Origin of the sequence: Mesorhizobium amorphae (genome assembly GCF_014843845.1) — a bacterium.
GTDB lineage: Bacteria > Pseudomonadota > Alphaproteobacteria > Rhizobiales > Rhizobiaceae > Mesorhizobium > Mesorhizobium amorphae_A.
Genome location: NZ_JHQS01000015.1, coordinates 223723 through 278165, shown reverse-complemented (window position 1 = coordinate 278165; position 54443 = coordinate 223723). Strand labels below are relative to the sequence as shown.

Below are 54443 nucleotides of genomic sequence, written 5' to 3'. Positions count from 1 at the left end.
GGGACATTTTCCCGGTGGAGCTTGCCTGCCGCGCTTGCCGCGCTCGGCGCCGGCTATCTGGCCTTCCCGCGCCAATTGCAGGTGCCGCTCGCCCGCATCGGCGCCATCGCGGTCTGCGCCGGCATCACCTTCTCCCTGCTGTTCGGTGTCATCGCGCCGTCCTTGAAACCGATCTGGCTGAGCCCGGCGATCAAGGCTGCAGTCGATGCGAACCGCCCGTGCGAGACGAGCGTGCTCGCCTCCGCGCCGTATCATGAGCCGAGCCTGGTCTTCCTGGTCGGCACGAAGACGATCCTGACCGATGTCGACGGCGTCGCAAAGCACCTGCTCGACGACCCCGCCTGCGCGCTGGGACTGGCGCCGGTCGCGGATGAGAAGAAGCTGAACGACGCGCTGGCCGGGCAAGGCAAATCCGCGCGCCGGCTGGCTGAGATCGACGGCCTCAACTACTCGTCAGGGGACAAGCTGTCGCTCGGCCTCTACCGGGTGGACAAGTGAACACGACGATGACCCCGCCTGCGGTGTTCCGCCGGTCTCTCGGCAACTTCCTCGACACGATGCGGATCGTGCGAAGGCGCTTTGCCGTGCGCAAACCCGATTATCCACGCATAGCCTGGCCTGTCTGGCTGCTCGCCTGGATCCTGCTCACGGCAGCGGTCTTCTTTCGCCTTGACCACGCAGCCGGGACGCGTTGGGGGGAATGGCCTCCCGGTCTTGCGCGCTTCACCGAGTTTTTCACCGATTTCGGCCTGGGCGGCTGGTATCTCATTCCGGCCGCCCTCTGTCTTGTCGCCGCCAACCTGACCGACTGGCGAAGCCTTTCGCGCCGCGCGCGAATGCTCGTCTACAACTGGACCTGCTTTGCCTTCCTGGTGCTCGGCGCGGTCGGCCTCTCGGGCATCGCCGTCAATCTGCTCAAATACGGCATCGGGCGGGCGCGTCCGCGCTATTTCGACGATTTCGGGGTGTTGTCGCTGCATCCTTTCGCTTTTGATGCGCGCTTTGCCGGTTTTCCCTCCGGCCACGCCACCACCATGGGCGCCGTCTTCGGCGTCGCGCTGCTGCTGTTTCCGAGGCGCTGGTACATCGCGCTGGCGATCACTGCGTGCATCTCGTCGACGCGGGTCTTCGTCGGCGCGCATTATCCCAGCGACACCGTCGCCGGCTTTGGCCTCGGCTGCGCCAGCGCGATCCTGTGCGGACTTGTCTTCGCCCGGCTCGGCTTCATCTTCCGCCGGACCTCGGCGAAGCTGCCCGTCCGCAAGGCGACCTTTCGGCTCGCAGGCTATGGGGCAGGGAACGGGAGGGTGGCGTCCAGACAAAGCGAAGATCGCGTCGCCGCGGACCGGCCTTAGGGTCAAAACTCAACCGTCAGGGTCCAATGGCCGGGATGGGTGGGAAGTTGCCGTTCGGCTCAATAGCCAGAATGCGCAGGTTGCGCCAGAAAACGGTCGTCCACCGCCATTTCTCGAATGACCGCAGTCGGGCCGTGTTCGGAACGTCCGGTTTTGGGGAACGCTCCGCGGTAAGCTGCTGTTCTTAGTTCGGCCTATCATGCAGAGTTTGCTTGGGCCGCTTCCGACCCCAACCCTGTCGTTCGCGGCAGCTTGAGCGACGCCCAGGAGCGCTCGGTTGATCGGCCGTTTCACCTGACAAGTTGTCCAGAGATCGGCCACCCGGTGGAACTGCAATAGTCTTCGAGGGAAGCATCATATCCGGGCGAACAAGAGCCTGACGCCGGCGTAGGCGAAGATGATCGCCAGCGTGCCTTCGATCGAGCGCCGCGCCTTTGAATAGAAGCGGACCATCGGCGCGGTTGAGAACACGATGGCGTAACCGCAGAAGATGCTGACGCTCAGAACCGCGCAGCCTGCCAGGATGATGGCAACCGTCTGCCAGGACGCGTTCGGCCCCAGGCCGAGGGTCACAAGGGCGATCCATGCGAGGATAGATTTAGGGTTGCTGAGGTGCATGAGCAGGCCTCGTCTGTAGAGGTCCCAATGGCGCGACTGGCCGTTCTTTGCACCAGAAGCAACGGCGCGCTCCGGCGTCAGCGCCGCCTTACCCGCCTTGACCGCGAGGTAGATCAGGTACAGCCCGCCAAATATCTTCAGCAGAATGAGAGCATGGGCACATTGAGTCAGCAAAGCCGAGATACCGGTAGCTGCCATCAGCCCCCAGAAGATCGAGCCGGTCACGACGCCGGCGGACATGGCCAGGCCAGCCTGACGGCCCTGCCGCATGGCGACGCCCATGATCCTCATGGTACTTGGGCCCGGACTGCCCGCAGCGACGATATAGGCGGCCCAGACCAGAAGAAGGTGTTGCATGGTTCAGTCCCCTGAACCGGCGAGCGCCTGGATTAGGTCATCGATGATGTCCTGGCCATCCTCAAGTCCGACCGACATGCGCAGCAGTCCACCAGGTGCCGTAGACTCGGGCCCTTCGACCGAGGCTCTGTGCTCGATCAGGGAATGGGTACCGCCGAGGCTGGTGGCGCGCACCACCAGCTTCAGGCGACCGGCCGCAGCCATCGCCGCCGGCTCGCCGCCCTTCACGACAAAGGACAACATGCCGCCGAATGCGCTCATCTGCCGGGCGGCAAGCGCGTGGCCGGGATCGTCGGCAAGTCCCGGGTAAAGGACCTGCTCGACATGGGGTGACTTCGACAGGGCTTCAGCAACCTTCAGCGCGGCGTCGCAGTGTGCGCGCATCCTGACCGGCAGCGTCTGCAGCCCGCGCAGCGCCAGCCAGCAGTCGAAAGGGGCCGCGACGCTGCCCTTGTGCTTCTGGATCATCTGCAGGGGCCGCTCCAGGGGCGATGTAGCTGGCACCACAACGATGCCGGCCATCATGTCCGAGTGGCCGCCAATGTATTTCGTCGCGGAATGAACCACCGCGTCGGCGCCCAGATCGAGCGGACGCTGCAGCGCCGGGGTTGCCCAGGTGTTGTCGACGACGGCAAGAGCGCCAGCCTCGTGGGCGATCTGACAGATGGCAGCGATGTCGACCACGCGGATCATCGGATTTGACGGGGTCTCCATCCAAACCAGGCCCGTGGGTTTATCCTGAACCGCCGTCCGCACGCGGTCGAGAGCCCGCATGTCGATCGGCACAAATTCGAAACGGCGGCCGATGTCCGTCTCCCTGATCAACGAGCGGATACCGAAATACATGTCGTCTGGCAGAACGACGCGCCCTTTCGACGGATGGGCTTCCAGGACTGCGGCGATGGCAGCCATCCCGGATGCGAAGGCGATGCCTTCCCTGCCTCCTTCAAGCGCGGCCATAGCTTGCTCGAAGGCAAAGCGGGTCGGATTAGAGTCGCGGGTATACTCATGGCCTGACGGAAAGGAGCCATCAGCGCCGCGCTGAAATGTCGTGCTCGTATGCAGCGGAATGGAGACCGCACCGGTCGAGAGATCGACGCTGCGGCCGATATGGATAGCTTGTGTGTCAAAGCGCACGCTGGCGTCCTTTTTATCGATTGTTCGGAGTGGTCATTATATTGACCGTAACGCTCTGAGCTGATAAAGTCAAGATAATGACCGACACATCATTCATCTCCGATCGCGAGCAGGATCTGGGGCAGGCCATAGCCACCAGGCTGCGCAACCTGCGGCGCGACCAGGACCTTACGCTCGACAGGGTCGCCAAGCTGACAGGCCTTTCCAAGGGAACGGTGGTCGCGCTCGAACAGGGCAAGGCCAACCCCAGCATAGGCATCCTCTGCAGGTTGGCGGCTGCGTTCTCGCTGTCGGTGGCCGACTTGATCAACGATGCGCCCGGGGCCGAAACCGACAAGCGCATCGAGCGCATGGTGACGAAAACACTCTGGACGAGCCCCGCCGGCAGCAGCGCGCAGCTGCAGGCCTCCACGTCGGGCCGCACCATGTTTGAACTCTGGTCCTGGGTGTTGGCACCCGGCGACGAATTTCACGCGGACGCGCATAGCGCCGACACGCGGGAGCTGGTGACGGTAGCCGCCGGCGCTCTCACCATCGTCGTGGGCAAGGACTCGATTGTGCTGCTGGAAGGCGAAAGCGCCCACCTGATCACCGACCAGTCGCATTCCTACATCGGCGCGGCCGATGCCTGGACCCGGTTCACCATGGCCGTTCTGGAGCGCGGAGGGCAGCGACTGCCCGTCGCCGCGTCCGACGAGCCAGCCACGCTTGAGAAGGCGGCAATAGCCGACCATTAGACTCTATTCTGCAGGAGTTCGCCTTGTACGTTCCGCCGCATTTTGCCGTGCTCGACACCGAAGCACTTTACGGCCTCATCGAGACCCACCCGCTGGGGATCTTGGTCACCAACAGCAACGGCACGCTCGATGCCAACCATATCCCTTTCGAGCTTGACCGCTCGAAAGGCGGACAAGGCATCCTGAATTGCCATGTAGCGCGCAAAAACCCGGTTTGGGAGGAACTGCGTGACGGGGACGAGGTGATGGTCATCTTCCGCGCGGACGAGGCCTACGTCTCGCCGAACTGGTATCCGAGCAAGCACGAGTTTCACAAGCAGGTGCCGACCTGGAATTACTTGGTCGTTCACGCGCATGGGCGGGTGACGATCCATGATGACGAGCGTTATGTCCGGAGAAACGTCGCCAAGCTCACCCACCGGCATGAATCCACCCAACCGGTACCGTGGAAGATGGGCGATGCCCCGAAGGACTTCGTCGACATCATGGTCAAGGCAATCGTCGCGATGCAAATCGAGATCATCAGCGTCGTCGGGAAGTCCAAGCTCAGCCAGAACAAAGAGGTCCGCGACATACGCGGCGCGGGGGACGCGCTTGTCGCCGTCGGCGAGCATGTTGTCGGCGAGGCCATGCTCAAGGCAGCCGCGGAGAAGCCGTAGCCTTCGCTTACATTGGCCAGCAGCGCCTGTGTCAGTTGCGAGATGCCGTCAGCATGATGTAGCGCGTTGGGCGGCAATCCAGCGCTAGGATGCGCGTCTAACTATCTCAGCCAGCCTCTCACAAGCGGATCCCGGGTACCGGCCCTTGTGTCTGTCAGATGTCGAGGGTCCGCTTTACAGGCTCGTCGCTGGGAAGCAGACTAACCCCTTTCCACCCCAACTCAGTCGTTGGTGTTTGCTTGATATCTTGCCACTGGGAAAGACTTCCGGAGGCCGATTAGGGCCGGACGCTGACCGTCAGTTTCTGGCGTCCAGAGCACGTTAGCAGACTTTGACAAGTTTAGGTGCCGTTCCAATCTGACCCGGCGCAGACCTTTCCCCACCATGCACTTGCGAATGTTGCGAGCCCTTTGGCGTTGCCACAACTGCAGCTTTTTCCGCCGCTCAGGATGCCAACCTCGGGCATCGGCCGCGCCAGCGTCCGGACGCCAAAGGGAAAGTTCGACCAAAGGCGCTTACGCTATTCCGCCGCGACAACCCTGATGGGGCGGGTGCCGATTCTGGCCCCTGTCGCAGTGTCCACGGCAATCGGCTGGATTTCTTCTCCGGTCTCGGCGTCCACGAAACGCGTCAGTTTGCCCTTGCCGCGATGCTTTCGTCCCCAATCGCCGATCATGAACAGCACCGGCAGGAAATCCCGTCCGGCGCCGGTCAGCAAATATTCATCCCTTGGCGGGCGCTCGGAATAGCGCCGTTTTTCCAGCAATCCCTCCTCCGTCAGCGTCGCCAGCCGCCGGGTCAGCATAGTCGGCGCTATGCCCAGGCTTTTGCGGAAATCATCGAAGCGGGTGAGCCCGAGACTCGCGTCCCTAAGGATCAACAAGCTCCATGCGTCGCCAACAAAGGCGACGCTGCGCGCGATGGGACAGGTGGCTTCGGCAACATTTTTCATGTCGATACCATTTTGATAGTGACTTCGTATCAAAATGATAGTAACACAGATTTTGGTAGCGTTCCACCCTGAAGAGAAGGAAAAACGAAAATGACCAGAACCGATCGTGGCGTTGCGCTCGTCACAGGAGCCTCCTCGGGCATCGCCCAACATCCTCTTTGGAAAGCTACTGCCATGAAGGCATTCGTTGTCGACAAGCAGAATAAGAAGGGCATTCTGCGGTTGGCCGAGATGCCGGTGCCGGTTCTCCAGGACAGCGATGTCCTGGTCGAAATCCATGCTGCAGGAGTGAATCTGCTGGATTCCAAGGTCAGAGCCGGAGAGTTCAAACCCATCCTGCCCTATCGTTCGCCGTTCATCCTCGGCCATGACGTGGCCGGGACGATAGTCCGGGTTGGATCGAAAGTGCGCAAGTTCAAACCCGGCGACGAAGTCTATTCGCGGCCGCGCGACGGCCGCATAGGAACGTTCGCCGAATACATCGCCATCAATGAAGCAGACGTAGCGCTGAAGCCGAAAAACCTCAGCATGGAGGAAGCCGCCTCTATCCCTCTGGTCGGACTTACCGCTTGGCAAGTGATGGTCGACAGGGCCAATCTGAAGAAAGGCCAGAAAATCTTCATCCAGGCTGGCTCCGGCGGCGTTGGGACGTTCGCCATCCAGCTTGCCAAGCACCTCGGCGCAACCGTTGCGACGACGGCGGGCGCGGCGAGCGCCGATCTGGTCAAAAGTCTCGGCGCCGATATCGTCATCGATTACAGGAAGGACGACTTCAAGAAGGTTCTCTCCGGCTACGACGTCGTCGTAAACAGTCAGGACGCCAAAACGCTCGAAAAATCGCTGCAGGTGCTGAAACCGGGCGGCAAGCTCATCTCCATCTCCGGCCCGCCGGATACCGAATTTGCCAAGAAAAAGGGGCTGAATCTGGTGCTCAAGCTGATTCTGCATCTGCAGAGCCGCAGTATTCGGACCAAAGCCAAACGCGCAGGTGTCAGCTATTCGTTCCTTTTCATGTGGGCGCAGGGTGATCAGTTAAGCAAAATCACGAGCCTTATCGAATCCGGAGCGATCCGCCCGGTCATGGATCGGGTCTTTCCCTTCGAAAAAACCAATGAGGCCCTGGCATACGTTGAAACAGGACGGGCCAAGGGCAAGGTTGTCATCAAGGTCAGATAGCAACGCTTGCGTTGTAAGAAAACCAAAGACCACCTCGCGTAGTTTCCGCTCATGCGCGGCCGAGACCTCCAGCTCGGTCGCCTGCAATGTCTGCTTTCAGGAAAGGGCGATGCTGGTTTCTACGGCCGAAATAGGGCGCAAAGCTGCCGTTCGCGTCGTGGAAGACGTACGCCGGATGCGCAGGCGGGCGCTCAGGGGTGGATGGAGGCGAAGACGATCTCGGAGAAGCCGGCGGTCGTCTTTTCCCGCGCCCAATCACGCTGCAGCTCGCAGGCCAGTTGAATCCAGGTGATCGGTTGCCCGCCCGCCTGGGCAATTCGCTCCAAACCGGCGCGATGAGCTTCCTCGGACGTGCCGGCCACGGCGTCCACCACGTGAAAGACCTCGTAGCCTTCCCGAAGCGCGTCGAGCACGGGGAAGACCAGGCAGACTTCGGTCCAGAGGGCGACCATGATCAGCTTATGCCGACCCGTCGCCTTCACCGCCGCCACGAAGTCCACGTCCTCCCAGGCATTGATCGACGTCCGATCGATTGGCTCGACATCACCGAGAACCTCGGTCAGCTGCCGGATTGTCGGCTGGTTGCGCCCCGTGGCGACATTTACGGTCGAGAGCACGATGGGCAGGCCATAAAGCCTGGCGGTCTTAGCCACCGCGACGACGTTCGCCACCAGTTCGCGCCGCTCCATGGAGACGATGGAAGCGACCTGGACGGGCTGGAAGTCGATGATCACCAGAGCCGCATTTTCCGGTGTGAGCAGTTGGTCGGCGAGCGGGTCGCGAATGGTGCGGGGCGAAGCCATGGGTATCTCCAGCGTTGGGTTGAAGCGGTCGAGGGCCTTAAGGGTTCGGCGTCCCTGCGGGATCGGTGAAGTGGGTGTCGGTAGGCCCCACGCCGCTGATGTAGGCGACGACGGGCTCAGCCCGGGTAAGGGCGAAGTGCGCTCGGCCGACCGGCTCGGCGTAGAAGCTGCCTGGCGGAAGCGGTTTGACGGCGGCCTCGTCCGCTGCGAGCCGTAGCCGAACCACCAGGATCCCGACACCACCACGGCAGTGCGGTCCTCCCGGTGCCGGTGCGCGGCGATGCGGAGTTCGCCGGTACGCGGATCTCGATGAGGTAGAGCCCCGGCTTCCTGGGATCGCCTTAGAGGACCGTCGTCTGGAGGCCAGCGACGCCCGACGTGCCGGCTCCGGCGCCGCCCTTCGCGAGGGCGGCGATCTCTGCGGGCGTCAGCCTCAGCTGCGACGCGGCTGCGATTGGCGCAGCGCAGACGATCAGGGCGGCGACCCAGGCGGCAACCTGACCGAGGCTCATGGCCTCGACCCGAGGAAATCGCGGACCATCGCAACCGTCGCCTGCGGATTTTCCTCCATGATCCAGTGGCCGGAGTCGGGGACCACACCCTCGGTCACGTCGCTCGCGGCGAAACGCATGACCGTGGCCATCATCGGTCCGAACGACTTCTCGCCGCCGATGGCCAGCACCGGCATGGACAGCTTGCCGTTGGCGGCCAGTGAGGCCTTGTTGTCGATGGCGTCCTGGTCGAACGCCGCGAACTGGGCGAAGCCGGCGTGCATGGCGCCCGGCTGGGCGTAAAGCTTGGCATAGTGGGCCCGCGAGCCTTCGGTGAACCGTGCTGGATTGGCCGAGAACTCGTTCCAGAAGCGGTCGAGATAGATCCGCTCCCGCCCTGCGACCAACCGCTCCATGTCCGGCCCACCGAAACGGAAGTGCCAGAGGAGCGGGTTCTTGAGGATTTCCTCCCACGGCCCAATGCCTGGGACTGGTGCGTCGATCAGCACCAAGCGGGTCACCCGCTGAGGGTTCTGCACAGCGAAAGCGTAGCCGACCATGTTGCCGATATCGTGGGCGACCAGATCGGCGCGCTCGATCTTCAACGCGTCGAGAACGCCTGCGATGTCGGCCCCTTGCGTCTTCTTGTCGTAACCGCCGGGGGGCCGGGCCGACAGCCCCAGGCCCCGCAGGTCCGGCACGATGACGGTGTGATCCCTTGCCAAGTCCTCCGCCATCGGCACCCACATGTCCCCGGTCTCGCCATAACCGTGCAGCAGGACGACGGCCGGCCCTTGCCCGCCCGTACGGACGTGGAGCATCGTGCCATTGGTCGCGATCTCGCGCGTCTTGAACGCGGCGGGGAACTCTGGCGGCTGTGCGTGAACCGGCAGCGCCATCAACAGCAGCGCGAACGTCGTAGCGAATAGGCACCGCATGGGAGATCTCCGATTGAGCGTCAGGAGCTCTAGCTTTGCGCCCTTCGCGCCGGCGGGACTTGCAGGATACCGGCGACTTTAGCCTGATCCGGCCGCGGCGACGGCCGAGCTCTCGATCAGGTCAGGAGACTGCGCCTCCACAGGCCGGGGCTTGCGCCGACGAGACCCTTGAAAACCCGCGTGAAGTGGCTCTGGTCCGCGAACCCGCAGGCGAGGGCCACGTCCGCCAACGGCAGGCTTGGCGTTAACATCAGCGCCCTGGCGCGCGCGACGCGTTGCGCAAGAAGCCATTGGTGCGGCGGCTGGCCGGTGCTTTGCCGGAACGCCCGCGCGAAATAGCTGACCGAAAGCCCGCAAGCTGACGCCAGATCAAACAGCGTGACATCCACTGACAGGTCAGCCTCCATCAGGTCGGTGACCCGTCGGAGTTGCCAGGCGGCGAGGCAGCCACGGCGCACGGGCTGGGCCGGCTGCATGCCGCCAAACGCACAAGCGAAGTAGGTGTGCGTCGCCAGCAACTGGTGATCGGCATAGAGCTGGCTGACCTCCGCAGGACGACCCAGGGCCGGCAGCAACGCCATGCCCATGTGCCAGACTGTCTCGTCCAGCACGCCGCGCTCGCAGGTCAGCGTGTCGATCCGGCGGGCGCCATTGTCTTCGGCGATCTGGTCGAGGGCGGCTCGCGATACATAGAAGTGCAGCGTGTCGAATGGCGTGGGCAGGTAGGCCTGCGGCTCTGTCTCGTGGTCGACAATCGCCGTCGTGCGGGCGCCGTAGCCTCTAGTGGAGACCGACTTTCCGGCCAGGAAGAGTTCCCGCTTTTCCTGGTCCCGAAGCTGGAGCGAGACACTGAAGGCCTCGGCGATCGGCATCCGGTCGGTCAGGCCATGGCCGGGCGATTCCCGCCGCACCCGCGTCACCGCCAGGGTCACCGGGCGCAAGGCCTTTGTCACGAGATAGCTCGCTTCCGCCCGAAATCGACCGGCCAGCGTCTCGCCATAGTCTGGAGAGGCAGCCATAAGCACTCCGGTAGCGCGCCAATGAGATCTGCGCTTGACGCAGCTTAAGGCTCGCGAGAAACCGAGCATAGCACTTCCATCAAGGCTCGCCCAGAGTTACCGGAACGGCGTTCGCTGTGTCCGCGGATTTTCCTACTTCACACCGGGCAGCGCCCCTCGATTTCAACGTCCGCAACGTAGTCGGGTCGCGACCTTCGCTATGTGTGAATGCGCGCTCATGGCGCAACCCCCACCTCCACTATGCTCGCCGGCGATGTCTGCTTTCAGGAAAGCGGCTAAGCTTACGCATACGTCCGGCATGCGGCGCGAAGCAGTCATTCGCGTCGTGGAAGACGTACGCCGGCTTCGGGTCGAACTCGGTCGTTCAGAGTGATTGGGTTTGACCCAAGAGCCTCGGCCTCAGTTATTCGCGTTCAATGCCGCCATAGGATCTGACCAGTTCGGCCATGTCCGGCGCGCTTGCACTCGGCGCCTCGCTCTCCAGCCCTTCGGCGACACCGACGCGGTCGGCAACCGGCCGGTTCTGGCTGACCTTCCATTTGCCGCTGATGTCGGTGATCTCGATCTCGAGCCCGACAATGCCCTTGATCTGCGACTGGATGAAGCCGGCCGGCGCGTCGGTCACCGCCCAGGGCGCCTCGCGGCTGCCTTCCTGCGACGCCGTCAGCTCGGCGATCTGCTGCGCCAGCCAGGCCTGGTCGTCGATCACCTTGACCGTGCCGCGCACCTGCACAATGGCATAGTTCCAGGTCGGCACGACCTTGCCGGTCTCGCGCTTGGTCTCGTACCAGGACGGCGTCACATAGGCGTCGGCGCCCTGGAAGACGACCAGCACCGGCGAATCGGGATTCTCGGCCAATAACCGCCATTGCGGGTCGGCCTTCGCCAGATGGGCGCGCAGCCTGCCCTTCGCGCCAAATTCGGCGTCGAGCAGGAACGGGATCGCATTCGCGACCGGTCCCTCGGCGCCGTTCGAAATCAGTAGCCCGAGCGGATGCGCCCGTACCAGCCCGTGCAGGATGTCCTGTCGCGTCTCCTGGAAATGCGGAGGCTGGTACATGGCGATCTCTCCTTATCTCAGGCGCTTCGGCCGCGGGTCGGACAATTCGCCGGCGAGCCGCCGGTCGAGATAGTCGGCGCATTCCTGCAGCAGAAGGTCGGCGTCATTGGCGAAGAAATGATTGGCGCCGGGCAGCGTCTTCTGGGTGATGGTGATGCCCTTTTGCGTGTGCAGCTTGTCGACCAGCGCCTGCACGTCCTTGGGCGGCGCCACCTTGTCGGCATCGCCATGGATGATCAGGCCCGACGACGGGCAGGGCGCCAGGAACGAGAAATCATAGGTGTTGGGCTGCGGCGCGATCGAGATAAAGCCCTCGATCTCGGGACGGCGCATCAGAAGCTGCATGCCGATCCAGGAACCGAACGAGTAGCCTGCGACCCAGCAGCTCTTGGAATCCGGATGCAGCGACTGCACCCAGTCCAGTGCTGCGGCCGCATCCGACAACTCGCCGGTGCCGTGGTCGAATTCGCCCTGGCTGCGGCCGATGCCGCGGAAATTGAAGCGAAGCGTGGTGAAATCGCGCTTCTGGAACATGTAGAAGAGGTCGTAGACGATCTTGTTGTTCATCGTGCCGCCGAATTGCGGATGCGGGTGCAGCACAATGGCAATCGGCGCGCTCTTTTCCTTGGAAGGCTGGTAGCGACCCTCTAGGCGGCCGGCCGGACCGGTAAAAATGACCTCAGGCATAAAATACTCCACATGGCATAAGAATGCGCGGCGCCCGGAACACTCTTTCCTCTGGCCTTGACGCAGGGCGAGCGTCTTCTTAGAAGCTAGTTTAGAATTGTTCAAAACTGGGTGGCCAAAACCTGCCGGCTAGGCCGCCCGCGCCGCAAGCCGGGTAAATAGGACGGCTTGCCTTGCGATTTCAAGGAAATAACGCGCTATCCTCGCCGAATGGCTTTTGACGGGACCAATTGAAGGAAAATGGCCGCAACTCGCGCCTATCTCGACTACAATGCCAGCGCGCCACTCAATGCAGAGGCGCGTTCGGCGATGATTGCCGCGCTCGACGTCGCCGCCAATCCGTCGTCGGTCCATGCCGAGGGCCGCGCCGCTAGCCGAGTGATCGAGGATGCGCGGCGTGATGTCGCTCGGCTGGTCAACGCCAAGCCGGAGCATGTCGTTTTCACCTCGGGCGCGACGGAAGCCGCCTCGACGCTTCTCTCGCCCGACTGGCAGATGGGGCGCGGCGCTATCCGCATGAGCCGGCTCTATGTTTGCGAAGCCGATCATCCCTGCTTGCTGAATGGCGGCCGCTTCCCGGCGGCGCAGGTGACGCGGATCGGCGTCGACGCCAACGGCATCGCCGATCTCGGCGCATTGGCGGCGGCCCTTGCCGCCCATGACAAGGCCGATGGCCTGCCGCTGGTGGCGATCCATGCCGCCAACAACGAGACCGGCGTCATCCAGCCCGTCGAGGCCATCGCCGGGATCGTCAAGGCGGCGGGCGGCATACTCGTCGTCGATGCGGTGCAGGCGGCTGGCCGTATTTCCCTGGATATGTCGGCGCCTTACGCCGATTATCTGATCCTGTCCTCGCACAAGATCGGCGGCCCCAAGGGTGTCGGTGCCATGGTTGCGGCGTCCGACCTGATGATGCCGAAGCCGCTGGTCAATGGCGGCGGCCAGGAGAAGGGCCATCGCGGCGGCACTGAAAACCTCGCAGCCATCGCGGGCTTTGGCGCCGCGGCACGACAGGCGCTGGCCGCACTGAGCGACGTCGATGCGCTCGCGCTTCGCCGCGATGAGGTCGAAACGATCATCAAAACGCTGGTGAATGACGCGGAAATCTTCGGAACTGGCGCTCCAAGGCTTGCCAACACGACATTCTTCGCTATTCCCGGCATCAAGGCCGAGACGGCGCAGATCGCTTTCGATCTGGCCGGTATCGCCCTGTCTGCTGGATCGGCCTGCTCGTCGGGCAAGGTCGGTCCGAGCCATGTGCTGAAGGCCATGGGGTATGGTGACGGTCTTGGTGCCTTGCGCGTGTCCATCGGCCACGCAACGAGCGCCGAGGATATCGAACTGTTCCGAACCGCGCTGGCAACGATCGTCGCGCGCCGGGCGGGCAGGGAAGAAGCTGCTTGAGGGCGGCAAAAGGAATTCGGGCCTCACGGCCTGGTAGAGCCGTGCGTTTCAAAGTGGCCGGGTGAATTCCCGGTCGGGACGCACTATATGGAACTTACGCCGCTTCGGCTGCCTGCGGGCCCGTCGCGATGCCATAGTTTGAAAACTGTCGGGCCTTGACCCCGGCGTGGATGGAGAACGCTTATGCCTGCTGTGCAGGACACGATCGATCGGGTCCGAAAGATCGACGTCGACCAGTATAAATACGGATTCCAGACAGAGATCGCGATGGACAAGGCCCCCAAGGGCCTGAGCGAAGACATTATTCGCTTCATCTCGGCCAAGAAGGACGAGCCGTCCTGGATGCTGGAATGGCGGCTCGAGGCCTATCGCCGCTGGCTGACGCTGGACGAGCCGACCTGGGCGCGCGTCCACTATCCGAAGATCGATTTCCAGGACATCTACTATTACGCAGCGCCGAAGAGCACGCCCGGCCCGACATCGCTCAGCGACGTCGATCCAGAACTCTTGAAGGTCTATGAAAAGCTCGGCATTCCGCTGAGGGAGCAGGAAATCCTCGCCGGCGTGCAGAAGACCGACGTGTCGGAATTCGAGGAGGCCAGCGACAATGTCTACAAATCGGGCCGCGTCGCCGTCGACGCGGTGTTCGATTCCGTCTCCGTCGTCACCACCTTCAAGAAGGAGCTGGCGCAGGCCGGCGTCATCTTCTGCTCGATCTCGGAAGCCATCCGCGAGCATCCGGAGCTGGTGAAGAAATATCTCGGCTCGGTCGTGCCGACCACCGACAACTACTATGCCACGCTGAACTCGGCCGTCTTCACCGACGGTTCCTTCGTCTTCGTTCCAAAAGGCGTGCGCTGCCCGATGGAACTGTCGACCTATTTCCGCATGAACGAGAAGAATACCGGCCAGTTCGAGCGCACGCTGATCATCGCCGAGGAGGGGGCCTACGTCTCCTATCTCGAGGGTTGCACGGCGCCGCAGCGCGACGAGAACCAGCTGCATGCCGCGGTCGTCGAACTGGTGGCGCTCGACGATGCCGAGATCAAATATTCGACGGTGCAGAACTGGTACCCCGGCGACGCCGAGGGCAAGGGCGGCATCTACAATTTCGTCACCAAGCGCGGCGACTGCCGTGGCCACCGCTCGAAGATATCGTGGACGCAGGTCGAGACCGGCTCGGCCATCACCTGGAAATATCCGAGCTGCATCCTGCGTGGCGACGATTCCAGCGGCGAGTTCTATTCGATCGCCGTTTCGAACGGCTACCAGCAGGTCGACAGCGGCACCAAGATGATCCATCTCGGCAAGAACACGTCGAGCCGCATCATCTCCAAGGGCATCGCCGCCGGCTTCTCGCAGAACACCTATCGCGGCCAGGTCTCGGCGCACCGCAAGGCGACCAACGCCCGCAACTTCACCAATTGCGACTCCTTGCTGATCGGCGACCAGTGCGGCGCCCACACCGTGCCCTACATGGAAGCCAAGAACTCGACGGCGCAGTTCGAGCACGAGGCGACCACCTCGAAGATTTCCGAGGACCAGAAGTTCTACGTCATGCAGCGTGGCATTCCCGAAGAAGAGGCGATCGCGCTGATCGTCAACGGCTTCGTCAAGGACGTCATCCAGCAGCTGCCGATGGAATTCGCGGTCGAGGCGCAGAAGCTGATCGGAATCTCGCTTGAGGGCTCGGTCGGTTGACCGGACAGATATTCAGGAAACAAAAGAATGCTTGAGATCAAGAATTTGCACGCCCGCATCGTCGATGACGGTACCGAGATCATCCGCGGGCTGGACCTGACGGTGAAAGCCGGCGAGGTCGCCGCCATCATGGGCCCGAACGGTTCGGGCAAGTCGACCCTGTCCTACATCCTCGCCGGGCGCGAGGACTATGAGGTCACCGAAGGCGATATCCTCTACAACGGCCAGTCGATCCTCGAAATGGATCCGGCCGAGCGCGCCACCGCGGGCATCTTCCTCGCCTTCCAATATCCGATGGAGATACCGGGCGTCGCGACCATGGAATTCCTGAAGGTGGCGATGAACGAGCAGCGCAAGGCGCGTGGCGAGGAGCCGCTAAAAATTCCGGAATTTTTGAAGCGCGTGAAGGACGCCGCCGGCTCGCTGAACATGGACATGGCGATGCTGAAGCGGCCGCTCAATGTCGGCTTCTCCGGCGGCGAGAAGAAGCGCGCCGAGATCCTGCAGATGAAGCTTTTGGAGCCAAAACTCTGCGTGCTCGACGAGACCGATTCCGGCCTCGACATCGATGCGCTGAAGATCGTCTCGGACGGCGTCAACGCGCTGCGCTCGCCGGAGCGCGCCATCGTCGTCATCACCCACTACCAGCGCCTGCTCGAGCACATCGTGCCTGACAGCGTGCACGTGCTCTACAAGGGCCAGGTCATCAAGTCGGGCGACAAGTCGCTGGCGCTCGACCTCGAAGCCAATGGCTATGCCGGTGTGATCGGCGAAGCCGCGTGAGATACCAGGGGCGGAACTGATGAACATGCACGCACAACCGCAGCGGACCCCGGCCGAAACGGCGTTGATCGACGCTTTCGGCGAGCGTCTGTCGCTGCTGCCCGGCGACGGCGCGGTGATGCTGAAGCGCGACGACGCCATCGAGGCGATCAAGCACGGCCTGCCGACGCGGCGCGTCGAGTCCTGGCACTATACGGATTTGCGCCGCTTGCTGACGTCGGTGCCGGACTTCGATCCGGCAGCCGCAACCAAGGCCATCGCGCCGGTGATTGAAGGATCTGCCGTCCTGCCGCTGCTGGACGGTGTCTCGACCCCGAAATTGCCCGAGATCGAGGGCGTGACTGTGCAGCGGCTGTCGGAAAAGCTGACCGATGGCAGCGTCGCACCCGGGCTCGACCCTTACGGTGCCGATGACGCCATTGGCGCGCTGAACACCGCCTTCGTCGCCGACGGCTATTTTGTCGACATCGCCGACGGTGCCGAACTGGACAAAGCGCTCGAATTGCAGAACCTGCAGTCGGCCGGCCAGACGCATGTGCGGCTACTGACGCGGGTGGGTGACGGCGCCAAGGCGACCATCGTGGAACGCCAGACCGGTGAGGGCGCGGCGCTGGTCAGTTCGGTCACCCAGCTTGTGCTTGGTGAGGGCGCCGAGGTGACATGGCTGATCGTGCAGGAGCAGCCGGACACGGCGACGCACCTGGCGCAGTTCAAGGCCCATCTCGGCAAGAATTCCAGGCTGACGCTGTTCGTCATGAACGCCGGCGGCAAGCTTGTGCGCCAGGAAATCGTGGTCAGGACGACGGGCGAAGGCGCCGACTTCAAACTGCGCGGCATCAACCTCTTGGCCGGCGACACCCATACCGACGTGACCATGGTGCTCGACCATACCGTGCCGCACACCACCTCGACGGAAGTGATCCGCAACGTGGTGACCGGCAAGGCGCGCGGCGTGTTCCAGGGCCGCATCAATGTCCACCAGTATGCGCAGAAGACCAACGCCAAGATGGCCTGCAACACGCTGCTTCTGTCTGACGATGGCGAGTTCTCGACCAAGCCGGAGCTGGAAATCTTCGCCGACGACGTCGTCTGCGGCCATGGCGCCACCGTCACCGAGATCGACCACGACCATCTGTTCTATCTGATGGCGCGCGGCATCGACGAGAAGTCGGCCCGGGGCCTGTTGGTTAAGGCCTTCGTCGCAGAGGTGATCGAGGAACTGGACGACGAGGCGATCGTCGACGCGCTGGAAGCACGGCTCGACGCCTGGTTCGTCGCACACGGGTGAACTGATGAACGCACCGGGCAAGATCGGAGATTTCTACGACGTCGAGGCGATCCGCCGCGATTTCCCGATCCTGTCGCGCGAAGTCTACGGCAAACCGCTTGTCTATCTCGACAACGGCGCCTCGGCACAGAAGCCGCAGGCCGTGCTCGATGCCATCCAGCATGCCTACAGCCAGGAATACGCCAACGTCCACCGCGGCCTGCATTTCCTGTCGAATGCCGCGACCGACGCCTATGAGAAGGCACGCGAGACGGTGCGCCGTTTCCTCAACGCGCCGAGCACCGACAACATCGTCTTCACCTCCAACACCACCTCGGCGATCAACACCGTAGCCTATGGCTACGGCATGCCCAATATCGGTGAGGGCGACGAGATCGTGCTGTCGATCATGGAGCACCACTCCAACATCGTGCCCTGGCATTTCATCCGCGAGCGACAGGGCGCCAAGCTGGTCTGGGTGCCGGTCGACGATCTCGGCGTCTTCCACATCGACGAGTTCGAGAAGCGGTTGACGTCTCGCACGAAGCTCGTCGCCATCACCCAGATGTCGAACGCGCTAGGCACGGTGACGCCGATCAAGGAGATCGTGCGCATCGCGCACGCCCGGGGAATCCCGGTGCTGGTCGATGGCAGCCAGAGCGCCGTGCATATGCCGATCGACGTGCAGGACCTCGACTGCGATTTCTTCGTCTTCACCGGCCACAAGGTCTACGGGCCCTCGGGTATCGGCGTGCTCTACGGCAAGAAGGACATTCTCGAGCGCATGCGCCCGTTCATGGGCGGCGGCGAGATGATCGAGGAGGTGACGGAAGACATCGTCACCTACAACGAGCCGCCGCACCGTTTCGAGGCCGGCACGCCGCCGATCGTGCAGGCGATCGGCCTGGGTGCGGCGCTCGACTATATGGACAAGGTCGGCCGCGAGCGCATCGCCGCGCATGAGGCCGATCTGAAGGACTACGCACATGAGCGGCTGCGCGCCATCAACTCGCTGCGCATCTTCGGCGACGCGCCGGGCAAGGGCGCCATCATCTCGTTCGAATTGCAGGGTATCCATGCGCATGACGTGTCGATGGTGATCGACCGCCAAGGCGTTGCCGTGCGCGCCGGCACCCATTGCGCACAGCCGCTGTTGAAACGCTTTGGCGTAACCTCCACATGCAGGGCATCGTTCGGCATGTATAATACCAAGGCCGAAGTCGACGCTTTGGCCGAGGCGCTGGAAAAAGCGCGAAAGTTCTTCGGGTGACGACCATGGATGATGCGACCCCCACCACCGAGACCGCGCCGGAAGCAGCCATTAACCCGCTGGTTTCCGCCTCGGCCATTCCCGCCGATGAACTGGCGCGGCTGACCGACGACATCGTCTCGGCGCTGAAGACGGTCTACGACCCGGAAATCCCGGCCGACATCTACGAACTCGGCCTGATCTACAAGATCGACATCGAGGACGACCGCTCGGTCAAGATCGACATGACGCTGACCGCGCCCGGCTGCCCGGTGGCCGGCGAGATGCCCGGCTGGGTGGAGAACGCCGTCGGCGCCGTCGAGGGCGTTTCCGGCGTCGAGGTCAACATGACCTTCGACCCGCCCTGGTCGCCCGACCGCATGTCGGAAGAGGCGCAGGTCGCGGTGGGCTGGTATTAGCATCGGCCGGACAATGGGTTGGCGCACTTGCGCCTAGCATAAAACTTCACCATTTTAGGTGAAGAATCATTCGGCAGGCCTTGAACCTGGATGGAATGGAGAGAGAAAGAATGGGACGCTTCGCCGTCATCACGATGACCGAAAAGGCCGCCGACAGGGTGCGCGAGATCGTCGCCACCCGTGAAAACGCGCATGGCATTCGCCTCGGCATCAAGAAGGGCGGCTGCGCCGGCATGGAATACACGGTCGACCTGGTGACCGAGCCCAACACCAAGGACGACCACATCGAGCGCGACGGCGCCCATGTCTATGTCGCGCCTGAAGCGGCGCTCTTCCTGTTCGGCACCGAGATGGATTTCGAGCAGACGACGCTGCGCACCGGCTTCACCTTCCGCAACCCGAACCAGAGCTCGGCCTGCGGCTGCGGCGAATCGGTCGAGCTTAAGCCGGCTGACCTGAAGGCCTTGGCCGAAGCCCGCGCCTCGGCCTGAGACCTCTTCCTTCGCCCCGTTTACGGGGAGAAGGTGGCCCGATAGGGCCGGATGAGGGGCAGCGCTACCGTCTCCAAGTTCGCGCCGCCCCTCATCTGCCTGCCGGCATCTTCTCCCCGTGAAAGGGGCGAAGAAGGCTAATCCACCCACATGCCCGTCCGCTTGTGCCAGTCGGCGATCGATTCCTCCGGGTAGACGTCGAACACCTTGTCGTGCTTGGCGATCTCCGGTTCGACCCAGTTCGCCTTGTATTTCAGCATCAGATGTACCTTCTGCGGCGGCTTGGGCAACTCGCTGTCGACTGCCGAGGCGAAGGGATGCACCAGCTCCGGCCAGGTCGGGTCGTAGAGCCACAGCGCCGAACCGCACTTTTTGCAGAAATTGCGTTCGCCCGTCGATATCTCGCATTGCGGATGCTCGTCATCCTCGATCTCGGCCCGGTAGACGCCGAGATTGCGCTTGCCGGTGATCTTCAGCGTCTCGGAATCGGCGCCGAGATTGATGGCAAAGCCGCCACCGCCCTGCTGCTTGCGGCAGATCGAGCAGTAGCACAGCATGAACGGTACCGGCGTGTGGCTTTCCACCTCGAAGCGGACGGCATCGCAGCGGCAGGATCCTTTGAGCAGAAGCGGCATGTTGGAACTCCGACGTGATTGTCCCTCAACCTTGTCAGCATGGTTTTGGTTGCGGCGATGACAAGGCCGGTGACATGATCGCCGCATGGACAACGAACGCATAGAAGAACTTTTTGAAAGCCTGGGTCCGGTCAGCATCCGAAAGCTGTTCGGCGGCAAGGGCATCTATTGCGGCGGCGTCATCGTCGCCATCGTGGTGCGTGGCGAATTGATGCTGAAGGCGGACGAGCAAAGCGCGCCCGACTTCGAGGCCGCCGGCTGCCGGCAGTGGACCTATACCGGCTCGCGGCACGGCAAGCAGGTTTCGATGCCCTATTGGAGCGTCCCCGACAGCGCCTTCGACGATCCAGACGAGATGGCGGTCTGGGCGCGCCGGGCCTACGAGGCAGGACGACGGGCAGGCAAGTAGGGCCTAAAGCGCCTTCGCAATCCTCGCCGCCAGCCTTGCATTGTTCTCGACCAGCGCGATGTTGGTCTTCAGGCTCCTGCCGCCGGTCAGTTCGAGGATTTTCCCCAGCAGGAACGGCGTCACGGCCTTGCCGGTCACGTTGAGCGCTTCGGCCGCCTTTTGCGCGGCCTGGATGTAGCCGTCCATCTCGCTGGCCGGGATTTCCTGGTTTTCCGGCACCGGATTGGCGACGAGCACACCGCCGCCAAGTCCCAGCGCCTGCCGCGTCCGGTAAAAATGCGCGATGTCTTCCGGCGCATGCAAGGTCAGCGGCGCCCGGAACGGCGAATGCCTGGACCAGAAGGCGGGCATCGTCTCGCAGCCATGGCCGACGACCGGCACGCCGCGCGTCTCCAGCACCTCCAGCGTCTTTTCGATGTCGAGGATCGCCTTGGCGCCGGCCGAGACGACGATGACTGGCGTGCGCGCCAGCTCATCGAGATCGGCCGAGATGTCGAAGCTTTTTTCCGCGCCTTTGTGCACGCCGCCGATGCCGCCGGTGGCGAACACCTTTATCCCGGCCATATGTGCGGCGATCATGGTGGCGGCGACCGTGGTGCCGCCGGTGCGCGCTTGCGCCACCGCAAAGCCGAGATCGGCGCGCGACAGCTTCATGGCGTCACCCGTCATGGCCAGCGATTCGCGCTCGCCGTCTGAAAGCCCGATCTTGATGCGGCCGGAAAGCACGGCGATCGTCGCCGGCACCGCGCCATTGTCCAGGATGATCTTCTCGACATTGGCCGCCATGGCGCCATTGTCTGGATAGGGCATGCCATGGGTGATGATGGTGCTTTCCAGCGCCACCACCGGCCTGCCCGCAGCCAATGCCTCAGCCACCGGCTGGTGGATGTCGATGAAGGGGCGGGCGGTTTCCGGGGTCATTTCTGTCTCCGATCTAGCAAGCTGAACTGGCCGCCCTCATGCCATTTCCCGCGGCTGCGGCACAAGGGCCAGCGCAGCGGCAAAGCTCGCCGCCGTGAAGTCCGGCACGGCATCGCAGCTCTCGATGGCAAGCGTCGCCGCGGCGACACCTTCCCGAAGCGCGGCGCGCAGCGACAGTCCGCGCAGCAGGGCGGCAATCGTCGCGCCCGCCAGCGCATCGCCGGCGCCGGTAACGTCGGCGATCTGTCGGGGGGCAGGGGGAGCGATGGCGAAAAGCCCGTCTCCGTCAAAGCCTAGCACCGGGGCGCCGCCCGCCGTCACCACGCCGCTTCTCAGACCAGCGCGCCGCAACCCGTCGACCAAGCCTTGCTCGGAGGCATCAGCATCTACCCCGGCGAGCGCGACTGCTTCGCGCCGGTTCATGAACAGCAGGGCCAGGCTGCTGAGCACCGGCATCAGCCGCACCACCTTGGCCGGCGAGATGGCAATGGCGAATACCGGCCTGACGCCGGCCAGCGCCACCAGCCGCTCGAGTGCCGCGGTCGGCAGATTGGCGTCGCACAGGATCGCGTCGGCGGCGGCGATCACCTCGCGCACCTTGGCGCGGCGGATCTGCTTAGCGAAGGCAAGATCGTACAGCGCCATGTCGGCAAAGCCGACGATCAGCTCGCCGTCACGGTCGATCAGTGCCGTATAGCTCGGCGTGGTGCGGTCGAGGAACACTGCTGACAGGTCGGCGATGCCCGACGCGGCGATGGCGCGCGACACCGTCTCGCCCGAAGCGTCGCCGCCGCGCAGCGAAAGCAGCGATGCAGAAACACCGCGTCGCACCAGGCTGCGCAGCGCGTTGAAGACGCCGCCGCCAACATCCTCGCGCATCGTCCCGGGATTGGACGCGGCCGGCACATAGGGTCCTGCAACCTGGCCGCGCCGATCGATATGGGCGCCGCCTACAGCCAGTATCTTTGAGGATTTCACCATGCGGGCGATATGACCTTTGTTATTCCAGCCGCACAAGCGCTAGGCTGTGCGGCCGAGCTTCGCAGGCAAGGCAGCGATTCGGTGGATCGATACAATCGGATCGGCTGAGCGAATGCGGGATACATCCCGGGACGAAGGGATGAGACAAAAAAAGAACAAATCCGGATAGAGATTGCTTTTCAGAGAGTTGTCGCCCCTTGCAAAACGAGAACAAAAGTGGTACAAATAATCAGGGATCACGGATTGTCCGGCCTTCATTGACGACCAAGGGGTGATGTATCATGGCTCAGAATACTTTGCGGCTTGTAGAGGATAAGGCAGTGGACAAATCAAAGGCTCTGGACGCGGCGCTGTCGCAGATCGAACGCGCTTTCGGCAAGGGCTCGATCATGCGCCTTGGTGCCAACGAACAGGTCGTCGAGATCGAAACCGTGCCCACCGGCTCGCTTGGCCTCGACATCGCGCTTGGCGTCGGTGGCCTGCCGCGCGGCCGCATCGTCGAGATCTACGGGCCGGAAAGCTCAGGCAAAACGACGCTGGCGCTGCACACGGTGGCGGAGGCCCAGAAGAAGGGCGGCATCTGCGCCTTCGTCGACGCCGAGCACGCGCTCGATCCGGTCTATGCCCGCAAGCTCGGCGTCGACCTGGAGAACCTTTTGATCTCGCAGCCCGACACCGGCGAGCAGGCGCTGGAAATCTGTGACACGCTGGTGCGTTCCGGCGCCATCGACGTGCTGGTCGTCGATTCGGTTGCAGCGTTGACGCCGCGCGCCGAAATCGAGGGCGAGATGGGCGATTCGCTGCCCGGCCTGCAGGCCCGCCTGATGAGCCAGGCGCTGCGCAAGCTGACCGCTTCGATTTCGCGCTCCAACACCATGGTCATCTTCATCAACCAGATCCGCATGAAGATCGGCGTCATGTTCGGCTCGCCCGAAACCACGACCGGCGGCAATGCGCTGAAATTCTACGCTTCGGTGCGCCTCGACATCCGCCGCATCGGTTCGGTCAAGGACCGCGACGAGGTCGTCGGCAACCAGACCCGCGTCAAGGTGGTCAAGAACAAGCTGGCGCCGCCCTTCAAGGTGGTCGAGTTCGACATCATGTATGGCGAGGGCGTGTCCAAGACCGGCGAACTGGTCGACCTCGGCGTCAAGGCCGGCGTGGTCGAGAAGTCCGGTGCCTGGTTCTCCTACAATTCGCAGCGCCTCGGCCAGGGCCGCGAGAACGCCAAACTGTTCCTGCGCGACAATCCCGACACGGCGCGCGAGATCGAGCTGGCGCTCAGGCAAAATGCCGGGCTGATCGCCGAGAAGTTCCTTGAAAATGGCGGCCCTGAGCGCGGCGAAGACGACGGCTTCGAGGAGGAATCCGGCGCCATGTAAGGCAGCGGCCAGAGTTCGGCCATAAATCTAGTCTATTACCCGATGCTTAAGTAACCGAGTTCTACAGTTTCGCGTTCCAAACCGCCGGCCTTCGAGCCGGCGGTTTTCGTTTTTGGGCAGCGTGAAGCCAGCCTGACAGCTGCTGGATTGGCCCAATTCCGTGTTTCTGGACAGGGTGAAGCGTGCCCGCTAAAAGGCCAGTGCATCTTCTGAAAAGCAGAGACCAGTTTCCGCCGGGTTGCCGGCGGTTTTCGCGAAAAAGGCAGCACTCATGAGTGGCGTGAACGAGATCCGGTCGACATTCCTCGACTATTTCCGCAAGGAGGGCCACGAGGTCGTGGCTTCGAGCCCGCTGGTGCCGCGCAACGACCCGACATTGATGTTCACCAATGCCGGCATGGTGCAGTTCAAGAACGTCTTCACCGGTCTGGAGAAGCGGCCCTATTCGCGTGCCACGACCGCGCAGAAGAGCGTGCGCGCCGGCGGCAAGCACAACGATCTCGACAATGTCGGCTACACGGCGCGGCACCTGACCTTCTTCGAGATGCTCGGCAATTTCTCCTTCGGCGACTATTTCAAGGAGCGCGCGATCGAGCTTGCCTGGAACCTGATCACCAAAGAGTTCGGGCTGAACAAGGACAAGTTGCTGGTCACCGTCTATCACACCGACGACGAGGCGGCCGGCTTCTGGAAGAAGATCGCCGGCTTCTCGGACGATCGCATCATCCGCATCCCGACCTCCGACAATTTCTGGGCGATGGGCGATACCGGTCCGTGCGGTCCATGCTCGGAGATATTCATCGACCGTGGCGAGCACATCTGGGGCGGTCGTCCCGGCACCCCGGAGGAGGATGGCGACCGCTTCCTCGAGTTCTGGAACCTGGTGTTCATGCAATATGAACAGGTGACCAAGGAAGAGCGCATCGACCTGCCGCGGCCGTCGATCGACACCGGCATGGGCCTGGAGCGCATGGCGTCCATCCTGCAAGGGGTGGAAAGCGTTTTTGAAACCGACCTGTTCCGTCACCTGATCGATGCCGCGTCGTCCGCGCTCGGCCGCGGCCCGGATGCCGACACTGTCGGCTCGTACCGCGTCATCGCCGACCATCTGCGGTCCTCCTGCTTCCTGGTGGCCGACGGTGTGCTGCCGTCCAATGAAGGCCGCGGCTATGTGCTGCGTCGCATCATGCGCCGCGCCATGCGCCATGCGCAGCTGCTCGGCGCGAACGAACCGCTGATGTGGAAGCTGGTGCCGGCGCTGGTCCGTGAGATGGCCCAGGCCTATCCGGAACTCGGGCGCGGCGAAGCGCTCATCACCGAAACGCTGAAGCTGGAAGAGACCCGCTTTCGCAAGACGCTGGCACGCGGCCTCGGCCTGCTTTCGGACGCTACGGAAACGCTTGGCGCCGGCGATATGCTGGATGGTGAGACGGCCTTCAGGCTCTACGATACCTACGGCTTCCCGCTCGACCTGACGCAGGACGCGTTGCGCCAGCGCAGCATCTCGGTCGATCTTGCCGGCTTCACCGATGCGATGGAGCGGCAGAAGGCCGAGGCGCGCAAGAGCTGGGCCGGTTCCGGCGACGCTGCCACCGAGACCGTCTGGTTCGCGGTGCGCGAGAAGACCGGCGCCACCGAGTTTCTCGGCTACGAGACCGAGCAGGCGGAAGGCCTCATCATGGCGCTGGTCAGCGACGGCAAGACCGTCGACAGCGCGAACAAGGGTGACGCGGTTGCCGTGGTCGTCAACCAGACGCCGTTCTACGGTGAGTCCGGCGGCCAGATGGGCGACACTGGCGTGATATCCGGCGAAGGGTTCTCGATCGAGATATCAGACACGCAGAAGAAGGCCGACGGGCTGTTCGTGCATCTCGGCAAGGTGGCCAGCGGCACGGTCAAGACCGGCGCTGCCGTCGAGCTGAAGGTCGACCATGCGCGCCGCTCCAGGCTGCGCGCCAACCATTCGGCGACGCATCTGATCCATGAGGCGCTGCGCGAGGTGCTCGGCACCCATGTCGCGCAGAAGGGCTCGCTGGTCGCGCCCGAGCGCCTGCGCTTCGACATCTCGCACAACAAGCCCATTTCGCCCGAGGATCTCGAAGAGGTCGAGCGCATGGCAAACGAGATCGTCGTGCAGAACAGCCCGGTGACCACGCGGCTGATGTCGGTCGACGACGCCATTGCCGAGGGCGCCATGGCGCTGTTCGGCGAGAAGTACGGCGATGAAGTGCGCGTCGTGTCGATGGGCACGGGCCTGCATGGCGCCAAGGCCAACCGGCCCTATTCGGTCGAGCTTTGCGGCGGCACGCATGTCAGGGCGACCGGCGACATCGGCCTGGTGCGCGTTGTTTCGGACAGCGCGGTCGCCGCCGGCGTGCGCCGCATCGAGGCGTTGACCGGCGAGGCCGCCAGGAAACATCTCGACGAGCAGGACAGGCGGCTGAAGACGGTTGCCGCGACGCTGAAGATCTCGCCGGCCGATGTGCCGGCGCGCGTCGAGGCGCTGCTCGACGAACGCAAGAAGCTCGAGAAGGAACTGACCGAAGCGCGCAAGAAACTGGCGCTGGGCGGCGGCGCGGCCGCCGGTGCGCCGGCCGAGAACGAGACCGTTGCCGGCGTTGGCTTCCTCGGCAAGGCCGTCTCCGGCGTGGCGCCGAAGGACCTGAAGCCGCTGGCCGATGCCGGCAAGTCGTCGCTCGGTTCCGGCGTCGTCGTCTTCGTCGGCGCCGGCGAGGACAACAAGGCCAGCGTCGTGGTCGCCGTGACCGACGATTTGCTCAGCCGCTTCAGCGCCGTCGACCTGGTGCGCGTCGCGTCCGCGGCACTCGGCGGGCAGGGCGGCGGCGGCCGCCCGGACATGGCCCAGGCCGGCGGTCCCGACGCCTCGAAGGCCGGCGACGCGATTGCAGCGGTAAGGGCGGCGCTCGAAGCAGCCTGAAAGCCACCACATGAAGGTGCTTATTCTCGGCGGCTATGGTCTGATCGGGGAAGCCCTCATTGGCCGCTTGCTCCGCGATGGCCATCATGTGGCCGGCCTTGGCCGCGATGTTCTGGACGCTCAGCGGCGCAGGCCAGCGGTGCGCTGGATCGCGGCCGACATGTCGCGACTGCTTGCCGCTGAAGACTGGCTGCCGGTGGTTGCGGGCATGGATGTGGTCGTCAACGCCGCAGGCGCCTTGCAGGACGGCCCGCGCGACCGTCTCGACGCCGTTCACCGGCGCGCGGTGGTGGCGCTGGTCGCGGCATGCGAACGGGCCGGTGTGGGTCGTTTCGTGCAGATCTCCGCGATCGGTGCCGATCTCGCCTCGACAAATCCTTTCTTCAGCACCAAGGCGGCAGGCGACAAGGCCGTCGCGAGCTCGTCGCTGGAATGGACGATCCTGCGGCCGGGTCTGGTGATCGCGCCGGCGGCCTATGGCGGGACCGCGCTTTTGCGTGCTCTTGCAGCCTTCCCCGGTTTTGTTCCCGCGGTCCTATCGCGCCAGCCGATCCAGACCGTATCGGTCGCCGACGTCGCCGAAGCGGTTTCACGCGCGGTCGGCGGCTCTTTGCCGCCGCGCCTTGCCATCGATCTCGTCGAAGGCAAGGCCCGGTCTCTCGCCGATGTCCTGTCAGCCTTTCGTGCATGGCTTGGTCTGCCGCAGGCGCGGGTCGTGCCGATGCCGGCCATTATCGGCCGGCTTGCCGGCGCCGGTGCCGACGTCCTTGGCAAGCTTGGTTGGCGATCTCCTTTGCGCAGCTCGGCACTTGCCGCGCTGGCCGACGGTGTTACGGGCAATGCCCAGTCCTGGAACGATGTTTGCGACCATCCGCTGCAGCCGCTGGAAGCGACGCTGGCCGACATGCCCGCGCATGTTCAGGAGCGATGGTTCGCCCGGCTCTGGCTGGCAAAGCCGGTCATCTTTGCCTGCCTGTCCCTGTTCTGGCTTGTCTCGGGCATTGTCGGCCTGATCCGGCAAGACGAGGCCGCGGACATTCTCGTCTCGCGCGGCGTGCCGACGAATTTCGCGCAGTTCTCTGTTCTGGCCGGCAGTGCCGCGGATATCCTGGTCGGCGCGGCGGTTCTGGTCCGGCCCTTGGCCAGGCCGGCGCTGCTGGCGATGATCGTGATCACGCTGTTCTACCTGGCGGCGTCGACGCTTCTTGCCCCCGATTTGTGGCTCGCTCCGCTGGGACCGCTGGTCAAGACAATCCCCGCGCTTTGCCTAGTGCTGGTCGCGCTTGCGGTTCTCGACGAGCGATGAGCCCCTGGGTCGACCTACTGCGCTGGGTGCACGTCATCGGTGCAACGGTTCTCTTTGGCACTGGGGCGGGCATCGCCTTCTTCATGCTGATGGCGCAGCGTACCGGCCAGGCCGACATCGTCGCCCATGTCGCGGGCACCGTCGTCATCGCCGACACTATGTTCACGGCGACGGCCGTCATCGTGCAGCCGATATCGGGTGTGCTGCTGGCGCAGGCAATGGGCTGGCCGCTGTCCGAGGGCTGGATCGTGCTGTCCTTGCTGCTTTATGTCGTGACCGGTCTGTTCTGGCTGCCCGTTGTCTGGATCCAGATCCGGATAAGAAATCTGGCGCGACAGGCAGCGATCGAGAACAGACCGCTGCCCGCCGAAGAGAAGCGCCTTTTTCGCATCTGGTTCGCTTGCTGCTTCCCGGCTTTCGCCGCAGTGCTCGCCATACTCTGGCTGATGGTCACCCGGCCCGAGATAGGGTTTTAGCTGTCGCCTTCTGCTGGGCTCGGTCTGCGGCGGCTCAATCGGCCTTTTCGGTCCTGGCGAAGCTCGCGCGCCCGGCGATGCGGGCCCACCAATCCCTGATCTCCGGAAACGTTGCCAGAAGTTCTCGCCCTTCGGCAACCTTGAGGAAATAGCCGATGACCGGCGCCGCATGCAGGTCGGCAAGGGTCAGTTGCGACCCCAGCAGCCACGGCCCCTCACTCTTAAGAGCCGTCAGCACCGACAGCACCGTGTCGGCCTGGCGAAGCCCGCTGGCGATCAGCGCCTCGTCCGGCGGCGTATTCTCCAGCCGCTCGACGGCAACGTCCCAGACCATCGCCCGATAGGCATAAGCATCGAGCATGCCGATGATCTGGTTCATGGTTGCGCGGGCGCGGGCATCCGTCGGCTGCAGTGCCGGGCCGTCGAACGCCTCGTCGACATAGCTGGCAATGGCGCTCGCCTCGAACAGGCGAAACCCATCATGCTCGAAGGCCGGGATGCGGCCGAACGGATGGTGCTCGAGATACCAGGCCGGAATGCCTTCCGACGCGAAGACATCGACCGGCACGAGTTCGTAGTCGATGCCCTTTTCCTCGAGTGCGAGGCGGACGATGCGCACATAGACGCTGAAGTCCGCCCCGTAGACGATGGGCTTGCCCAAGGCGATTGCCGGTCAGGCCATCGCCTTCTGCAAATTCTCGTCGATCTTGTCGAGGAAGCCGGTGGTCGAGAGCCAGGGCTGGTCGGGGCCGATCAGCAGCGACAGGTCCTTGGTCATGAAGCCGCTCTCGACGGTCTGAATGCAGACCTTCTCCAGTGTCTCGGCGAAGCGCTTCAGCTCGGCATTGTCGTCGAGCTTGGCGCGGTGGGCCAGACCGCGCGTCCAGGCGAAGATCGAGGCGATCGAATTGGTCGAGGTCTCCTCGCCCTTCTGGTGCTGGCGGTAGTGGCGCGTCACGGTGCCGTGCGCGGCTTCGGCTTCCACCGTCTTGCCGTCCGGCGTCATCAGCACCGAGGTCATCAGGCCGAGCGACCCAAAACCTTGCGCCACCGTGTCGGACTGCACGTCGCCGTCATAGTTCTTGCAGGCCCAGACATAGCCGCCCGACCATTTCAGGCTGGAGGCCACCATGTCGTCGATCAGCCGGTGCTCGTACCACAGCTTCTTCGCCTTGAACTCGGCCTCGAACTCAGCCTCGTAGACTTCCTGGAAGATGTCCTTGAAGCGGCCGTCATAGGCCTTGAGGATGGTGTTCTTGGTCGACAGATAGACCGGGTAGTTGCGCAGCAGGCCGTAGTTCAGCGAGGCGCGGGCGAACTCGCGGATCGACTCGTCGAGATTGTACATGGCCATGGCGACGCCGGCCGCCGGCGCGTCGAACACGTCGTGCTCGATCACCTTGCCGTCCTCGCCGACGAACTTGATGGTCAGCTTGCCCTTGCCGGGGAAGCGGAAATCGGTGGCGCGGTACTGGTCGCCGAAAGCGTGACGGCCGACGATGATCGGCTTGGTCCAGCCGGGCACCAGGCGCGGCACGTTCTTCATGATGATCGGCTCGCGGAAGATGGTGCCGCCGAGGATGTTGCGGATCGTGCCGTTCGGCGACTTCCACATCTTCTTCAGCTTGAATTCCTCGACGCGCTGCTCGTCGGGGGTGATCGTCGCGCATTTCACGCCGACGCCGTGCTTCTTGATGGCGTTGGCCGCGTCGATGGTCACCTGGTCGCCGGTGGCGTCGCGGTGCTCGACGCCGAGGTCGTAATAGTCGAGCGTGAGGTCGAGATAGGGGTGGATCAGCTTGTCCTTGATGAACTGCCAGATGATGCGGGTCATCTCGTCGCCGTCGAGTTCGACGACCGGGTTCGCCACCTTGATCTTTGCCATGGAAAGAATGCCTCGTTGCTGGGAATATCGGAGCGGCCTGCCCGCATGGCTTTCGGCCGGGGATGCGGCTCGTATATCAAAGCATTTTTGGCCGCGCAAACGGCGATCCGCGCTGCTCGGTTCGACCGTGGCATCGGCAGGTCCTTGCTGGAGCTTCATTTTCGCGGCCGAATGTGGCAGGGGACGCTGAAATGCCGCAAACAGCAGTTCATTGACGACGATGTCAGCCGACGAAAATCCCAGCACCGCCGCCGCCGGCCCGGCGATCATCCTCGTCGAACCGCAGCTCGGCGAGAATATCGGCATGGTCGCGCGCGCCATGGCCAATTTCGGCCTTGCCGAACTGCGCCTGGTCAATCCGCGCGACGGCTGGCCGAGCGAGAAGGCGCGCGCTGCCGCGAGCCGCGCCGACCATGTCATCGATGCCGTCAAAGTGTTCGACGATCTCGCCTCGGCAATCGCCGATCTCAATTTCGTCTTCGCCACCACGGCGCGGGAGCGCGACGGCTTTAAGGCCGTGCGCGGCCCGGTCGAAGCGGGCAGGGCGTTGCGGGCACGTCACACAGCCGGCCAGCGCACCGGCATTCTGTTCGGCCGCGAGCGTTTTGGACTCTACAATGACGAAGTGGGTCTCGCCGACGAGATCGTCACCTTTCCCGTCGATCCGGCCTTCTCCTCGCTCAACATCGCCCAGGCAGCACTTCTGATGTCCTATGAATGGATGAAGTCCGGTCTCGAGGACGAGACCAAAACCAATTTCTCCGGCCCCGAAATGCTGCCGGCGACCAAGGAGCAATTGCACGGCCTGTTCGCCTATCTGGAAGGCGCGCTTGAAGCGCGCGGCTATTTCCGCCCGGCGCAGAAGAAGCCGAAGATGGTCGACAATCTGCGCGCCGTCCTGACACGCGCCGGTTTCGCCGAGCCGGAACTCAAGGTGCTGCGTGGCATCATCTCGTCGCTGGACAGGTTTTCACCGGCGATGCCGCGCGGAGACGGTTCGCCTGGAGATGATCCGAGGCGGCTTCCTGCAGCGGCGCGAAACCAGTCGCCGGACAAGGAAGAATAGAACCGGTTAAACTTGAGGCTCGCCAGTAACCGAATCTTATTCGGTTTCGTCCATTATCCCCAAAACTGGGGGTGTTGGATGTTTACGTCCAGTATCGGTCGTTTACGCTTCTTTCTTTACTCTCTCGCCGCGACGGTGGCGGAGATTGTGGCGATCGTCGTCTGCATTGCGGGAACGATCGGCTTCGCGGGGTTGATCAATTCGACACCCGGCCCGTCGCGGCAGGGGATGGCTGGCGTCATCCTGGTCATGTCTCTGGCGTTTGTGCTGCTGCGTGGCAACATCGCCTGGCGCCGCAGCCGCGACGCCAACGGACGCAGTTGGATCCTGTGGGCCTACATCGTGTTCTCCGCCATCTACGCAGTCTTGCAGGCAGGTACCATGCTGGTCATCGACTTCGGCAACCCAGACAGCGTGCCCGGCGGCTTGAACCTGCTAGGCCTTTCCATATTCGGCCTCTGGGTATCGATCCTGGTGGCAAAGCCAGCTGGCGGCGTCGATATCGACGAACTGACATCTGTTTTTGATTTCGATGGCGCCGTTCCCGCGCCAGCGGGCGGTAGCAGGATGGCCGCGAGCGCAGTACCGTCTGCCCCGCGTGCTGCCGCGCCGGCCGCTCAGCCAATCGGCCGGCCACGGCCCGCCGGCTTCGGCAAGCGTGGACTCTGAGCAGTTCCGGGAAGATTGGGTCTCCGCCCGGAACTGCACAAAACTTGCTGGCGTCCGCCACTTCAAGATGGCATTCGCCACTTCAAGATCATGATCGTTCGCGATAGAAGCGCCATTGGCCAAATTATGGGCCAGCCTCTTCCCGTGGTCCCCAGCCTCTTCTCGTGATCAGATGACAATGAACGATCGATCAAGCCACCGCCCGATCCTGATGTTCGATTCCGGCGTTGGCGGCCTCACCGTGCTGCGCGAGGCGCGCGTGCTGATGCCCGATCGCCGCTTCGTCTATGTCGCCGACGACGCGGCTTTCCCCTATGGCGCCTGGGAGGAGCCGGCGCTCAGGGTGCATATACTGGAATTGTTCGCAAGGCTGCTCGACCGGTTTGCGCCGGCCATTTCGGTTATCGCCTGCAACACGGCGTCGACGCTGGTCATCGAAGCCTTGCGCGAGAGATTTCCCGGCCATCCTTTCGTCGGCATGGTGCCGGCGATCAAGCCGGCGGCGGAGCGCACGCGCTCGGGCCTGGTCTCGGTGCTGGCCACGCCCGGCACCGTCAAGCGCCAATATACGCGCGACCTGATCAGCAAATGGGCGTCGAAATGCCATGTCCGGCTGGTCGGCTCCGACCGCCTGGCGCCATTGGCCGAAATCTACATGCGCGACGGCTTCGTCGACGAAGAGGCCGTGCGCGCCGAGATCGCGCCGTGTTTCGTCGAGCGTGACGAGCTGCGCACCGACATCGTCGTGCTTGCCTGCACCCACTATCCCTTTCTGGCGAACCGCATGCGCAAGACCGCACCCTGGCCCGTCGATTGGCTCGATCCCGCTGAAGCGATCGCGCGCCGCGCCGTTTCGCTGCTCGCAGACATCGACCCAAACGGTCGCGGCGAGGTCTTGCCGGAAGGCGCCGACCTTGCCGTCTTCACCTCGAACAGAACCGATTTCCCGACCCGCCGGCTGCTGCAGGGCTTTGGGTTGGCGATGTCTTGATCGCCGGCACCGGGAACATCATCGGGGACGGCTGCGTTTTCCTCCCATCGCAAACGGGAGAACCGATCATGCCAGCCACCTCGAAAGCCCAGCAAATGGCTGCCGGCGCGGCACTGTCTGCTAAGCGCGGCGAGACGAAGAAGAGCGAGCTCAAAGGCGCATCGAAGGAAATGTACGAATCGATGAGCGAGAAGCAGCTCGAGGAATTCGCCGAGACCAAGCGCAAGGGGCTGCCCAAGAAGAAGCATTGAAGCGCCACACCAGCGGCGGTCCATCAAAAAGCCCGCGGCCAGGACCGCGGGCTTCGATTGCGATTGTCAGTCCTCTGAGCGAAGCCTGGCTTACCAGCGCAACCAGCAGCGCTTTACCTTGTAGCGGATGACCTTCTTGTGGCCGTGCCGCCACACGACCTTCTTCTTGACCACGATGCGGCAGACCTGATGTGGCCGGTGGCCATGCCAATGCCGCGCCTGTGCCGGTTCCGGTACGGCAACGGACATCGATCCTGCCAGTACGGCTGCACCCACCAACGAAAGGAAGTACTTCTTCATGCGACTTTGGGCTCCTCTAACTTCGTTCCCTTCCTGATGCCGCCGGCGCAACCTGCCGCCACATCCGGCACCGCACTCAACCCAAAGACGTTATGTTGTCGCTATCGCCGGCGCCAGCCGCGAGCTTGACACCGGTTAAATCTCCGTTTAACCAGCGCCCCAACACCGGGCCGCAATGCCCGGTCGTTTATTTTGCATGGCAAGACCTCAGGGAAATCAGGTTTTTCGTTTCCTTGGTCTTGTTTGAACTGACGTGTCCCGTGGGTTTTCCGTCGCGTTGCGTGGAAAACCCTGTCAGGTCTCGAAAACGGAGGCCAGAGGAGGGCGCGTTTCCTTCACCCGGACCATGAGGTTCCGGGTGGTTTGTTTTGAAAGGGAATGCGATGAGCAAGCGCGAATCCGCGAAGTACAAGATCGACCGCCGTCTTGGCGAAAATATCTGGGGCCGCCCGAAGTCTCCGGTCAACAAGCGTGAATACGGCCCCGGCCAGCACGGCCAGCGCCGCAAGGGCAAGCTTTCCGATTTCGGCCTGCAGCTGCGCGCCAAGCAGAAGCTGAAGGGTCACTATGGCGACGTTTCGGAAAAGCAGTTCCGCAAGGTCTATGAAGAGGCCGATCGCCGCAAGGGCGACACCTCGGAGAACCTGATCGGCCTGCTCGAGTCGCGTCTCGACGCGGTCGTCTACCGCGCCAAGTTCGTGCCGACCATTTTCGCCGCCCGTCAGTTCGTCAACCACGGCCACGTCAACGTCAACGGCAAGCGCGTCAACATCGGCTCGTACCGCTGCAAGCCGGGCGATGTCGTGGAAGTGCGCGAGAAGTCGAAGCAGTTGGTGATCGTGCTGGAATCGGTTGGCCTCGCCGAGCGCGACGTGCCCGACTACATCGAGGCCGACCACAACAAGATGGTCGCGACCTTCGCGCGCATCCCCGGCCTGTCGGACGTTCCGTTCGCCGTGCAGATGGAACCGAACCTGGTCGTCGAATTCTATTCGCGCTGATCGAACGCATTCAGCGAAACCACCGAAGGCCGCCCGTCGAGGCGGCCTTTTTCTTTTGTGCATCGCGCTTTGCCAAAATCCGATTTCGATTTCTGGGCCGATGCGCTAATCCGGGCACAACTGAGATTTGGGCCGACGCGCCATGAACATGCTGCCAGACGTCGAATCGCTTGAACCGGTCGCCGATGCCGAAGGCGGCTTTCATCCGCTGTTCGCCGATGTGCCGTCTTCCGTCGAGTTCAACAAGCTGCGCAAGCGGCTGCTGCGACTCACCCGCCAGGCGATCGACGATTTCGCAATGGTCAGGCCCGGCGATCGCTGGCTGGTGGCCTTGTCGGGCGGCAAGGATTCCTACGGCTTGCTCGCCGTGCTGCTCGACCTCAAATGGCGCGGGTTGCTGCCGGTCGAACTGCTGGCCTGCAATCTCGACCAGGGCCAGCCGAATTTCCCGAAGCACATATTGCCGGATTATCTCGACAGAAACGGCATCCGGCACCGCATCGAGTATCAGGACACCTATTCGGTGGTCACCGACAAGCTGCCCGAGGGCAGCACCTATTGTTCGTTGTGTTCGCGGCTGCGGCGCGGCCATCTCTACCGCATCGCGCGCGAGGAGGGCTGCTCGGCACTTGTGCTCGGCCACCATCGAGAGGACATTCTCGAAACCTTCTTCATGAACCTGTTCCATGGCGGCCGTCTGGCCGCCATGCCGCCAAAGCTGCTCAACGACGACGGCGACGTCATGGTGCTGCGGCCGCTCGCCTATAACGCCGAGGCCGATCTCGAAAAGTTCGCCGGCGCCATGAAGTTCCCGATCATCCCCTGCGACCTTTGCGGCAGCCAGGAAGGCCTGCAGCGCAACGCCATGAAGGTGATGCTGGACGACCTGGAAAAGCGCATGCCCGGCCGCAAGGACACGATGATCCGTGCCATGGCCAATGTGCGGCCATCGCATCTGCTCGACCGAAAACTGTTCGATTTCGTCGCTCTCAACGAAGCTCCAGATCTCCGGCAAGACAATCCTGATGACATTTGACGACAAAGCGATCGACTGGCTCGCCGACCTTCTGTCCGACGTGGCCAGAGCCGAGATCATGCCGCGCTTTCGCCGGCTGGGCGAGGGCGACATCCGCCAGAAGACGTCCGCTGCCGACCTGGTTACGGAGGCCGACGTCAATGCCGAGCGGCTGATCACCGCGCGACTGCGCGAGCGCTATCCTGAGGCCATGATCGTCGGCGAGGAAGCCTGCTCCGACAATCCGGCGCTGCTTGGCGGCCTCGGCGATGCCGATCTCGCCTTCGTCATCGATCCGGTCGACGGCACCTTCAACTTCGCCTCCGGCGTGCCGTTGTTCGGCGTCATGCTGGCCGTCGTGGTCAAGGGCGAGACCGTCGCCGGCATCATCCACGACCCGGTCGGCAAGGACTGGCTGATCGGCGCCAGGGGAGCCGGCAGCCATATCCGTCACGCCCATGGCAGCCTGGAGAAGGTGCACGTTGCGGAGCCGGTGCCGATCTCGCAAATGACCGGCGCGGTGTCATGGCAATACATGCCGGAGCCGGAGCGTTCGCGCCTGGCGCGCAACCAAACCAAGTCGCTCTCGCAATTCGGCTATCGCTGCGCGGCGCATGAATACCGCCTGCTGGCCAGCGGCCATGCCCATTTCGTCGTCTACGCCAAGCTGATGCCGTGGGACCATCTTGCCGGTGCGCTGATCCATACCGAGGCCGGCGGCCATGCCGCGCGCTTCGACGGCAGCCCCTACCGGCCTTCGCATCTCGACGGCGGCCTGCTCGTCGCGCCCGACAGGCAGAGCTGGCAGGAACTGCGCCGCGAACTCTGGGCCGCATAGGCGATGAAACCTCGGTCCGCAATCGTCGCAGCGGTCCTTGCCGTCGCCCTGGTTGCCGGTTCCAGCGAAGCAGGAGCGCAGGAACGCGCCTGTCACAGCCCCGATCCCGTCGACACCTTGATGGAGATGTCGGCCGCCATCTATGCTTGCTGGAAACCGCCGCCTGGAACCGCCGGCATGTCCCTTACGCTGCGGTTCTCGCTCCGCCGAAACGGCACGCTCATCGGCAAGCCGCGCGCGACCTTTTCCGACCTGGGAACCGACAGCGCGTTGAACCGGGCCTTCGTGGCTTCCATCCTCAAGGCACTCGACGAGGCTCTGCCGATGCCCTTTTCGGACAGCATGGGCGGCGCAATCGCAGGGCGTATGCTTGCCCCTCGCTTCACGGCAACCTTTGAAAGGGCCTCGTGAAGCGTGTCGCCCAAAAGTGGGCAGCGGTTTTGGGACAACGACACGCACAAAACAAAAACTTACAGCGCGCCCGCGCGCATCAAACGGGTGGGTTGTGCGGCTGGAACATCTTGCCGCGCTCGGCGATGAAGATCATCAGCAATGCCGCGACCGACACGCTGCAGAAGCCGGCGGCCAAAGGCGTCACCGTGCCGTTGAAAGCCTGGCCGATCAGCGTTCCGAGGATGCCGCCGAGGAAGGTCTGCATGAAGCCGAGAATGGATGATGCCGTGCCGGCCAACTGTCCGAGCGGCTCCATGGCCAAAGCGTTGAAGTTGGCGCCGAGCGCACCGAACGGCACCATCGCGCTGGCAAAGAAGGCGATGAACAGCCAGAGCGGCATTTTCATTTCCAGGGACACCAGCAGCCAGGCAAGGCTGATCACCAGGAACAACAGCAGCGCGCTCTGCGACAGCCGGCGCATGCCGAAGCGGCCGACGAGGCGTGAGTTCAGATAGTTGGAAAAGGCGAGCACCGCCGCGACACCGGCGAAGATGACCGGGAACATCTCGCCGACATTGAACACGTCGACATAAATCTGCTGGGCCGAGGCGATGAAGCCGAACATGGCGCCGAAGATGAAGGTGCTGGCGAAGGCATAGCAGAGCGCGATGCGGTTGGTGAGCACGATGCGAAAACCGCCGACGATCGATGCGGCCGTCAGCGGCCGGCGATACTCGGGATGCAGCGTCTCTGGCAGGCGCAGCAGCGACCAGGCGGACACGATCAGCGCGCCGGCCGCCATGGTGATGAAGATCCAGTGCCAGGAGGCAAACAGCATGATGAACTGGCCGATGCCCGGCGCCACCACCGGAATGGCCATGAACACCATGAAGATCAGCGACATGACCTCGGCCATGCGCCTGCCGTCGAACGTATCGCGCACGATCGAGACGGCGATGACGCGCGTCGCGGCCGCACCGATGCCTTGCACCATCCGGAGCAGAAGCAGCGTCGCGAAAGACGGGGCGATTGCTGCCGCGCCGGCCGCGAGCACATAGATGATCAGCCCGGCGACAAGCGGAGGGCGGCGCCCGAAACGGTCGGAGATCGGCCCGAAGAAAAGCTGTCCGCCGCCGAAGCCAAGAATGTAGGCGGTGATCACATATTGGCGATGATTCTCATTGATGACGCCGAGCGAGGCGCCGATCTGCTGCAGCGCCGGCAGCATGATGTCGATGGCCAAGGAGTTGAGCGCCATCAGCGCCGCGCACAGCGCGATAAATTCCCAGCGCGGAATAGGCAGGCTGCCTGTCTGCTGCGGCGCTTCAACCTGCTTGTCCACGGCAAAGTCCGATCTTTCAAACGAGTAAGCGCCGGAGAACCGGCGCATTGGCTCGTCTCATTCCCGAGGCCCGGGAGTTAGAATTGCCGAGGTGGGGGCAGCCCCGAACGCTTTAGTGCATGTCGTCCAATGCACTAACCGAAATCAGGCGGCCCCTTTGACGCTGACGCCTTTTTCGACGAGGAACGTCTGCAGTTCACCCGCCTGGAACATCTCGCGCACGATGTCGCAACCACCGACGAACTCGCCCTTGACGTAGAGCTGCGGAATGGTCGGCCAGTTGGAATATTCCTTGATGCCCTGGCGCAATTCCGCCGAGTCGAGCACGTTCACGCCTTTGTAGTCGGCCCCGATATAGTCGAGGATCTGGACCACCTGGCCGGAGAAACCGCACTGCGGAAAACCGGGCGTGCCCTTCATGAAGAGCACCACGTCGTTGCTCTTCACTTCGCTGTCGATGTAGTCGTTGATACCGCTCATGGAGAATCCTTTCACGCCTGTGGGAGTCAGGCTCGAAACATAGCCATCAAATAAACCCATAGGTTGACCGAAACAAGATGTTTGCGCCGCCGCCGCGGAAATGGCGCAAAGGATCGCCGATGTTGGGCCAAGCATCTGAGCCAACTGCTTTCTCCGGGGCGTGATGAAAAGACGATATGGCGCCGCGATCCTGATCGCCATCTTGCTGGCTGCGATGGCTCTGGCCTGGTGGTCCAGGCGCCCCGCGCCGCCGCCGCTGGTCGTCGGCGGCGAACTGCCGGCACCGTGCCGGGATGTCGGCTTCGAGGCCGTGTCCTATGTCGTCTGCGAGATCGACCTTCGCACCAACAGCATCGGCGTCTTCCATGACGGCGCCGATGACAAGCCCTTTGGTTCGCTGCAGGCTTTCGACAAAGCGATGGCGGGTGAGGGCAGGCCGGTGCTGCTCGCCATGAATGGCGGCATGTACCACGAAGACCTGACGCCGGTCGGCCTTCTGATAGAGGATCGTATTCAAAAATCGCCGCTCAACCTCGCCGACGGCGAGGGCAACTTCTTCCTCAAGCCGAACGGCGTGTTTCTGATCGGCAAGGATGGCAGGGCGGCGGTCATGGAGGCGAGCGCCTATGCCGCCGCCAGGCCGGATGTGGCGTTTGCCACGCAATCCGGGCCGATGCTGGTCATCGACGGCCAGATTCACCCGCGCTTCGAGCCGAATGGCACGTCGCGCTACATCCGCAACGGTGTCGGCGTGCGTGACGGCAATACGGTCGTGCTGGCGATCTCGCGCTCGGCGGTCAGCCTTGGCAGCTTCGCACGGCTGTTTCGCGACGCGCTCGGCTGCCCCAACGCGCTGTTTCTCGACGGCGCGGTCTCGGCGCTGTCGGGTGGCGAGCGGATGATCGTCGGCGGACATTATCCGGCGGGGCCGATCATCTCCGTCTCGACGAAGAGACCTGCGGCGGGGTAGCCTCCCAAAGAAAAGCTTTCGTCTACCCTGTCCGGCGTCAATTGGCCGCTGCCGAATATAGCTATAGCTAAATCTTGAAGCATACGCTATCCTTGCCGCGATCTGGAGGAACGCAGGCATGCGCGAAACGAAATCCTTGCTGGAGCGAAAGCTCGATCGAAGGCTGCTTCTGGCCGGTGGCCTTATGGCTGCCGGCGGCACGGCGGTCGCGGCGAGTGCCGCCCGCGGGCAGACAAGCCACGCCGGTCACGAGATGCCGGCGGCCGCTGCCGCTGAAGCGCAGCCGGCGCATCTCTCGGCCCATGGTTCGATGATCACGGTCGGCGAGGTCGATGACGCCCGCAACGGCTTCGATCCGTCGAAGCTGCTGAGCGACTGGTATACCGGGACGGTGTCGATGCTGCCGGACGGGCGGACGCTTCGCACCTTCGAGGTCACGGCCGAGGACAAGGAGATAGAGATCGCGCCGGGCATCATGTTCCCGGCCTGGACCTACAATGGCCGCGTGCCGGGGCCGACCTTACGTGCGACCGAGGGTGAGCGCTTGAAGATCGTCTTCCGCAACCAGGGTTCGCATCCGCATTCGATGCATTTTCACGGCATCCATGCCGCGCGCATGGACGGCGTTCCAGGCGCCGGCCTGATCGGGCCGGGCGAGGAGTTCGTCTACGAGTTCGATGCCAGGCCGTTTGGCTGTCATCTCTATCACTGCCACGCCCTACCGCTGAAACGGCACATCCAGAAGGGTATGTACGGCGCCTTCGTGATCGACCCCGATCCGGCCCGGCATCCGGAGCACGAAGCGGTCGCCCGCTCGCGCCTGCTCGGCACGCCCGAGAATGCCGGCTGGCAGGAATTCGTCATGGTCATGAATGCCTTCGACACCAACTTCGACAATGAGAACGAGGTCTACGCAGTCAACACGGTCGCTCACGCCTATGCGAAGAAGCCGATCCGGGTGCTGAAGGACAAGCCGGTCCGCATCTATCTCGTCAATGTCGTCGAGTTCGACCCGATCAACTCCTTCCACCTGCATGCCAATTTCTTCGACTACTACAATCAGGGTACGACGCTCACGCCCACGCTCAAGACGGTCGACTTGATCACCCAGTGCCAGGCCGAGCGCGGCATCCTCGAGTTCCATTTCCGGGAGCATGAGCCAGGGCTCTACATGTTCCATCCTCACCAGTCGGAATTCACTGAACTCGGCTGGTCCGGCATGTTCGACGTCGTGGAGGCCGTGTCGTGACCGATCTGAGCCGGACTTCCGCCGACACGCGCGCCGACCGCCCAAGGTCGGCCTATCTGCTCTGGGTCGCGCTGCCGCTCGTCGTGCTCGGGCTGGCCATCGCCTGGCTGGTCTCCTCGGACCCGCTGTCGAGCTTCCGCAATGGCGCGCCGGCGGTCGAGAACCTCACTTTCGAGCGGACGATCCTGGGGGCGGACGGCATCCGCGTTCTCATCCGAGCCGGCGGATCGGAACCGATGACCATCGCGCAGGTCCAGGTCGACGATGCCTACTGGCAGTTCACGCAGGATCCGCCGGGACCGATCGCGCGCGGCGCCACGGCCTGGATCAGCCTGCCATATCCCTGGGTGCTGGGAGAGGCGCATGCGATCAACGTCGTGACCAGCACCGGGACGACGTTCGGGCATGAGATCGCCGTCGCCGTACCAACGCCGACACGCGATTCGCTGAGCTTCGCCGCGCAGGCGGTGCTTGGCGCCTTCGTCGGCATCCTGCCCGTGGCGATCGGCCTGATGTTCTATCCCGCGCTCCGCGGCGTTGGACGCAGCGGCATGGACTTCCTTCTGTCGCTCACTGTCGGCTTGCTCGCCTTCCTGTTCGTCGATGCCCTGGAGGATGCGTTCGAACTGGCCGGCGAGGCCGCCGCCCTGTTCCAGGGACCGACGATGATCGTGCTTGCCGCCGCAGCCAGTTTCCTGCTGCTGATGGCCGCTGGCCGGCGGAGCGGAACGCCGACCGGCCTGGCTTTGGCCACCTTCATCGCGCTCGGCATCGGCCTGCACAATCTCGGCGAAGGGCTGGCGATCGGCGCCGCCTTCGCCTCGGGCGCGGCGGGGCTGGGCACCTTCCTCGTACTCGGCTTCACACTGCACAACATCACCGAGGGTATCGGCATTGCCGCCCCGATCCTAAAGCAACGGCCGCCATTGCGGACCTTCGCCGCGCTGACGCTGCTGGCGGGCGGCCCCGCCGTGATCGGCCTGTGGATCGGCAGCCTTGCCTATGCCCCGCAATGGTCGGCGCTGGCGCTGGCGGTCGGCGCCGGGGCAATCCTGCAGGTGATCGTCGAGCTCGTGTCGATGCAGCTTCGTCAGCGGACCGACGGCACACGCGCCTTGCTCGCACCGAGCGCGATGGCTGGTTTGGCGGCCGGAGTTGGCTTCATGTACCTGACGGCGATGCTGGTAAAGATCTGACCCGCGCCGGCCGGAAATTCAGTCCGGGACGCTGGTCTGTAGGGCGAGTGCGTGGAGCACGCCGCCCATATTGCCCTTCAGCGCGTCATAGACCATCTGGTGCTGCTGGACGCGGCTCTTGCCGCGAAAGCTCTCTGCCACCACTTCGGCCGCATAGTGGTCGCCATCGCCGGCGAGGTCGCGGATCGTCACCTTGGCGTCCGGGATGCCTTCCTTGATTAGCCGTTCGATGTCGTGCGCGTCCATTGCCATGGCAAAATCCTAGTGAGAGTCGGGGTGAGCCTAAAGCCTTTCTCGTTCGGATTGAAGCAGTTCCGTCCGCCAGCGCCAAAGACCAATGAAGGCTCAGGTAATGTCCTGATCTGGAGGAACCGCGTCATCCGCGGGCATATCCTCGCGTGTCGAGAAGGCGCGGCCAAGGCTGAAGGTCAGCACATAAAGCGGAACGTTGATCACAACATTGACGATGGGAAGAAAACTCGTCCACCGCCAGAGCGGCGAGAAAAACGCCTGGCCATAGCCGTCGCAGACGAGCGAGGAGCCATACGCCCACAGCACGCCGATGACGACGGTAACGGCAAAAAGCTTGACGCAGGTGACGATGTGCCGTGCCCGCGCCGGTTCCGGTGCAAGCCGTTGCCAGAGAACCAGGCACAGGATCGGCACCGCATAGACGAGGCTCTGGACGGCCAACATCAAAATCGTGCCGTTGGCCGCGGCAAGAAACTCCGCCCGCGTTTCCAGGCGGGGGCAAACTTCGCTTCCGGTCGTCGACAGCAGGAAAAAGACGAACGGCCCGAGAAACCAGAAGAAGAACAGCGACGGCCAGAAGACGACTGCGAGCAGCGCCCGGACGGCCAGCTTGGTGGTCAAATGGCCTGATCCATGAAGCGCGGGAACCAGCCTTCATGAGCGGCTGTCAGGTCGCTGACCGGGATCGCGCGTGCTTCGCCGAGTTTCAATTCGCTGCCGCCGGTCGAGCCGATCCACGGTGCGAAGATGCCGAGCTTGCCCTGGTCTTCGCGAATCTTGTCCCATTCGCCGCTCTGCGGGTCGATCGACAGCGTCAGCAGGTAGCGGCCCTGATCCTCGCCGAACCAGACCGGGATCGGGTCGGAGCCGCTAAGCCCTGGAACGGTGGCGCCGATGCCCGACGCCATCGCCATTTCGGCCAGCGCCACGGCGATGCCGCCATCGGAGACGTCATGCGCCGCCGTTACCACGCCGGAAGCGATCAGCGCGCGCACATGATCGCCGACGCGCTTTTCATGCTCGAGGTCGACCGGCGGCGGCGGGCCGTCCGCGCGGCCATGGATGTCGCGCATATAGACGGACTGGCCGAGATGGGTTCCCCACATGGACGGCGCACCGACCAGTATGATCATCTGGCCTTCGGCGGCAAAGCCGATCCGCGCCATTTTCGACCAGTCGGCGATCAACCCGACGCCGCCGATGGTCGGCGTCGGCAGGATGCCGCGCCCATTGGTTTCGTTGTAGAGCGAGACGTTGCCGGAGACGATCGGGAAGCCGAGCGCGCGGCAGGCGTCGCCGATGCCCTTCACCGCGCCGACCAACTGGCCCATGATCTCGGGCCGTTCCGGATTGCCGAAATTGAGGTTGTCGGTGGCGGCCAGCGGCAGCGCCCCGGTGGCGGTCAGGTTGCGCCAGCATTCGGCCACCGCCTGCTTGCCGCCCTCATACGGGTCGGCCTCGCAATAGCGCGGCGTCACGTCGGAGGAGAAGGCGAGCGCCTTGGTCGGGTGGCCTTCGACGCGGACAACGCCGGCGTCACCGCCCGGAAGCTGCAGCGAATTGCCCTGGATCAGCGTGTCGTACTGCTCCCACACCCAGCGGCGCGAGGAGAGGTCCGGCCCGCCAAGCATCTTGAGCAGCGCGTCGGCGACGTCGGCCTTGGGTGCGTCGTTGGCGGCCAGCGGCGCCGGCTTCTTGGGCTCGACCCACGGACGATCGTACTCGGGCGCCTGGTCGCCGAGATCCTTGATCGGCAGATTGGCGACTTCGTCGCCCTGGTGAATGACACGGAAACGCAGATCATCGGTGGTCTTGCCGACGATGGCGAAGTCGAGACCCCATTTGTGGAAGATCGCCTCGGCTTCCTGCTCTTTTTCCGGGCGCAGCACCATCAGCATGCGCTCCTGGCTCTCCGACAGCATCATCTCATAGGCACTCATGCGCTCCTCGCGCACCGGCACCTTGTCGAGATCGAGCTCGATGCCGAGGTCGCCCTTGGCGCCCATCTCGACCGCCGAACAGGTGAGGCCGGCCGCACCCATGTCCTGGATGGCGATGACCGCGCCGGACGCCATCAGTTCGAGGCAGGCTTCGAGCAGGCACTTTTCGGTGAAGGGGTCGCCGACCTGAACGGTCGGGCGCTTCTCCTCGATCTTGTCGTCGAATTCGGCCGAGGCCATGGTTGCGCCACCGACGCCGTCGCGGCCGGTCTTGGCGCCGAGATAGACGACCGGCAGGCCGACGCCCTTGGCCTCGGACAGGAAGATGGCGTCCGTCTTGGCCAGGCCGGCAGCGAAGGCATTGACCAGGATGTTGCCATTGTAGCGGGCGTCGAAATTGACCTCGCCGCCGACCGTCGGCACGCCGAAGGAATTGCCGTAGCCGCCAACGCCGGAAACCACGCCGGCGACGAGATGCCTGGTCTTGGGATGGTCCGGGGCGCCGAAGCGCAGCGCGTTCATCGCAGCGACCGGCCGCGCGCCCATGGTGAAGACGTCGCGCAAAATGCCGCCGACGCCGGTCGCCGCCCCCTGGTAGGGCTCGATGTAGGACGGATGGTTGTGGCTCTCCATCTTGAACACGACGCAGTCGCCGTCACCAATGTCGACCACACCGGCATTCTCGCCCGGACCCTGGATGACCTGCGGTCCGGTGGTGGGCAGCGTGCGCAGCCATTTCTTCGAGGATTTGTAGGAGCAGTGCTCGTTCCACATCGCCGAGAAGATGCCGAGCTCGGTGAAGCTCGGCTCGCGCCCGACCAGGTCGAGGATGCGCTGGTATTCATCGGGCTTCAGCCCATGCGAGGCAATGAGTTCCGGGGTGATCGGCACGGAATTGGAAATGGTCATGGGCGGCGATTTGTGTCCATGGGAGCGGGGATTTTGAGTCCCCTCTTATCGCAAGCTTCCGCGCGATACACCCCATCGAATGACGAAAAACGCCGGAAAACCAAAGGGTGAGAGGGGCAGCGGGAGCCGTTGGGGAACGCTATGGCATCCCGGCCGTTGGGTCTGCAATCAATCAGGAGATTTGGACATGGCCACCAAGCAAGGCAAGAAAGACAATCGCCTCTCGGACAAGGAGGCTATGCATCTTGCGGAAATCACCGACGTTTCGCCGCAACAGGCCAAAGACCTGGCCGAGAAGCACGGCAAGGACAAGGGCGCGAAGGAAGCCAGGAACTTCAAGGCCGAGGGCTGACCGAGGTTCCACAAGGACCAAGCTGCGTAGCAAGAGAAGACGAACTGTCGGTCGCGGACCGTTTCAGGAAAAACTGTCGTAGCCGGCGCGGCCTTCCTCTAGCAGGCGCCGGATCACCGCGACGCCGCCGGCGACATCCTTGCTCTGCCTTGGCTGCGAAACGCCAAAACGCACGCCGTGGAAGACCTGCTCGGAGCGGCCGGCCTTGAACTCGTCCTCGTCGTCGATGAGCACGCCATGCTCGAGGCAGGCATTCTTGAAGGTGCCGGAAAGCCAGGGGTCGGGTAAGGTAAGCCAGACGAAAGGCACGCTGTCCTTGGCCCTGAATTCGAAACCGGAGAGCGTCTCGCGCACGATGGCGATGCGCGCGCCGATTTCGGCGATGCAGCGCTTGCGGATCTCGCCGGCCTGGCCGGACAGAACAAGCCTTGTGCCCACCTCGGCCAGCAGGAAGGGGAGGCCGCCGGTCATCATCTTGTGGGCGACGCGGATGCGATGGCGGTAGGCCGGCGGACAGGCGAGCCAGCCGCCGCGAACGCCCGCCGCGACCGATTTCGACAGGCCGCCGGCAACGATGGTTCTTTCGGGCGCATATTCCGCGAGCAGCGGCGTCGGATCGTCGGTCAGGTCGCCGTAAAGATCGTCCTCGATCAGCACGACATTGTACTCACGAGCGACGCGAGCGATCGCTTGCCGGCGATCCGCCGACAGCGTCACCAGCGTCGGGTTCTTGGCCGTCGGCATCAAAAACATCATCTTCGGGTGCTTTTGCGCGCAGACGCGCTCGAAATCATCGGGATCGATGCCGCCCTCGTCGGATGCCACCAGCACGGTCCTGCGGCCGATCAGGCCGGCGCTGCGCGAGATCTGCGAATAGGTGAGGTGCTCGAAGGCGACATAGTCGCCGGGCGTGGTCAGCGCGGCGATGGCGGCCATCACCGCCGCATGCGTGCCGAGCGTCGGCACGATGGCATCGGCGGCCGGTTTGAACGAGTTCCGCGACAGCCAGCGGGCGCCGGCCTCGTACCAGCGCGCCGGGAAATCCCGCGTGTAGCTCGAAATGTCGTACGGATGCTCCTGCGCTATGCGCGACAGCACTTCGGCGATGATGGCGCCCTGACCGATGTCGGGCGCGGCCGTGCTGTCGAAGCGCAGCTTGCCGCTCGGCGCGTCGATAAAGCGCGTGCCCTGCACATCGGGCGGCGGGAGATCGGACTTCGTTTCAGACTGCTGGGCGAGCACGTAGGTGCCGCGGCCGACCTCGCCGCTGACCAGCCCGCGCTCGCGCAGCAACTGGTAGGCCCGGCCGACGGTGCCGACGGTGGTGCCGATATCATAAGCGAGGTCGCGCTGCGGCGGTAGTTTTGCCCCGACGTCGATGACGCCGCGATCGATATCTGACTCAATGCTGTCAGCAAGACGCTGGTAGAGAGGGCCGGAGCCGGCGGTGAGATCGGGAAGCCAATTTGTCATGGTGACAATTTTGTATATTGCACCGGTCAATGAGTCAATCCATATCGAAGGTGCACAGAAATAGGTACAATTGCAACACTTGGCAGAATGACAATGGATACAATCGAGACAATTCGCTACGCGGGAACTGAATGGATCGGGCAGACGCAACGCCCGTCGGCACGGCCGACCCACGGCCGCCGTCTCATGCTCATGGTCCGCTCGCTCGCCATGTGGGTCGCCAGGCTGCTGGAGCGCCGGCGCAGCCGGCTGGCTTTGTTGGAAATGACCGACGAGCAGCTCAAGGACATCGGCGTTTCGCGCTGCGATGCCCATCGCGAAGGCCTGAGGCCGTTCTGGGATTGAGCTCTGCCGGGCTCGCACCTTCCGCGCAGGTCTAGCGGGCTTTTGATCCCGTGGCGCGCGCCACAGCGTGGTCGGCCAGGACGGCGACGATGCACAGCACCAGAAAAAGTCCAGTCACGGCCAGCGCCGAAACAGCGACGCTGGCCGCGCCGTTCTTGGCAACGTCGAGGAACGGGTAGGGCACTTCGCCGGCGAACGGCGCGCGCGCCAGCGCATAGATCAGGTAGGCGATCGGATAAACCATCCACCAGGAAATGTCGCTCAAGCGCGTCGTGCCGTCGGCGCCGGCGATAAGCCACCACAGCACGAACAGCACCGGCGTCACATAGTGCAGCAGGACGTCGCAAAGCAGGAACAGCCCCTGCGGCTGCCAAAGCTGCGCCAGGACCGTTGCGTAGACGATGAAGACCAGCGTGATGGCGATCGCCACGCCGGCTCGTATCCGTGGCCCGGCAAAGGCCGGCAGCCAGGCATAGCCGCTGGACGACAGCAGCGAGGTGTGGACGAGCACCGCGCCGATGTTGGTCAGGATGGTGAAGAAGCTGAACAGGAAGACGATGGAGCCGAGCAGGCTGCGGCCGGCTTCCATTGACGCCGGGATGGTGATGCAGAACTGCAGGACAAGCCCGGCCAGACCGATGGCCAGCCCGGCGTTCTGCAGGAAGCGGCCCATTGGCCTACGCGGCCGCGGCGCAAGAGGGATTGCCCGTCTGCCAGCGTGCGATGTCCGAGCCGATGCGGGCGCCGAGCGGGTCGGCCATCAGCGGACCGAACACGTCGACCCTGCTGGAATTGCCCTGCGCCTGCACTACCAGCAGCGGCTTGCCGCCATAGTGCTTGGCCGGGACCAGCAGGAAGCGCGGCGTGCCGCTGAACGAATTCAGCTCGTTGGCCATCTGATAGGGTTTGAAGGCCGGATCCTTGCTGGCGATCCAGCATTTATGGGCGGCGATCGCCACCTGTTCCATGGCAAGCAGCGACGCGCTCTTGCCCGACGGGACCGGCGCGCTCTTCGGGCTCGACTGGCAGGAGGCTAGTGCAAGACCGGCGGCGGCCAAGAGAGCAAGGCGAGCAATCGTCAGTCTCATGGTCAGGCCGCCCTGTCTCGCGTTCAGAAGGGATTCTTCAGGTGAAAAAAATCAGGCGGCGATGCCGAGGGCACCTTCGAACAACGCCCGGCCGTCGCTGCCGCCATGCGCCGCCTCGATCAGGTTCTCGGGATGAGGCATCAGGCCCAGAACATTGCCCTTGTCGTTGATGATGCCGGCAATGTCGTTGATCGAGCCGTTGGGATTGGTCCCTTCGGCATAGCGGAACACCACCTGTCCCTCACCCTCGAGACGGGCGAGCGTCTCGGCATCGGCGAAGTAATTGCCGTCATGATGTGCAACCGGTGAGCGGATAATCTGGCCCGGCTGGTAGCGGCGGGTGAACATGGTGTTGGCGTTGTCGATCTTGAGCTTCACCTGCCGGCAGACGAATTTCAGCGACGAATTGCGCATCAGCGCGCCCGGCAGCAGGCCGGCCTCGACCAGGATCTGGAAGCCGTTGCAGACGCCGATGACCATGACGCCCTTGGCCGCCTTTTCGGCCACCGCCCGCATGACCGGCATGCGCGCGGCAATGGCGCCGCAGCGCAGATAATCGCCGAACGAAAAGCCGCCCGGGATGGCGATCAGGTCGACATCGGGGATTTCGGTATCGGTCTGCCAGACGGTCGCCGGCGCTTTGCCGGAAATCTTGGTCAGCGCCGCGATCATGTCGCGGTCGCGGTTGAGGCCAGGCAGAAGGACGACGGCTGATTTCACCTCAGGCGATCTCCACAGCGTAATTCTCAATCACCGTATTCGCCAGAAGCTTGTCGCACATGGCCTTGAGATCGGCCTCGGCCTTGGCCGCGTCGGTCTCCGTAAGCTCGACGTCGAAGACCTTGCCCTGGCGCACCTGGCCGACGCCGTCAAAACCCAGCCCGGACAGCGCATGTTCGATCGCCTTGCCTTGCGGGTCGAGCACGCCGTTCTTGAGGGTGACGGTGATACGGGCTTTCATCGATGCTCCTGAGAAATCAATACGGTCTGCGCCGGGCTCGCCGTCACCGGCAAGCCCGGTTTGGTAATTAGTGCTTCATGCCCTTGGGCGGCTCGCTGGACGCGACCAGCACCGGCCCGGTCGGGCGCGGCGGCTCGTTCTCGTTCATGATGCCGAGGCGGCGGGCGACTTCCTGATAGGCTTCGACCAGCCCGCCCATGTCGCGGCGGAAACGGTCCTTGTCGAGCTTGTCCTGTGTCGCCACGTCCCACAGCCGGCAGGAATCGGGCGAGATCTCGTCGGCGACGACGATGCGCATCATGTCGCCCTCGAACAGGCGGCCGCATTCGATCTTGAAGTCGACGAGCTGGATGCCGACGCCCATGAATAGGCCGGAAAGGAAATCGTTGACGCGGATGGCCAGCGCCATGACGTCGTCGATCTCCTGCGGGCTTGCCCAGCCGAAGGCGGTGATGTGCTCTTCCGATACCATCGGATCGTCGAGCGCGTCGGCCTTGTAGTAGAATTCGATGATCGAGCGCGGCAGCACAGTGCCTTCCTCGATGCCGAGGCGCTTGGATAGCGAACCGGCGGCGACATTGCGCACCACCACTTCGAGCGGGATGATCTCGACTTCCTTGATCAGCTGCTCGCGCATGTTGAGCCGGCGGATGAAGTGGGTCGGAATGCCCATCCGATTCAAATGGTTGAAGATATACTCGGAAATGCGGTTGTTGAGCACACCCTTGCCGTCGATGACCTCGTGTTTCTTCTTGTTGAATGCGGTGGCGTCATCCTTGAAGAACTGGATCAGCGTGCCCGGTTCGGGTCCCTCATAGAGGATCTTGGCCTTGCCTTCATAAATGCGGCGGCGATTTTTCATCTGATTTTTTCTCTGGATTTCCGGGCAGGCGGCAAGCAACCAGTTCCTCTCCGTCTGCCTAAATTAGTGTACAGACGGCGGTGTTCAATGCCGGTGTCTATCCCAATCGCACTGTTTGCTCAATCGGCAAATCCTTTCAATCAACCGGTTTCGGGACCGAAATGCCGCAGCGCAGCAAATGATGTAGCATATTGACCGGCCCGCGGCCTTTTGGTTTGTGCTTCGGCAACACACATATTCACCGCCAACGAATCGGATTTGACCCGGAGGGACGCCATGAGCAGCATGAAAGACCGCGAAGAGGGCTTCGAGCGCAAATTCGCCTTCGATGAGGAACTCCGCTTCAAGGCTTCAGCCCGCCGCAACAAGGCGCTTGGCCTGTGGGCGGCCGAGAAGCTCGGCAAGTCGGGCGCCGATGCCGAAACCTATGCCAAGGAGGTGGTCGTGGCCGACATCGAGGAAGCCGGCGATCACGACGTTTTCCGCAAGATCCGCGCGGATTTCGATGCGGCCGGCGTTGCCCAGTCCGATCATCAGATCCGCCGCACCATGGATGAGTTGATGGCGCAGGCGATCGAGCAGATCAAGAACACCTAAAGCATGATGCCGAAAAGTGGAGGCCGGTTTTCGGAAAGGATCATGCTCCGATAGAGCCTTTATCTGGACCAATCGACCGCCCGGCCCAGCCGGGCGGTTTTTCTTTGCCTTTGCCGCCGTTTCCGGCTGAAACTGCTGACGTTAACAAGGAAAGAGCCGATGTTCCTGAAGTCACGCCTGGCGGCGGATGAAACGCTGTTCACCGCATGGTCCGGAGTTCCGGACGCGCTCACGGTGGAAATCGTCGCCAAGCAGGGTTTTGACGCCGTCACGCTCGACATGCAGCATGGCGGCCATCACGAGGACAGCGTGCTGCGCGGTCTCGTTCCGGTGCTCGCCGCCAACAAGCCGGCGCTGGTGCGCATTCCGGTCGGCCGCTTCGACATGGCGAGCCGGGCGCTCGACTTCGGCGCCGAGGCGGTGATCGCGCCGATGGTGAATTCGGTGGCCGACGCCAGGCTTTTCGCCGCCGCCATGAAGTATCCGCCAATGGGCGAGCGCTCCTGGGGGCCGACCTACGCGTTCCCGCGCCACGGCAAGGGCGACCATGCCGAATGGCTGCGCGACTCCAACCAGCGCACGATGGCGTTTGCGATGGTCGAAACGCGCGCCGCCTTCGAGGCGCTCGACGGCATCCTCGACACGCCAGGCATCGACGGCATCTTCGTCGGCCCGTCGGACTTCTCGATCGCCTGGTCGAACGGCGCCACCGTCAATTCGACGCTGGAAAGCATGATGGAGACGGTCGCTTCGATCGCCGAGCGCACGCGCAAGGCCGGCAAGCATGCTGCGATCTACGTCATCGAGCCGGCTGTCGCAGGCCGCGTGGTGGCGATGGGCTACCGGTTGTTGGCCATGGGCTCGGACCATGCGCTGATCGCGCTCGGCGCCAAGACCTTGCTGAAGAGCATGCGGGATTCGATCGGCAACTGACGGCGCTGGCGCGCTGTCTCCAGGGTCTTAAGTCCCTTTGAGATCGGTCAGGAACTTGGCGAACGTCATCGAGCCCTCCGGCCATGGGCCGAAGCCGGAATCCGCATTGAGATGGCCGGCATCGCCGGCGTCGATGAACAATGAGCCCCAGGCCCCGGCAATGTCCTCGGCGACGTCGAAGGCGCAGAACGGGTCGTTGCGGCTGGCGATCACCACCGAGGGAAAGCTGAGCGGCTCGCGCGGGTAGGGCCCGAAGGTCATCAGGTGCCTCGGCCTGATCTCCGGATTGGCGACGTCGGGCGGCGCCACGAAGAAGGCGCCGGCGACAGGGCGCCGGAATTGCGGCATCGCCTGCACTGCTGTCGCGACGCCCAGCGAATGCGCGACGATGACGACCGGCCGCTCGGCCTCGTTGACCGCTTTGGCGACATTCGCCGTCCAGTCCTCGCGCACCGGCTTCGACCATTCCGCCTGCTCGACCCGACGCGCCGTCGACAGTTTCGACTGCCAGCGGGTCTGCCAATGCTCGGGACCGGAATTGGTGTAGCCCGGCACGATGAGAATATCTGCGTCCCTGACCTTCATGGCGCGCATGTAGCGAGCGCCGATGCCGGGTGCAACCATCTCGAATGACGTTGGCGATCACAATAGTGAACGCCTTGTTCGCTTCTTGGCATCTTGTGTGAACGATCGCGATCGACGATCTGACACGGGACAACAAACAGCCGTGAAGGACCGGGATTTTGGCACTGACACGACGTACAATCATCGGTGGCGCCGGGCTTCTGGCTTTGGGAGCTTCAACGAGCGCCGCCCGAACGGAGACAATGATGAGCGAACTGCCTTTTGCCGCCAGCACTCCGGTGAGCGTTTCCCGCGTCGGGTTGAAGGCGCGCGACGCCGAAAGCCTGGCTGCCTACTATCGCCAGGTCGTCGGCCTGCAGGAATTGAGCCGCGCCGACGGCGCGATCACGCTCGGTGCCGCCAATCGCCCATTGCTCGTCATCGAGCCGGATGCGGCGGCGAAGCCCGACGATCCGCGCAGCGCTGGCCTGTTCCACACTGCCTTTCTGCTGCCCAGCCGGGCAGACCTTGGCCGCTGGATCAACCACGCCATCGCCAACAAGATCGGCATCGAGGGCGCATCGGACCATCTGGTCAGTGAGGCGCTTTACCTGACCGACCCCGAGGGCAACGGCATCGAGATCTATGCCGACCGCCAGCCGCAGGACTGGAAGTGGAACGGCGACAAGATCGCCATGGCGACCGAGCGGCTGAACATTCCGTCCGTTGTCGCCGACGTTCCGGCCGGCGACGCGGGATGGCAGGGTGCACCGGAAAACAGCATTGTCGGCCATGTGCATCTGCGCGTCGGCCGGCCGGAAGAGGCCGAGGCCTGGTGGAACCAGGAATTCGGCTTCGACACTGTGGCGAAGTATGGCGGCCAGGCGGTATTCCTGTCGTCAGGCGGCTATCACCACCACATCGGCGCCAATGCCTGGCAGAGTTCCGGCGCCGGCCGCCGCGATCCCGCCCGCTCGGGCCTGGCCTGGGTCGAGATGCGCTCGGACAATATTGCCAGTGAAACGACCCGCGAGGATCCGTGGGGCACGGTGATCAGGACCGTTCCCGGCAAGGCGTGAGCATCGCCTGATCGACGCTCGGACAAAAAGGCCCGCCGACAACGTCAGGCGGGCTTTTTGCGAATGCCTGCTCGAATGCTCAGGCCTCTCCAAACACCCGTTTGAAGATCGTGTCGACATGCTTGGTGTGGTAGCCGAGGTCGAACTTTTCGCGGATCTCGGCTTCGGGCAAGGCAGCCGTGACCTCCTTGTCGGCCAAAAGTTCCTCAAGGAAATCAGCGCCTTGTTCCCACACCTTCATGGCGTTGCGCTGCACCAGCCGGTAGGCGTCCTCGCGGCTGACGCCGGCCTGGGTCAGCGCCAGGAGCACGCGCTGCGAATGCACCAGGCCGCGGAACTTGTTCATGTTCTTCAGCATGTTGTCGGGATAGACCAACAGCTTGTCGACGACGCTGGTCAGCCGCGACAGCGCGAAATCGAGCGTCACCGTGGCGTCCGGCCCGATCATGCGCTCGACCGAGGAATGCGAAATGTCGCGCTCGTGCCAGAGCGCCACATTCTCCATCGCCGGCAGCGCGAAGGCGCGCACCATGCGGGCCAGGCCGGTGAGGTTTTCGGTCAGCACCGGGTTGCGCTTGTGCGGCATCGCCGACGAGCCTTTTTGTCCCGGCGAGAAATACTCCTCCGCCTCCAGCACCTCGGTGCGCTGCAGATGGCGGATTTCGATCGCCAGCCGCTCGATCGACGAGGCGATGACGCCGAGCGTGGCAAAGAACATGGCGTGGCGATCGCGCGGGATCACCTGCGTCGACACCGGCTCCGGCTTCAGGCCGAGCTTCTTCGCCACATGCTCTTCGACATAGGGGTCGATGTTGGCGAAGGTGCCGACCGCGCCTGAGATGGCGCAGGTGGCGATGTCTTCGCGCGCGTGCACCAGCCGCTCGCGGCAGCGCGAGAATTCGGCATAGGCTTGCGCCAGCTTGACGCCGAAGGTTGTCGGCTCGGCATGGATGCCGTGGCTGCGGCCGATGGTGACGGTGTCCTTGTGTTCGAAGGCGCGGCGCTTGAGCGCGGCGAGCAGCCCGTCGATGTCGGCGAGCAGGATGTCGCTGGCGCGGGTCAGCTGCACGGCAAAGCAGGTGTCGAGCACA

At 63.5% G+C, this 54443-nt stretch carries 61 protein-coding genes (2 of these 61 only partly in view); 33 read left to right on the top strand and 28 right to left on the bottom strand.

Annotated features, from left to right (window positions below; all coding sequences use genetic code 11):
- Positions 1-498 carry the 3' portion of an ArnT family glycosyltransferase gene (locus DH08_RS09095; protein ID WP_192178986.1) on the top strand. Its footprint begins 1146 nt before the window's first position, so the window shows 498 of its 1644 coding nt (coding positions 1147-1644); the start codon falls outside the window, past its left edge; its stop codon occupies positions 496-498.
- An 8-nt stretch (positions 499-506) separates the two neighbouring features.
- On the top strand, positions 507-1355 hold the full coding sequence (locus tag DH08_RS09090) for a phosphatase PAP2 family protein (protein ID WP_192178985.1): 849 nt from the start codon (positions 507-509) through the stop codon (positions 1353-1355).
- A gap of 354 nt (positions 1356-1709) precedes the next feature.
- On the opposite strand, the gene DH08_RS09085 is transcribed toward DH08_RS09090, so the two are convergent.
- Together DH08_RS09085 and DH08_RS09080 are read right to left on the bottom strand one after the other, a co-directional pair.
- Positions 1710-2330, bottom strand: a complete 621-nt coding sequence (locus DH08_RS09085; protein WP_192178984.1) for a LysE family translocator — start codon at positions 2328-2330, stop codon at positions 1710-1712.
- Positions 2331-2333: 3 nt separating this feature from the next.
- The gene (locus DH08_RS09080) at positions 2334-3467 is read right to left on the bottom strand and encodes an aminotransferase class I/II-fold pyridoxal phosphate-dependent enzyme (protein WP_192178983.1); all 1134 of its coding nucleotides are present in this window, start codon (positions 3465-3467) and stop codon (positions 2334-2336) included.
- 77 nt (positions 3468-3544) lie between these two features.
- On the opposite strand from DH08_RS09080, the gene DH08_RS09075 reads away from it, so the two are divergent.
- Together DH08_RS09075 and DH08_RS09070 are read left to right on the top strand one after the other, a co-directional pair.
- A complete protein-coding gene (locus tag DH08_RS09075; protein WP_192178982.1) occupies positions 3545-4204 on the top strand; it encodes a helix-turn-helix domain-containing protein in 660 nt (219 codons plus the stop codon).
- 23 nt (positions 4205-4227) lie between these two features.
- Positions 4228-4863, top strand: a complete 636-nt coding sequence (locus DH08_RS09070) for an FMN-binding negative transcriptional regulator (protein ID WP_192178981.1) — start codon at positions 4228-4230, stop codon at positions 4861-4863.
- 520 nt (positions 4864-5383) lie between these two features.
- Here the strand turns inward: DH08_RS09070 and DH08_RS09065 are convergent.
- Positions 5384-5815, bottom strand: a complete 432-nt coding sequence (locus tag DH08_RS09065; protein ID WP_210328580.1) for a winged helix-turn-helix transcriptional regulator — start codon at positions 5813-5815, stop codon at positions 5384-5386.
- Between the two features lie 174 nt (positions 5816-5989).
- On the opposite strand from DH08_RS09065, the gene DH08_RS09060 reads away from it, so the two are divergent.
- Positions 5990-6991 (top strand): NADP-dependent oxidoreductase, encoded by a 1002-nt coding sequence (locus DH08_RS09060; RefSeq protein WP_192178980.1) that lies wholly within the window; start codon positions 5990-5992, stop codon positions 6989-6991.
- Between the two features lie 191 nt (positions 6992-7182).
- On the opposite strand, the gene DH08_RS09055 is transcribed toward DH08_RS09060, so the two are convergent.
- From DH08_RS09055 to DH08_RS09030, 6 genes are all read right to left on the bottom strand, one after another.
- A complete protein-coding gene (locus DH08_RS09055; RefSeq protein WP_192178979.1) occupies positions 7183-7794 on the bottom strand; it encodes a hydrolase in 612 nt (203 codons plus the stop codon).
- Positions 7795-8135: 341 nt separating this feature from the next.
- Positions 8136-8306 (bottom strand): hypothetical protein, encoded by a 171-nt coding sequence (locus DH08_RS35785; RefSeq protein WP_210328579.1) that lies wholly within the window; start codon positions 8304-8306, stop codon positions 8136-8138.
- On the bottom strand, positions 8303-9223 hold the full coding sequence (locus DH08_RS09045) for an alpha/beta fold hydrolase (RefSeq protein WP_192178978.1): 921 nt from the start codon (positions 9221-9223) through the stop codon (positions 8303-8305). Before DH08_RS09045 ends, DH08_RS35785 begins: the two co-directional genes overlap by 4 nt.
- A 116-nt stretch (positions 9224-9339) precedes the next feature.
- The gene (locus DH08_RS09040; protein ID WP_192178977.1) at positions 9340-10242 is read right to left on the bottom strand and encodes a helix-turn-helix domain-containing protein; all 903 of its coding nucleotides are present in this window, start codon (positions 10240-10242) and stop codon (positions 9340-9342) included.
- Positions 10243-10645: 403 nt separating this feature from the next.
- Positions 10646-11302 carry an FMN-binding negative transcriptional regulator gene (locus DH08_RS09035; RefSeq protein ID WP_192178976.1) on the bottom strand — a complete coding sequence of 219 codons (657 nt, stop codon included), beginning with the start codon at positions 11300-11302 and terminating at the stop codon, positions 10646-10648.
- Positions 11303-11314: 12 nt separating this feature from the next.
- Positions 11315-11989, bottom strand: coding sequence for an alpha/beta hydrolase (locus tag DH08_RS09030; protein ID WP_006205994.1), 675 nt, complete (start codon positions 11987-11989; stop codon positions 11315-11317).
- A gap of 240 nt (positions 11990-12229) precedes the next feature.
- Here DH08_RS09030 and DH08_RS09025 point away from each other — a divergent pair, with 240 nt between their 5' ends.
- The 7 genes from DH08_RS09025 (at position 12230) to sufA (ending at position 19303) form a co-directional block, all read left to right on the top strand.
- Positions 12230-13393 (top strand): cysteine desulfurase family protein, encoded by a 1164-nt coding sequence (locus tag DH08_RS09025; RefSeq protein WP_192178975.1) that lies wholly within the window; start codon positions 12230-12232, stop codon positions 13391-13393.
- Positions 13394-13576: 183 nt separating this feature from the next.
- Complete coding sequence (gene sufB / locus DH08_RS09020; protein WP_192178974.1) at positions 13577-15094, top strand: Fe-S cluster assembly protein SufB; 1518 nt, start codon at positions 13577-13579, stop codon at positions 15092-15094.
- 27 nt (positions 15095-15121) lie between these two features.
- A complete protein-coding gene (gene sufC, locus DH08_RS09015) occupies positions 15122-15877 on the top strand; it encodes a Fe-S cluster assembly ATPase SufC (protein WP_192178973.1) in 756 nt (251 codons plus the stop codon).
- A 19-nt stretch (positions 15878-15896) separates the two neighbouring features.
- Complete coding sequence (gene sufD / locus DH08_RS09010) at positions 15897-17165, top strand: Fe-S cluster assembly protein SufD (RefSeq protein WP_192178972.1); 1269 nt, start codon at positions 15897-15899, stop codon at positions 17163-17165.
- Between the two features lie 4 nt (positions 17166-17169).
- Complete coding sequence (locus DH08_RS09005) at positions 17170-18414, top strand: cysteine desulfurase (RefSeq protein ID WP_192178971.1); 1245 nt, start codon at positions 17170-17172, stop codon at positions 18412-18414.
- Between the two features lie 5 nt (positions 18415-18419).
- Positions 18420-18812: an SUF system Fe-S cluster assembly protein gene (locus tag DH08_RS09000; protein WP_192178970.1), complete on the top strand. Its 393-nt coding sequence runs from the start codon at positions 18420-18422 to the stop codon at positions 18810-18812.
- Positions 18813-18922: 110 nt separating this feature from the next.
- On the top strand, positions 18923-19303 hold the full coding sequence (gene sufA, locus DH08_RS08995) for a Fe-S cluster assembly scaffold SufA (protein WP_006206001.1): 381 nt from the start codon (positions 18923-18925) through the stop codon (positions 19301-19303).
- A gap of 137 nt (positions 19304-19440) precedes the next feature.
- Here the strand turns inward: sufA and DH08_RS08990 are convergent, their stop codons facing one another.
- Complete coding sequence (locus DH08_RS08990; RefSeq protein WP_192178969.1) at positions 19441-19938, bottom strand: GFA family protein; 498 nt, start codon at positions 19936-19938, stop codon at positions 19441-19443.
- 85 nt (positions 19939-20023) lie between these two features.
- On the opposite strand from DH08_RS08990, the gene DH08_RS08985 reads away from it, so the two are divergent.
- A complete protein-coding gene (locus DH08_RS08985) occupies positions 20024-20347 on the top strand; it encodes a TfoX/Sxy family protein (RefSeq protein ID WP_192178968.1) in 324 nt (107 codons plus the stop codon).
- Between the two features lie 3 nt (positions 20348-20350).
- Here the strand turns inward: DH08_RS08985 and DH08_RS08980 are convergent, their stop codons facing one another.
- Both DH08_RS08980 and DH08_RS08975 read right to left on the bottom strand, forming a co-directional pair.
- Entirely contained in the window at positions 20351-21268 is a 918-nt protein-coding gene (locus DH08_RS08980) for a pseudouridine-5'-phosphate glycosidase (RefSeq protein ID WP_192178967.1), read from the bottom strand.
- A gap of 36 nt (positions 21269-21304) precedes the next feature.
- Positions 21305-22249, bottom strand: coding sequence for a carbohydrate kinase family protein (locus DH08_RS08975; protein ID WP_192178966.1), 945 nt, complete (start codon positions 22247-22249; stop codon positions 21305-21307).
- A 281-nt stretch (positions 22250-22530) separates the two neighbouring features.
- On the opposite strand from DH08_RS08975, the gene recA reads away from it, so the two are divergent.
- The 4 genes from recA to DH08_RS08955 all read left to right on the top strand — a co-directional run bounded on the left by recA (position 22531) and on the right by DH08_RS08955 (position 28351).
- Positions 22531-23631 carry a recombinase RecA gene (gene recA / locus DH08_RS08970; protein WP_040584057.1) on the top strand — a complete coding sequence of 367 codons (1101 nt, stop codon included), beginning with the start codon at positions 22531-22533 and terminating at the stop codon, positions 23629-23631.
- Between the two features lie 271 nt (positions 23632-23902).
- On the top strand, positions 23903-26569 hold the full coding sequence (gene alaS, locus DH08_RS08965) for an alanine--tRNA ligase (RefSeq protein WP_192178965.1): 2667 nt from the start codon (positions 23903-23905) through the stop codon (positions 26567-26569).
- 10 nt (positions 26570-26579) lie between these two features.
- Positions 26580-27875: an SDR family oxidoreductase gene (locus DH08_RS08960; RefSeq protein ID WP_192178964.1), complete on the top strand. Its 1296-nt coding sequence runs from the start codon at positions 26580-26582 to the stop codon at positions 27873-27875.
- Complete coding sequence (locus tag DH08_RS08955; protein WP_192178963.1) at positions 27872-28351, top strand: DUF2269 family protein; 480 nt, start codon at positions 27872-27874, stop codon at positions 28349-28351. The genes DH08_RS08960 and DH08_RS08955 overlap by 4 nt, the downstream gene beginning before the upstream one ends.
- Positions 28352-28385: 34 nt before the next feature.
- On the opposite strand, the gene DH08_RS08950 is transcribed toward DH08_RS08955, so the two are convergent.
- Positions 28386-29012, bottom strand: a complete 627-nt coding sequence (locus tag DH08_RS08950) for a glutathione S-transferase family protein (protein WP_192178962.1) — start codon at positions 29010-29012, stop codon at positions 28386-28388.
- A 12-nt stretch (positions 29013-29024) separates the two neighbouring features.
- Positions 29025-30236 (bottom strand): NADP-dependent isocitrate dehydrogenase, encoded by a 1212-nt coding sequence (locus tag DH08_RS08945; protein ID WP_192178961.1) that lies wholly within the window; start codon positions 30234-30236, stop codon positions 29025-29027.
- 220 nt (positions 30237-30456) lie between these two features.
- Here DH08_RS08945 and DH08_RS08940 point away from each other — a divergent pair, with 220 nt between their 5' ends.
- From DH08_RS08940 to DH08_RS08925, 4 genes are all read left to right on the top strand, one after another.
- Positions 30457-31302, top strand: a complete 846-nt coding sequence (locus tag DH08_RS08940) for an RNA methyltransferase (protein ID WP_192178960.1) — start codon at positions 30457-30459, stop codon at positions 31300-31302.
- A 78-nt stretch (positions 31303-31380) separates the two neighbouring features.
- Positions 31381-31971: a DUF805 domain-containing protein gene (locus tag DH08_RS08935; protein WP_192178959.1), complete on the top strand. Its 591-nt coding sequence runs from the start codon at positions 31381-31383 to the stop codon at positions 31969-31971.
- A 178-nt stretch (positions 31972-32149) separates the two neighbouring features.
- The gene (murI, locus tag DH08_RS08930) at positions 32150-32962 is read left to right on the top strand and encodes a glutamate racemase (RefSeq protein WP_192178958.1); all 813 of its coding nucleotides are present in this window, start codon (positions 32150-32152) and stop codon (positions 32960-32962) included.
- A 68-nt stretch (positions 32963-33030) separates the two neighbouring features.
- A complete protein-coding gene (locus DH08_RS08925; RefSeq protein ID WP_120015466.1) occupies positions 33031-33213 on the top strand; it encodes a DUF3008 family protein in 183 nt (60 codons plus the stop codon).
- Positions 33214-33303: 90 nt separating this feature from the next.
- Here the strand turns inward: DH08_RS08925 and DH08_RS08920 are convergent, their stop codons facing one another.
- Positions 33304-33513, bottom strand: coding sequence for a hypothetical protein (locus tag DH08_RS08920; RefSeq protein WP_192178957.1), 210 nt, complete (start codon positions 33511-33513; stop codon positions 33304-33306).
- 383 nt (positions 33514-33896) lie between these two features.
- Here DH08_RS08920 and rpsD point away from each other — a divergent pair, with 383 nt between their 5' ends.
- The 4 genes from rpsD (at position 33897) to DH08_RS08900 (ending at position 36778) form a co-directional block, all read left to right on the top strand.
- Complete coding sequence (gene rpsD / locus DH08_RS08915) at positions 33897-34514, top strand: 30S ribosomal protein S4 (protein ID WP_006206017.1); 618 nt, start codon at positions 33897-33899, stop codon at positions 34512-34514.
- A 142-nt stretch (positions 34515-34656) separates the two neighbouring features.
- Positions 34657-35550, top strand: coding sequence for a tRNA 2-thiocytidine(32) synthetase TtcA (gene ttcA, locus DH08_RS08910; RefSeq protein WP_192178956.1), 894 nt, complete (start codon positions 34657-34659; stop codon positions 35548-35550).
- Entirely contained in the window at positions 35540-36367 is an 828-nt protein-coding gene (locus DH08_RS08905; RefSeq protein ID WP_192178955.1) for an inositol monophosphatase family protein, read from the top strand. Before ttcA ends, DH08_RS08905 begins: the two co-directional genes overlap by 11 nt.
- Positions 36368-36370: 3 nt before the next feature.
- Complete coding sequence (locus DH08_RS08900; RefSeq protein WP_192178954.1) at positions 36371-36778, top strand: hypothetical protein; 408 nt, start codon at positions 36371-36373, stop codon at positions 36776-36778.
- Positions 36779-36857: 79 nt separating this feature from the next.
- Here DH08_RS08900 and DH08_RS08895 read toward each other — a convergent pair whose 3' ends face one another.
- Together DH08_RS08895 and grxD are read right to left on the bottom strand one after the other, a co-directional pair.
- Positions 36858-38057 (bottom strand): Bcr/CflA family efflux MFS transporter, encoded by a 1200-nt coding sequence (locus DH08_RS08895; protein ID WP_192179063.1) that lies wholly within the window; start codon positions 38055-38057, stop codon positions 36858-36860.
- A gap of 189 nt (positions 38058-38246) precedes the next feature.
- On the bottom strand, positions 38247-38582 hold the full coding sequence (grxD, locus tag DH08_RS08890; RefSeq protein WP_006206022.1) for a Grx4 family monothiol glutaredoxin: 336 nt from the start codon (positions 38580-38582) through the stop codon (positions 38247-38249).
- A 163-nt stretch (positions 38583-38745) separates the two neighbouring features.
- On the opposite strand from grxD, the gene DH08_RS08885 reads away from it, so the two are divergent.
- From DH08_RS08885 to DH08_RS08875, 3 genes are all read left to right on the top strand, one after another.
- A complete protein-coding gene (locus DH08_RS08885) occupies positions 38746-39552 on the top strand; it encodes a phosphodiester glycosidase family protein (RefSeq protein WP_210328578.1) in 807 nt (268 codons plus the stop codon).
- Positions 39553-39670: 118 nt separating this feature from the next.
- Positions 39671-40801, top strand: a complete 1131-nt coding sequence (locus tag DH08_RS08880) for a multicopper oxidase domain-containing protein (protein WP_192178952.1) — start codon at positions 39671-39673, stop codon at positions 40799-40801.
- The gene (locus DH08_RS08875) at positions 40798-41997 is read left to right on the top strand and encodes a ZIP family metal transporter (protein ID WP_192178951.1); all 1200 of its coding nucleotides are present in this window, start codon (positions 40798-40800) and stop codon (positions 41995-41997) included. Before DH08_RS08880 ends, DH08_RS08875 begins: the two co-directional genes overlap by 4 nt.
- A gap of 18 nt (positions 41998-42015) precedes the next feature.
- On the opposite strand, the gene DH08_RS08870 is transcribed toward DH08_RS08875, so the two are convergent.
- The 3 genes from DH08_RS08870 to purL all read right to left on the bottom strand — a co-directional run bounded on the left by DH08_RS08870 (position 42016) and on the right by purL (position 45098).
- A complete protein-coding gene (locus DH08_RS08870) occupies positions 42016-42249 on the bottom strand; it encodes a BolA/IbaG family iron-sulfur metabolism protein (RefSeq protein ID WP_023674714.1) in 234 nt (77 codons plus the stop codon).
- A 93-nt stretch (positions 42250-42342) separates the two neighbouring features.
- Complete coding sequence (locus DH08_RS08865) at positions 42343-42870, bottom strand: hypothetical protein (protein ID WP_192178950.1); 528 nt, start codon at positions 42868-42870, stop codon at positions 42343-42345.
- Positions 42867-45098 (bottom strand): phosphoribosylformylglycinamidine synthase subunit PurL, encoded by a 2232-nt coding sequence (gene purL / locus DH08_RS08860; protein ID WP_192178949.1) that lies wholly within the window; start codon positions 45096-45098, stop codon positions 42867-42869. Before purL ends, DH08_RS08865 begins: the two co-directional genes overlap by 4 nt.
- 187 nt (positions 45099-45285) lie before the next feature.
- Here purL and DH08_RS08855 point away from each other — a divergent pair, with 187 nt between their 5' ends.
- Positions 45286-45450, top strand: coding sequence for a hypothetical protein (locus DH08_RS08855; RefSeq protein WP_192178948.1), 165 nt, complete (start codon positions 45286-45288; stop codon positions 45448-45450).
- A gap of 63 nt (positions 45451-45513) precedes the next feature.
- Here the strand turns inward: DH08_RS08855 and DH08_RS08850 are convergent, their stop codons facing one another.
- The gene (locus DH08_RS08850) at positions 45514-46923 is read right to left on the bottom strand and encodes an aminotransferase-like domain-containing protein (RefSeq protein WP_192178947.1); all 1410 of its coding nucleotides are present in this window, start codon (positions 46921-46923) and stop codon (positions 45514-45516) included.
- 93 nt (positions 46924-47016) lie between these two features.
- Between DH08_RS08850 and DH08_RS08845 the strand changes: the two genes are divergently transcribed.
- Entirely contained in the window at positions 47017-47268 is a 252-nt protein-coding gene (locus DH08_RS08845; RefSeq protein WP_192178946.1) for a DUF1127 domain-containing protein, read from the top strand.
- Positions 47269-47299: 31 nt separating this feature from the next.
- On the opposite strand, the gene DH08_RS08840 is transcribed toward DH08_RS08845, so the two are convergent.
- The 5 genes from DH08_RS08840 to purC all read right to left on the bottom strand — a co-directional run bounded on the left by DH08_RS08840 (position 47300) and on the right by purC (position 50179).
- Positions 47300-47941 (bottom strand): Pr6Pr family membrane protein, encoded by a 642-nt coding sequence (locus tag DH08_RS08840; RefSeq protein WP_192178945.1) that lies wholly within the window; start codon positions 47939-47941, stop codon positions 47300-47302.
- Positions 47942-47945: 4 nt separating this feature from the next.
- Complete coding sequence (locus DH08_RS08835) at positions 47946-48356, bottom strand: hypothetical protein (RefSeq protein WP_120015438.1); 411 nt, start codon at positions 48354-48356, stop codon at positions 47946-47948.
- A gap of 51 nt (positions 48357-48407) precedes the next feature.
- Positions 48408-49076: a phosphoribosylformylglycinamidine synthase subunit PurQ gene (gene purQ / locus DH08_RS08830; RefSeq protein ID WP_192178944.1), complete on the bottom strand. Its 669-nt coding sequence runs from the start codon at positions 49074-49076 to the stop codon at positions 48408-48410.
- A gap of 1 nt (position 49077) precedes the next feature.
- A complete protein-coding gene (gene purS / locus DH08_RS08825; protein WP_192178943.1) occupies positions 49078-49317 on the bottom strand; it encodes a phosphoribosylformylglycinamidine synthase subunit PurS in 240 nt (79 codons plus the stop codon).
- 67 nt (positions 49318-49384) lie between these two features.
- Positions 49385-50179: a phosphoribosylaminoimidazolesuccinocarboxamide synthase gene (gene purC / locus DH08_RS08820; protein ID WP_006206035.1), complete on the bottom strand. Its 795-nt coding sequence runs from the start codon at positions 50177-50179 to the stop codon at positions 49385-49387.
- 276 nt (positions 50180-50455) lie between these two features.
- Here purC and DH08_RS08815 point away from each other — a divergent pair, with 276 nt between their 5' ends.
- Both DH08_RS08815 and DH08_RS08810 read left to right on the top strand, forming a co-directional pair.
- Complete coding sequence (locus DH08_RS08815) at positions 50456-50776, top strand: DUF1476 domain-containing protein (protein WP_006206037.1); 321 nt, start codon at positions 50456-50458, stop codon at positions 50774-50776.
- 159 nt (positions 50777-50935) lie between these two features.
- Entirely contained in the window at positions 50936-51709 is a 774-nt protein-coding gene (locus tag DH08_RS08810) for an HpcH/HpaI aldolase family protein (RefSeq protein WP_192178942.1), read from the top strand.
- Positions 51710-51736: 27 nt separating this feature from the next.
- On the opposite strand, the gene DH08_RS08805 is transcribed toward DH08_RS08810, so the two are convergent.
- Complete coding sequence (locus DH08_RS08805) at positions 51737-52294, bottom strand: RBBP9/YdeN family alpha/beta hydrolase (protein ID WP_192179062.1); 558 nt, start codon at positions 52292-52294, stop codon at positions 51737-51739.
- A 245-nt stretch (positions 52295-52539) separates the two neighbouring features.
- Between DH08_RS08805 and DH08_RS08800 the strand changes: the two genes are divergently transcribed.
- Positions 52540-53352: a VOC family protein gene (locus tag DH08_RS08800; protein WP_192178941.1), complete on the top strand. Its 813-nt coding sequence runs from the start codon at positions 52540-52542 to the stop codon at positions 53350-53352.
- 79 nt (positions 53353-53431) lie between these two features.
- Here the strand turns inward: DH08_RS08800 and purB are convergent, their stop codons facing one another.
- Positions 53432-54443, bottom strand: partial view of an adenylosuccinate lyase gene (purB, locus tag DH08_RS08795; RefSeq protein ID WP_192178940.1) — the 3' portion only. 296 nt of this gene lie beyond the right edge of the window; 1012 of the gene's 1308 nt are visible here — the last part of the coding sequence; the start codon falls outside the window, past its right edge — the gene reads right to left on this strand; it ends in the stop codon at positions 53432-53434.

What these genes read in the sequence shown, in the direction of transcription:
- DH08_RS09090 (WP_192178985.1), top strand. Translation starts at nt 507, where the DNA reads ATGACCCCGCCTGCGGTGTTCCGCCGGTCTCTCGGCAACTTCCTCGAC.
- DH08_RS09085 (WP_192178984.1), bottom strand. Translation starts at nt 2,330, where the DNA reads ATGCAACACCTTCTTCTGGTCTGGGCCGCCTATATCGTCGCTGCGGGC.
- DH08_RS09075 (WP_192178982.1), top strand. Translation starts at nt 3,545, where the DNA reads ATGACCGACACATCATTCATCTCCGATCGCGAGCAGGATCTGGGGCAG.
- DH08_RS09065 (WP_210328580.1), bottom strand. Translation starts at nt 5,815, where the DNA reads ATGAAAAATGTTGCCGAAGCCACCTGTCCCATCGCGCGCAGCGTCGCC.
- DH08_RS09060 (WP_192178980.1), top strand. Translation starts at nt 5,990, where the DNA reads ATGAAGGCATTCGTTGTCGACAAGCAGAATAAGAAGGGCATTCTGCGG.
- DH08_RS09055 (WP_192178979.1), bottom strand. Translation starts at nt 7,794, where the DNA reads ATGGCTTCGCCCCGCACCATTCGCGACCCGCTCGCCGACCAACTGCTC.
- DH08_RS35785 (WP_210328579.1), bottom strand. Translation starts at nt 8,306, where the DNA reads ATGAGCCTCGGTCAGGTTGCCGCCTGGGTCGCCGCCCTGATCGTCTGC.
- DH08_RS09045 (WP_192178978.1), bottom strand. Translation starts at nt 9,223, where the DNA reads ATGCGGTGCCTATTCGCTACGACGTTCGCGCTGCTGTTGATGGCGCTG.
- DH08_RS09040 (WP_192178977.1), bottom strand. Translation starts at nt 10,242, where the DNA reads ATGGCTGCCTCTCCAGACTATGGCGAGACGCTGGCCGGTCGATTTCGG.
- DH08_RS09035 (WP_192178976.1), bottom strand. Translation starts at nt 11,302, where the DNA reads ATGTACCAGCCTCCGCATTTCCAGGAGACGCGACAGGACATCCTGCAC.
- DH08_RS09030 (WP_006205994.1), bottom strand. Translation starts at nt 11,989, where the DNA reads ATGCCTGAGGTCATTTTTACCGGTCCGGCCGGCCGCCTAGAGGGTCGC.
- DH08_RS09025 (WP_192178975.1), top strand. Translation starts at nt 12,230, where the DNA reads ATGGCCGCAACTCGCGCCTATCTCGACTACAATGCCAGCGCGCCACTC.
- sufB (WP_192178974.1), top strand. Translation starts at nt 13,577, where the DNA reads ATGCCTGCTGTGCAGGACACGATCGATCGGGTCCGAAAGATCGACGTC.
- sufC (WP_192178973.1), top strand. Translation starts at nt 15,122, where the DNA reads ATGCTTGAGATCAAGAATTTGCACGCCCGCATCGTCGATGACGGTACC.
- sufD (WP_192178972.1), top strand. Translation starts at nt 15,897, where the DNA reads ATGAACATGCACGCACAACCGCAGCGGACCCCGGCCGAAACGGCGTTG.
- DH08_RS09005 (WP_192178971.1), top strand. Translation starts at nt 17,170, where the DNA reads ATGAACGCACCGGGCAAGATCGGAGATTTCTACGACGTCGAGGCGATC.
- DH08_RS09000 (WP_192178970.1), top strand. Translation starts at nt 18,420, where the DNA reads ATGGATGATGCGACCCCCACCACCGAGACCGCGCCGGAAGCAGCCATT.
- sufA (WP_006206001.1), top strand. Translation starts at nt 18,923, where the DNA reads ATGGGACGCTTCGCCGTCATCACGATGACCGAAAAGGCCGCCGACAGG.
- DH08_RS08990 (WP_192178969.1), bottom strand. Translation starts at nt 19,938, where the DNA reads ATGCCGCTTCTGCTCAAAGGATCCTGCCGCTGCGATGCCGTCCGCTTC.
- DH08_RS08985 (WP_192178968.1), top strand. Translation starts at nt 20,024, where the DNA reads ATGGACAACGAACGCATAGAAGAACTTTTTGAAAGCCTGGGTCCGGTC.
- DH08_RS08980 (WP_192178967.1), bottom strand. Translation starts at nt 21,268, where the DNA reads ATGACCCCGGAAACCGCCCGCCCCTTCATCGACATCCACCAGCCGGTG.
- DH08_RS08975 (WP_192178966.1), bottom strand. Translation starts at nt 22,249, where the DNA reads ATGGTGAAATCCTCAAAGATACTGGCTGTAGGCGGCGCCCATATCGAT.
- recA (WP_040584057.1), top strand. Translation starts at nt 22,531, where the DNA reads ATGGCTCAGAATACTTTGCGGCTTGTAGAGGATAAGGCAGTGGACAAA.
- alaS (WP_192178965.1), top strand. Translation starts at nt 23,903, where the DNA reads ATGAGTGGCGTGAACGAGATCCGGTCGACATTCCTCGACTATTTCCGC.
- DH08_RS08960 (WP_192178964.1), top strand. Translation starts at nt 26,580, where the DNA reads ATGAAGGTGCTTATTCTCGGCGGCTATGGTCTGATCGGGGAAGCCCTC.
- DH08_RS08955 (WP_192178963.1), top strand. Translation starts at nt 27,872, where the DNA reads ATGAGCCCCTGGGTCGACCTACTGCGCTGGGTGCACGTCATCGGTGCA.
- DH08_RS08945 (WP_192178961.1), bottom strand. Translation starts at nt 30,236, where the DNA reads ATGGCAAAGATCAAGGTGGCGAACCCGGTCGTCGAACTCGACGGCGAC.
- DH08_RS08940 (WP_192178960.1), top strand. Translation starts at nt 30,457, where the DNA reads ATGTCAGCCGACGAAAATCCCAGCACCGCCGCCGCCGGCCCGGCGATC.
- DH08_RS08935 (WP_192178959.1), top strand. Translation starts at nt 31,381, where the DNA reads ATGTTTACGTCCAGTATCGGTCGTTTACGCTTCTTTCTTTACTCTCTC.
- murI (WP_192178958.1), top strand. Translation starts at nt 32,150, where the DNA reads ATGAACGATCGATCAAGCCACCGCCCGATCCTGATGTTCGATTCCGGC.
- DH08_RS08925 (WP_120015466.1), top strand. Translation starts at nt 33,031, where the DNA reads ATGCCAGCCACCTCGAAAGCCCAGCAAATGGCTGCCGGCGCGGCACTG.
- DH08_RS08920 (WP_192178957.1), bottom strand. Translation starts at nt 33,513, where the DNA reads ATGAAGAAGTACTTCCTTTCGTTGGTGGGTGCAGCCGTACTGGCAGGA.
- rpsD (WP_006206017.1), top strand. Translation starts at nt 33,897, where the DNA reads ATGAGCAAGCGCGAATCCGCGAAGTACAAGATCGACCGCCGTCTTGGC.
- ttcA (WP_192178956.1), top strand. Translation starts at nt 34,657, where the DNA reads ATGAACATGCTGCCAGACGTCGAATCGCTTGAACCGGTCGCCGATGCC.
- DH08_RS08905 (WP_192178955.1), top strand. Translation starts at nt 35,540, where the DNA reads ATGACATTTGACGACAAAGCGATCGACTGGCTCGCCGACCTTCTGTCC.
- DH08_RS08900 (WP_192178954.1), top strand. Translation starts at nt 36,371, where the DNA reads ATGAAACCTCGGTCCGCAATCGTCGCAGCGGTCCTTGCCGTCGCCCTG.
- grxD (WP_006206022.1), bottom strand. Translation starts at nt 38,582, where the DNA reads ATGAGCGGTATCAACGACTACATCGACAGCGAAGTGAAGAGCAACGAC.
- DH08_RS08885 (WP_210328578.1), top strand. Translation starts at nt 38,746, where the DNA reads ATGAAAAGACGATATGGCGCCGCGATCCTGATCGCCATCTTGCTGGCT.
- DH08_RS08880 (WP_192178952.1), top strand. Translation starts at nt 39,671, where the DNA reads ATGCGCGAAACGAAATCCTTGCTGGAGCGAAAGCTCGATCGAAGGCTG.
- DH08_RS08870 (WP_023674714.1), bottom strand. Translation starts at nt 42,249, where the DNA reads ATGGCAATGGACGCGCACGACATCGAACGGCTAATCAAGGAAGGCATC.
- purL (WP_192178949.1), bottom strand. Translation starts at nt 45,098, where the DNA reads ATGACCATTTCCAATTCCGTGCCGATCACCCCGGAACTCATTGCCTCG.
- DH08_RS08855 (WP_192178948.1), top strand. Translation starts at nt 45,286, where the DNA reads ATGGCCACCAAGCAAGGCAAGAAAGACAATCGCCTCTCGGACAAGGAG.
- DH08_RS08850 (WP_192178947.1), bottom strand. Translation starts at nt 46,923, where the DNA reads ATGACAAATTGGCTTCCCGATCTCACCGCCGGCTCCGGCCCTCTCTAC.
- DH08_RS08845 (WP_192178946.1), top strand. Translation starts at nt 47,017, where the DNA reads ATGGATACAATCGAGACAATTCGCTACGCGGGAACTGAATGGATCGGG.
- DH08_RS08840 (WP_192178945.1), bottom strand. Translation starts at nt 47,941, where the DNA reads ATGGGCCGCTTCCTGCAGAACGCCGGGCTGGCCATCGGTCTGGCCGGG.
- DH08_RS08835 (WP_120015438.1), bottom strand. Translation starts at nt 48,356, where the DNA reads ATGAGACTGACGATTGCTCGCCTTGCTCTCTTGGCCGCCGCCGGTCTT.
- purS (WP_192178943.1), bottom strand. Translation starts at nt 49,317, where the DNA reads ATGAAAGCCCGTATCACCGTCACCCTCAAGAACGGCGTGCTCGACCCG.
- purC (WP_006206035.1), bottom strand. Translation starts at nt 50,179, where the DNA reads ATGAAAAATCGCCGCCGCATTTATGAAGGCAAGGCCAAGATCCTCTAT.
- DH08_RS08815 (WP_006206037.1), top strand. Translation starts at nt 50,456, where the DNA reads ATGAGCAGCATGAAAGACCGCGAAGAGGGCTTCGAGCGCAAATTCGCC.
- DH08_RS08810 (WP_192178942.1), top strand. Translation starts at nt 50,936, where the DNA reads ATGTTCCTGAAGTCACGCCTGGCGGCGGATGAAACGCTGTTCACCGCA.
- DH08_RS08805 (WP_192179062.1), bottom strand. Translation starts at nt 52,294, where the DNA reads ATGAAGGTCAGGGACGCAGATATTCTCATCGTGCCGGGCTACACCAAT.
- DH08_RS08800 (WP_192178941.1), top strand. Translation starts at nt 52,540, where the DNA reads ATGAGCGAACTGCCTTTTGCCGCCAGCACTCCGGTGAGCGTTTCCCGC.